Raw genomic sequence first — 57,153 nt, 5'->3', positions numbered from 1 at the left:
GCGGGCGCGTCGCCGAACAGCCGCTTGGGGTAGGCCGCGGTGAGCATCATCAGGTAGGCGTACAGACGCACGTCGTAACGGGCGGTGGCGGCGGTCGCCTCGAACAGCGGGCGCGGCATCCGGCCGCGGATCAGCACCACGAGCCAGAAGATGGGGCAGAGCACGTACCAGCCGAAGAAGAGTATTTCCACCACGACGGTGGCGGGGATGAGCAGAACGATGCGGAACAGGACGGCGAGGCGGTTGAGCTTCCCGGGATGGACCTCGACCTGGACGGGGTGGTCGGGCGCCAGGAAGGCGAACGGCGGGTAGGTGTCGACCAACAGCATCGCGTAGGCGGTGACGCGGGTCGAGTAGACGAGGTAGCCGGTCAGGAACTCGGCGATCGGTTCGGGCAGCCGTCCGGTGATCAGGGCGGCGAACCAGCCGATGACCATGACGACGAACGCGGCGATCCACAGGAAGAACAGGGCGATGTATTGGGGGATCAGCAGGAGCCAGCGCAGCAGCACGGTCCAGCGGCGCTGCCGGCCGGGCTCTGGGAGGTCCAGCTCCGGGAGTATCTCCAGGGGAGCGGGGCGCGGCGCCCACGTATGGTCTGCCATAGCCAGCTCCTGTCAGGTCCGCGACTGTCGCTCGGCTCAGAGCTTCAGGATCACGCCGGTCGGCCCGGTGCACGCGCGGTGAGGGCCAACCGGGTGACCGGCTTGGCACCCGAATGTCGTACTCGACATATGGTTGATGCGGTGCTTGACTCGTGACATGGCATCAATTCGTCTTACCCGCCCAACACTTGAGGTGATCAAAGTGTTGCTGGCGTCCACGGTCGACGATCCCGCGTGGGGATTGAAGATCTGCGAAGAAGCCGATCTGGGGTCCGGGACCGTGTATCCCATCCTGGAGCGTCTGGTTGATGCGGGCTGGGTCACCCGGTACGAGGAGAAGGGTGAGCACCCAGGACGGCCCAAGCGGTACTACTACGAACTCACCGCTGTCGGTCAGCAGGCAGCCCATCAGGCCAGGCAGCGGAAGCCTCGATTCTTCGGGCTGCACGCACCGGCCGAAGGGGGCACGGCGTGAGCACGGATGAGCAGCGCCCTGAACCCCAAGACGCCGGCGTAGTGGCTGTTGTGGCAGTGCTGGCACCGATCCTGCTCGGCGTAGCGGCCTTGATCTTCCTGGCTGTGGGCTACAGCGTAGGGACGCTCGGCCGCTCTGAGTCGGCGCTGGCGCATTCCATGCTCACTACCGGATGGCTGTTCGGTGCTGCGAGCGCCGCCAGTGTCCTCCTCGCTGCCACAGGGCTGCTGCTCACCGCCATCCGCGATCGTCAGGGCGTGCGGGAAGAGCCTGAGGCGCCAAGGGGAACCGCTCGCCCGATCGGCAGCGCTGTTGGTGGGACCCTCGACCTGGCTTCCTCAGTTGCCGGCCACCGCAGGGCATACCTGCGGGACGAGTGGACGGCGGTCCTTACTGGCGATCCCGAGAACGGCATCGTTCTTTCGTCAAGCCGCAGGATGCACTATGCCATCGGCTTCCTCTGGGCGGCGCTCCGCATGCGGCTGCGTGATCTTGCCGCTCCCCTGTGGATGCCCGTCGACTGGCTCCTGTCGGCCGAGTCGCGTACGCGCGGGGTCATCGCGCTTACCGTCGGTGCTCAGGTGGTGTACGTCGAGTACCAGGACGGATTCCATGCCCTTGTCACCGAAGGCTGGGGCTGGTGTGCCGGTTGCGGTGTGGCCCTGCGACTGTTCGTCGGCTGGTTGCGGAAGATTCGGGGCATCGAGCTTGCCGCGACCCGCGGCGATTCCAGCAGCCGCAGTCCAAGCTGAGGCTCGTTGGCGTGACCGGCACGACAACGCCCCCTCCGAGAGATCCCGGAGGGGGCGTTGACCCTGGTAGGGCGGTTGTGGCTGGGGCCGGGGTCGAACCGGCGACCTTCCGCTTTTCAGGCGGACGCTCGTACCAACTGAGCTACCCAGCCACGGTGTTTCACGTGAAACACCAGCGGTCCTGACGGGATTTGAACCCGCGGCCTCCACCTTGACAGGGTGGCGAGCACTCCAAACTGCTCCACAGGACCAAGCTTGCGTGCAACAGTGTCGCACACGGTATTGCGTGCCCCCAACGGGATTCGAACCCGTGCTACCGCCTTGAAAGGGCGGCGTCCTAGGCCGCTAGACGATGAGGGCTATCGGCCCGCCTGGGCGCTTCTCAGCGCGTCGGGGACGTGAGAAGCATATGGGATGGCGGGGAGTATCGCCAAAACGGTTTACGGCGAGGGGGCCGACGAGGTGGGAGAGGAGGGGGACGGGGTGCCCGGGGAAGGTGTGGTCCCCGGTCGGTTCTCGTCCGCCAGATGGCGGCTGACCTCGGCCGTCGTCTCGCCCAGCCCGCCCAGTTTGATCGCGTCCCAGGCCTGGAGACGGTGGCTGTCGCGGTCGAAATAGAGGATTGAGGCCTCGATCGGCGCGGGGTACTTGCGCTCCACCGCCCGCAGTCCGCTTCCGCCCGTGGAACCCTCCAGGCGCAGCCGGGTGCCGTAGGGCAGCATCTCGTCCCCCTCGTGGTGCAGATGGCCGCACAGCACCAGCGGCACCTGGCCGTCCGTCTCGCGGGCCGCCGACGGCTCATGGGCGATCGCGACATCGACCGGGGTGCCGGCCGCCCGCTGGTCGCGCAGGGCGCTGGCCAGCCGGTCGCCGGCCAGTTGCTCGGCCGCGTTGCCGCCGGGCACCACCGAGCGGTCGGGGGTGAACTGTGGGTCGCCCATGCCCGCGAAACGCAGGCCCGCGACCGTCTGCGCCCGGCCGCCGTCCAGCACGTGCACGTTCTTCATCCGCTCCAGATAGCGCTGGGTGATCCGGGAGTCGTGGTTGCCCCGCACCCAGACGTACGGCGCGCCCAGGTCCCGGATCGGGTCCAGGAAGCCGTTCTCCGCCGCCGTACCGTGGTCCATCGTGTCGCCGGAGTCGACGATCACGTTCACCTTGTACTGCTCCACCAGCGAGGCGATGATCTTCCAGCTCGCCGGGTTGAGGTGGATGTCCGACACATGCAGGACCCGGATGGTGGAGGGATCCGGCTGGTAGGCCGGGAGCGTGGAGGTGACGTCGTAGAGCTTCGTCACATTCGTCACCAGGCGGGCCAGCTCCTTCTGGTAGACGTCGAACTCGGTGACGATGCTGCGCGCGTTGCCGACCACCGCCGGCGCCGAGGTGAGCAGCCCGGAGAACTTCGGTTCCAGGACCGACTTCGGGTTCCAGGTGGCGTACGCGCTCGCACCGGACGCGGCCAGCAGGGCCAGGGCGAGGCCGCCCGCGGCCAGGGCGCGGCGGGGGCTGCGGTAGACGGCGAGCCCGAGGGCCGAGGCGCCGGCGACCACGGCGACACAGGAGCGCAGGGCCAGGTCCAGCGTGTCGTGCTCGACGTCCCTGGCGACCTCGTCCTGGAGGCCGGAGATCCGTTCGGGATGGTCGACCAGGGCCTGCGAGCGGAGCGGGTCCAGCTGGTCCACGTTGACGTCCAGGCGGAGGGGGGCCACATGGCTGTCCAGGGTCAGCGCGCCCAGCGGCGAGACGTTGATCTTCGTACCGCCGGTGAGCGACGGGCGCAGCGCCATCGTCGTGTTCATCGGGCCGACCGGGGCCCGTACGTTTCCGACGATCAGCAGGCCCAGCCAGGCGCCGACCAGGACGACGGCCGTCAGGCCGAGGGCCCGGAGCCAGGGGCGGGGGCGGGCGGCGAGTTCCAGCGCGGGGAGCTGGCGGGTGCCGTGGCGGCGGGGGCGCAGATGGTTCGTCGTACTGCGCATGCGGTTCGTCATCGTGCGGAGGGCTGCGACGGATACGCGGACCATTGGTGCCGTATGCCCATGTACCCGGGCGGATATGCGGTGGCGCACCGCTCTCGTACGGGCCCTCGTGCCGGACAATGACCCTGTGCTGGAGATGACACGCGAGGAGTTCGAGGAGCTGGTCGCCGAGGCGCTCGACCGGATCCCGCCAGAGCTGATGCGGCTCATGGACAACGTGGCGGTGTTCGTGGAGGACGAACCGCCCGCCGACGACCCCGGGCTGCTCGGACTGTACGAGGGCACGCCGCTGACCGACCGGGGTGAGTGGTACGCAGGGGTGCTGCCCGACCGGATCACCATCTACCGCGGGCCGACACTGCGGATGTGCGAGTCGCGCGAGGACGTCGTCGTGGAGACCGAGGTGACGGTGGTGCACGAAATTGCCCACCACTTCGGCATCGACGACGCCCGGCTGCACACCCTTGGATATGGGTGAGCGCCCTCGGCCATAGGGAGCGCCGTTGCGAACGCGGCGCGTGTCCTCTTGTGGGCGGCGGGAGTTGGGGAGGTTGACTTCTTTCCTTGCCTCCGGAGGTGGCCGCCGTGCGCCCCTTGTCCGTACCCGTCCGGCTCACCGTCACGATACTGACCCTCGCCGCTGCCGCCGGCTGTGTGAACGTGGGCGACGACGCGGGCCGGGCCAGGCCCTCGCACTCGGCGGGGCAGCACGGCGGCGCGCCGCCCGACGGCGGCCCGGTGGACGGCGCCGGCGGCCCCGGCGGGCACGACGGCGCGAGGGGTGACGGCAAGCACGAGCCCGGCGGCAAGAAGAAACCGGGAGAGGAGTCGGCCTCTCCGTCGGCCACCGGCTCGCCCGGCGAGGGCAGCACGCCCGCGGTCCCGGCGAAGCCCGGCAAGCCCGCCGGCCCCGGGGGCCCGGCGCCGACCCAGGCCCCGCCGACGCCGCCGGTCACCTCCGCCCCGCCCGAACCGCCCGCCTCCACCCCGCCGCCGGCGACCTCCGAGCCCCCGTCGGCCGAGCCGTCCTCCTCGGCCCACGAGGGGCCGGGGACACAGCTCGTCGAGCGCGAACCCGCTCCGGAGCCCGGGGCGGACAGCGCGGCGTGATCTCCGGGGTGCCGGAGGCGCGGCTCACCTGCGGATATGGAGCCGGTTTGCGTTCAGGGGTGGTGGGTGCGTATGGTGGTAGATCGTTTGATCCCATTTGCCCGGCGCCACCACAGAGCGCGCCGTGTGGCGCGTACTCTCCTTTGCCGTGGCGGACCGCATCGAGGCGGTCGTGAGCGAATCACGGAGTTGACGGGCGCGTGCCGACGAGACTCCGGAAGGTTTCGCATTCGCATGTCCGTGTCCAGTACTGATCAGTTCGTCGTGTCCGAGAACGAGCTCAACGAGCTCGATGAGCTCGACAAGGAGCTCACCGACGCGACGGCCGAGATCACCGAGGCCCCCGAGGCCGCTGAGACCACCCCCCAGATCACCTTCGCCGACCTCGGCCTGCCCGAGGGCGTCGTGCGCAAGCTCGCGCAGAACGGCGTGACGACCCCCTTCCCGATCCAGGCCGCGACCATCCCGGACGCCCTGGCCGGCAAGGACATCCTCGGCCGTGGCCGCACCGGCTCCGGCAAGACCCTCTCCTTCGGTCTGCCGACCCTGGCCCAGCTGGCCGGCGGCCGCACCGAGAAGAAGCGGCCCCGCGCCGTCATCCTCACCCCGACCCGCGAGCTGGCCATGCAGGTCGCCGACGCCCTCCAGCCGTACGGCGACGTCGTCGGCCTGAAGATGAAGGTCGTCTGCGGCGGCACCTCGATGGGCAACCAGATCTACGCCCTGGAGCGCGGCGTCGACATCCTGGTCGCCACCCCGGGCCGCCTGCGCGACATCATCAACCGCGGCGCCTGCTCGCTCCAGGACGTGCAGATCGCCGTCCTGGACGAGGCCGACCAGATGTCCGACCTGGGCTTCCTGCCCGAGGTCACCGAGCTGCTCGACCAGGTCCCGGCCGGCGGCCAGCGCATGCTCTTCTCCGCCACCATGGAGAACGAGATCCAGACCCTGGTCGACCGCTACCTGAACAGCCCCGTCTCCCACGAGGTGGACGCGGCCCAGGGCGCGGTGACGACCATGTCGCACCACATCCTCATCGTGAAGCCCAAGGACAAGGCGCCGGTCACGGCCGCGATCGCCTCCCGCAAGGGCCGCACGATCATCTTCGTCCGCACCCAGCTGGGCGCCGACCGCGTCGCCGAGCAGCTGCGCGAGGCGGGCGTGAAGGCCGACGCGCTGCACGGCGGCATGACCCAGGGCGCCCGCACCCGCACCCTGGCCGACTTCAAGGACGGGTACGTCAACGTCCTGGTCGCCACCGACGTCGCCGCCCGCGGCATCCACGTGGACGGCATCGACCTGGTCCTGAACGTCGACCCGGCCGGTGACCACAAGGACTACCTGCACCGCGCCGGCCGTACGGCCCGCGCGGGCCGCACCGGCACGGTCGTCTCCCTCTCCCTGCCGCACCAGCGGCGCCAGATCTTCCGTCTGATGGAGGACGCCGGGGTCGACGCGGCCCGCCACATCATCCAGGGCGGTGCCGCCTTCGACCCGGAGGTCGCCGAGATCACCGGCGCCCGTTCCATGACCGAGGTCCAGGCCGAGTCCGCCGCCAACGCCGCCCAGCAGGCCGAGCGCGAGGTCGCCCAGCTCACCAAGCAGCTGGAGCGCGCCCAGCGCCGTGCGACCGAGCTGCGCGAGGAGGCCGACCGGCTGGTCGCCCGGGTCGCCCGCGAGCGCGGCGAGGACCCGGAGGCCGCGGTGGCCGAGGCCCAGGCGACGGCGGCGGAGGAGCTCGCGGCCGTGGCCGAGGAGCCGGCGCAGCGGGAGACGGAACGCGAGGAGCGTCCGGCGGCTTCGGCGCCGTACGAGCGTCGGGAGCGGCGCGGCTTCGACCGGGACCGCGGTGAGCGGGGCTTCGAGCGCCGTGAGGAGCGGGGCGAGCGCGGTGGCCGTGGCTTCGAGCGCCGTGACGAGCGCCGTCCGTTCGACCGCGACCGTGGTGACCGCGGTTTCGAGCGCCGTGAGGAGCGGGGCGACCGTGGTGGCCGTGGCTTCGAGCGCCGTGACGAGCGCCGTCCGTTCGACCGTGACCGTCGTGACGACCGCGGTGGCCGTTCCTTCGACCGGGACCGTGGCGAGCGTGGCTTCGAGCGGCGTGACGACCGGGGCGGCCGTGGCTTCGACCGCGACCGCGCCGAGCGCCGCGACGACCGCCGTCCGTTCGACCGTGACCGTCGCGACGACCGCGCCGACCGTGGTTTCGAGCGTCGTGACGACCGCGGTGGCCGTTCCTTCGACCGCCGTGACGACCGTGGCGGCTTCCGCCGCGACGAGCGCGGTGGGCACCGGGGCAGCGACCGCCCGTTCAACCGCGACCGCCGCGACGACCGCCCGGGCTTCCGCACCGGCGGCCACGAGCGTCCCTACGGCCGCCGTGACGACCACCGCGGCAACGGCTCCTCCTTCGGCCGCCGCGAGGACAAGCCGCGCTGGAAGCGCAACGGCTGAGACAGCCGGACCGGCTCACGCCGGGGTCGGTGAAACGTGAACGCCGCGCCCCCGCCCGCATTTCGGGCGGGGGCGCGGCGTTTTCCGAACGGGAGCACGAAAACGACCCCCTCCGCGCTGTGAACCCCCGTTAGGATCAGGCGACTTCTGAGGGGGATGCGACGGCCCGGGGGGCCGGGGACATCGGATGTGGTCCGCGTCCCCTGCCGTGTTCCTGGGGAGGATCACCTTGGCTCGTCGCCCTGCCTTCGTACGTCACTCTCGCGCGAGACGGGCGGCCGTGGCCGTCGTCGCCTCCGCCGCACTGGCAACCGGGCTGGGGCCGCTGATCCCCGCGGCCTCCGCAACGCCCAACGCCCCGCAGGAGACGGTGGTCCCGGCTACGTACCGCAGCACGTACACAACGGCGTTGCTCTACAACGCCGACGTCCAGAACAGCGCGATCGGCGCGGGCGCTCGGGGCGTCTTCCACTACCTGGAGGGTCACCCGGGCCTGGTGTGGACGCGCTACTCGGACGGCCGCTCCTTCGACGCGACGACCGAACCGGCCGGCGTCTACACCAGGGGGACGAGCAGTGACGTGCTCTCCTACCGTTACGACGACGGCCGGGTCGACCTGTGGAACGCGGTCGACGGCACGACACCCTCCACGTTCCCGCGGGCCAGATCCTTTACGGCGTCTACGGGGGGTCGTTCGCCGCGCGCGTGAAGATCGCGACCGGCTGGCAGGGCTACAAGGGCCTCTTCTGAGAGGTGGCCCTTCAGGGGCTTTATTTGGCCATGTTGTGACGCATGTCACGCCCCCGGTGAGGGAATTGCTGGGGGCATGACAGATGACGCGAGAGTGAGCGGGCAGCAGGAAACGTCCGGCCCGTCCGGCCTGTCGGACGAGGAACGGCTGGCCCAGCTCGGTTACACCCAGGTCCTCGCCCGCCGGATGTCGGCGTTCTCGAACTACGCCGTCTCCTTCACGATCATCTCGGTCCTGTCCGGCTGCCTGACCCTCTACCTCTTCGGCATGACCACCGGCGGCCCCGCGGTGATCACCTGGGGCTGGGTGGCGGTGGGCCTGATGACCCTGTTCGTCGGCCTGTCGATGGCCGAGATCTGCTCGGCGTACCCCACCTCGGCGGGCCTGTACTTCTGGGCGCACCGCCTCGCACCACCCCGCTCGGCGGCGGCATGGGCCTGGTTCACCGGCTGGTTCAACGTGCTGGGCCAGGTCGCGGTGACCGCCGGCATCGACTTCGGCGCGGCCTCGTTCCTCGGCGCGTACCTGAACCTCCAGTTCGGTTTCGGGGTGACCCCGGGCCGTACGGTCCTCCTCTTCGCCGCGATCCTCGTCCTGCACGGCCTGCTGAACACCTTCGGTGTCCGGATCGTCGCGTTCCTGAACGACGTGAGCGTGTGGTGGCACGTGCTCGGCGTCGCGGTGATCGTCGGCGCGCTCGCCTTCGTCCCCGACCACCACCAGTCGGCGACGTTCGTGTTCACGAAGTTCGTCAACGAGACGGGCTGGGGCAGCGGTACCTACGTCGTCCTGCTCGGCCTCCTGATGGCCCAGTACACCTTCACCGGCTACGACGCCTCCGCCCACATGACCGAGGAGACCCACGACGCGTCCACGGCGGGCCCGAAGGGCATCGTCCGCTCGATCTGGACGTCCTGGATCGCCGGCTTCGTGCTCCTGCTCGGCTTCACGTTCGCGATCCAGTCGTACGACAAGGAACTGGCGTCCCCGACGGGCGTACCCCCGGCCCAGATCCTCCTGGACGCGCTCGGAGCGACGACGGGGAAGCTGCTGCTGCTCGTGGTGATCGGCGCCCAGCTCTTCTGCGGCATGGCCTCGGTGACCGCCAACAGCCGCATGATCTACGCCTTTTCACGCGACGGCGCGCTGCCCCTCTCCCGCGTCTGGCACACGGTCAGCCCCCGCACCCGCACCCCCGTGGCCGCGGTCTGGCTGGCCGCGCTGGCCGCCCTCGCCCTCGGCCTGCCCTACCTGATCAACTCGACGGCGTACGCGGCGGTGACCTCGATCGCCGTCATCGGCCTCTACATCGCGTACGTCATCCCGACGCTCCTGCGGGTCCGCAGGGGCGCCGCCTTCGAACGCGGGCCCTGGCACCTGGGCCGCTGGTCCGGTGTGATCGGTGTGGTCTCGGTGCTGTGGGTGGCCGTGATCACCATCCTCTTCATGCTCCCGCAGGTCTCCCCGGTCACCTGGAAGACCTTCAACTACGCGCCCGTCGCCGTCCTGGTCGTCCTCGGCTTCGCCGCGACCTGGTGGCTGGCCTCGGCCCGCCACTGGTTCCTCGGCGAGGAGCGGACCCGGGCCGCGAAGCTGGTCGAAAAGTGACCATCCGGAGCCTTGCTCCGCTCCCGACGCGGCCGTGTCACCGATACCCGATCGGAGACACGGCCGCGTCCGGCTATGCTCGGACAGGCAACATCGCCTGGGCCCTTAGCTCAATTGGCAGAGCAGTGGACTTTTAATCCATTGGTTGTGGGTTCGAGTCCCACAGGGCCTACAGATGCGGGGGAGGGGTTACCCCTTCTGACCTGCTGTGCAGCGCTCGGGTCGGCTTCGGCCGGCTCGGGCGCTGACTCGTTTTCGCCGCCAACGAATGGACCGGCGAACCCGAAAACCGCGAACCACGCAAGCACGCTCAGGTCTGCCAACGGCGCCGTCACGCACATTTAGTTTCAGGCGATACCGTATCGAATGAAGTAGTCTGGCCTCATGGCCGCTGACGTTCCTCACCGCCCCACCGCCTCGCATGCGACCGACCGCCCCGGGGATACGTCGCCTTTCGCTCTCGGTCTGCTGCTGCGCCGGGCGCATTGGCGCGCGGCCGCGGTGATGGGGGAGGCGCTTCGGCCGCTCGGCATCGAGTTGCGGCATTTCGCGGTACTGATTGAGCTGGTCAATCACGGGCCCACGGTGCAGCGGGATTTGGTGGCGGCGACGGGGTCGGACAAGGCCGGAATCATGCGGGTCGTGGACGACCTGGAGCGGAAGGGTCTGGCCGTACGCAAGGCCGTTCCGGGGGACCGGCGGGTGCGCGCAGTGGAGATCACTCCTCAGGGGCTGGAGCTCTTCGATGCAGTCCACGTCGCTGCGGAGCCTCTGGCTGAGCGTCTGGTTGCGGAATTGGGGCCCGGTGAGCCCGAGAAGCTGACGGATCTGCTGACCCGGCTTGCCCATCCGGCAGACGACGAGGCGTAAGCGCGCGGGCGCACCGGTTGTCGGCCGCGTCGGCGCGCTTGGTTCAATGCGGCTTCCGCAGCGAAACCGGCCTTGAGGGCTGGCGCGCGTCGGCCTGGCGACGGGCGGCTGGCCGGGGTTGTCGCCGATGGGGCCGAGTCGTCCGCGCGGGTGACGCGCCGCATACGTGGCCGGCGGTTGGGCGCCACGGGCACCGTCGGAGAGGGTGCACGCGCCGAGGACGCCGTGTGACCTCCTGGGATGGGGCGTCACGCGGCGTCCACGGCAAGGCGGTTACGCGGCGAGGCGCTCCGCGAGGTCTTTGGCCCTGGCGGTCGCGTCCTCGAAGGCGCGGTTGCGGGACGCCTCGTAGAGAGGGACCAGTTCTGACATGGCCGGGTTGCGGGGGGCCATGGTGAGCTCCGGGACGATGAAGTCGAGGTCCAGGCCGAGAGTTCCCTTGAGGACGGCCTCCAGATAGTTCTGTACGAACTCGTAGCCCTCGCGCGGGGTGCCCGGCGCGTAGGAGCCGCCACGGCTGGCGACGACGATCACCGGGGTGCCCTGGGCTGAGGGCGTCTCGCCCGCGGTGCGGCCGAGCAGGAGCACGCTGTCCAGCCACGCCTTGAGGGTGGAAGGGATCGAGAAGTTGTACATGGGGGCGCCGATCAGGACGGCGTCCGCCTCCTCCAGTTCCTCGATGAGCTTCACGCGCGCGGCGAACGCGGCGGACTGCTCCGGGGTGCGCTCGGCGGGGGCGGCGTAACCGGCGGACCATGCGGCGGCGGTGATGTGCGGGACAGGGTCGGCGGCCAGGTCGCGGTAGATCACCGTGCCCTCCGGGTGCTGTTCCTCCCAGGTCTTGCGGAAGGCGGCCGTGACCGAACGGGACGAGGACGCCTCGCCCGGGAACACGGACGAGTCGATGTGTAGCAGCGTGGCCATGGGTTCTCTCCAAAGAACGGCGCCCGAAGCGGGAACCAAGGGGCTGGGGATTCATGCTCAACGATAGTTGCACACGAGATGGTATCGAGTGATACCGTATTGAGTGTGATGAAGGTGAAGCCTGCGAGCAGCTGGGGGCGGCTGATCATGGACGTCTACGAGGCGGTCATGAGCCGACGAGCGGTGCGTCGGTTCACCGGCCAACCTGTCCCGAGGCAGGTGCTGGAGCGGGTGCTGTCCGCCGCGGCCCGGGCGCCGTCCGGATCGAACCTCCAGCCGTGGCACATCTACGTGCTGACCGGCGCACCGCTGGCCGAACTCAAGAAGCGCGCCGGCGAGCGTCTGGCCTCGGGCGACCCCTGGGACACGCCGGAGTACGAGATGTATCCGCCCGAACCGAAGTCTCCGTACCGCGAGCGCCGATCCGCCTTCAGTGAGCAGCGCTACGGCGCACTCGGCATCGCGCGTGAGGACCTGGAGGCCCGCCAGCGGGCCGCTGCCGCGAACTGGGACTGCTTCGGCGCGCCCGCCGCCCTGTTCTGCTACATCGACAAGGGCATGGGTTCGCCCCAATGGGCAGACGTCGGCACGTATCTGCAGACCGTCATGCTGCTGCTCCGTGCCGAGGGGCTGCACAGCTGCACGCAGATGGCCTGGGTGAAGTACCACAAGTCCGTCGCGGAGGTCCTGTCGCCCCCAGGCGGACTCGTCCTCTTCTGCGGCATGTCGATCGGGTTCGAAGACGTCACGGCGGGTGACGCCCGTACAGGGCGGGCGCCGCTCGACGAGACGGTCACGTTCGTCGACGGTCTCTGACGCCATCCCTCCTTGGTCGATCAACGAGCCGTTTCGTGCCGCATCCACATAGCGGCCTATATGTCATATTTCGCACGTAATCAAGATGAAAGGCATGCCATGAAGATCGCAGTCATCGGCGGTACCGGACTGATCGGGTCGCAGGTCGTCAAGAACCTGAACGCCGCCGGACACGAGGCGGTACCGCACTCGAAGTCCACCGGGGTCGACATCATCAGCGGCCAGGGACTGGACGAGGCGGTGGCGGGAGCCGACGTCGTCGTCAACCTGACGAACTCCCCGACCTTCGACGAAGCCTCCCTGGCCTTCTTCCAGACCTCGATGGACAACCTCCTGGCGGCGGCGCACAAGGGCGGCGTCGGCCACTTCGTCATCCTCTCGATCGTCGGCGTGGAACAAGTGCCGGAGCTGGACTACTACCGGGCCAAGGCGCTCCAGGAGGAGCTCCTCGCGGCCGGGCCGATCCCCTACTCGATCGTCCGAGCCACGCAGTTCATGGAGTTCATGGACGCGGTCATGTCCTGGACCGCCGACGCCGACACCGTCCGGCTGCCCGCCACGCCCATCCAGCCCATTGCCTCCAAAGACGTGGCCGCCGCGGTCGCGGAGGTCGCCGCCGGCGCCCCGCTGAACGGCATCCGCAACATCGCCGGCCCCGAGATCTTCACCCTGGACGAGCTGGGCCGGATCACCCTGTCCCACAAGGGCGACAACCGCACCGTGGTCACCGACCCCACCGCCGGCATGTTCGCCGTCGTCAAGGGCGACGTCCTCACCGACAAGGACGCCCACCTCGCCCCCACCCGCTACACCGACTGGCTCTCCTGACATCCCCCCCGCCTCCTGCGCGTCCTGTCCCAGCCCGGCAGTCCTTTCGTTGCGCCCGCCGGGATAGACGGGCCACGGCTGTCGGGGTGGGACGGGCCCGCGGGCGTCGCGACAGTCGACCGCCGGCATGGCGCTGGATGCGCCGGTGCCGGTGCCGGTGCCCCAGCGGTCCCGGATTGTCGCTGAGCGGACAGATGGAGCAGATGAGGGAGGCAGATGATCTTGGATGTCTATGAGGCGGTCACGAGCCGGCGGGCGGTGCGCGGGTTCACCGACCGGCCCGTCCCGAGGCAGGTGCTGGAGCGGGTGCTGTCCGCCGCGGCCTGGGCGCCGTCCGGATCGAACCTCCAGCCGTGGCGCGCCTACGTGGTGACAGGTAGGCCGCTGGCCGAGCTCAAGAGGCGCGCCGGCGAGCGCGTGGCGGCAGCCGACCCCTGGGACGAGCGGGAGTACGAGATGTACCCGCCCGCACTGAAGTCTCCGTACCATGAGCGCCGATCCGCCTTCGGCCATGAGCGCTACAGCGCACTCGGCATTGCGCGCGAGGACTGGGAGGCGCGCCAGCGGGCCGCCGCCGCGAACTGGGACTGCTTCGGTGCGCCCGCCGCACTGTTCTGCTACATCGATCGCGACATGGGCCGGCCTCAATGGTCCGACGTCGGCATGTATCTGCAGACCGTCATGCTGCTGCTCCGCGCCGAAGGGCTGCACAGTTGCCCGCAGATGGCGTGGTCTGTGTATCGCAAGACGGTCGCGGAGATCCTGTCACCACCGGACGAGCTCATCCTCTTCTGCGGCATGTCGATCGGGTTCGAGGACGCAACGGTGGGTTACGCCCGTACGGGCCGGGCGCCGCTCGACGAGACCGTCACATTCGTCGAGGGGTAGATTCACGACTGCGTGGCGATCACGGCTGGCCGGGACGCCATCCTGATCGGCGACGACGTCGGGCTCCTGACTTGAGCGTGAGCTCACACCCCTGAGCGTCCAACTGGTCAGCAGGCCCTTCTGCGTGAGCGATGCGTGAGCGGATGGCGGAGCACGAGTCGTTTCGGGCTCGTGCGCCACAAGCACGGTCGGCAGGCGAGGTAGGTGTTTGCCTACCCCAGAAGTAGGTTTCGGCCCATGGCGCCTGCCGGACCCCTCGCAGCAGCATGATCTCCAGGCCACAGCGCGTGGCCGGGAGGAAAAGGCGAGGGGGCGGATATGTGGCCGTTTCCGGTGAACGGGGCGCCGTGGCCGGAGGGTGTGCTCGTGGCGCTGACCGTGGTCTGCGCTGTTCTGGCCTTCAGGGCGGAGCAGGCGCGGGACCGGTCGGGGCGTACCGCGCGACTGGCTGGGCGGATCGGCTGGCCGGTCGTGGCGGGGTTGGTGGGTACGGCCGCGTACGGCAGCGTGCCCGCTCTGGTGCTCGCCCTGCACAACACCGAAGGAACGGGCGGCTACATCGTCACCGTGCCGGATCTGCAACCCGACGGGCTGCTCGCGTCGGCTCTGCTGTTGGCCGGCCTGCTGGCCACCGCGCTGCTCCCCTCGGCGCCCGGGCCCAGGCGGTGGGTACTGCCCGTGGTCGCGGCGGTGACCGGCGAACTGCTGGAATGGACGTACTGGCTCACTCATGCGGTCACGCGTTCCTCTGCTTCCTACGGCCTGACACCCCTGAACGTCCTGGTGGGCTGTGTGAGCATCCCGGTGCTCGCCGCCTTCGCCGGTGCGGCTCTGCGCCGGCCGGCGCATGGCAGGCCCGAGCGCCTGGCCGGAGCCGATGCGCTCAGGTCCGCGCGCTGGGCCCTGCTGCTGCCCCCCGTCGTGGTGATGACCGGCGACCTGCTCGGCCTCGATCTATGGCAGTCCGCGCCGCCGGGCACCGGGATCGGGCCGGCAGTGCTGGGTTACCTGGTCGGGCTGGTGCTGCTGGCGGCCGTCGTGGCCGGGCTGGTGCGGTGGCCGAGGGCGGCGGCGGACCTGGCTGTCCTGGGGCTGGTGGGGATCGGGGCGTACGACGTCGCTCAGAGCGGGTTCGGGCAACACCTGGTGGAGGTGCGGAAGTTCGGCTCGCCAGGCGTGTCGGCGCCGTCCTTCGACTTTGAGATGGTGGCTCACCATGCCTCGGTCCTCGGCGGCATCCAGGGGGCGGTGCTGCTGGCCCTCGGGCTCTGGCTGCTGCCGAGGACCGTGCTGGCGGATGCCGGACGGCTGCTCGGGAGGGGGCCTGACCCGGCGCTGGCCCGGCGGGTGCGGGAGCTGACCGAGACACGGGCCGATGCGGTCAGCTCCGCGGCCGCGGAACTGCGCAGGATCGAACGCGACCTGCACGACGGCGCACAGGGACGGCTGGTCACCATCGGGATGAACCTCAGGGTCGCCGAGGAGATGATCCACAGCGATCCGCACGAGGCCGCGGCACTCGTCGTGGAGGCCCGCGTCGCCTCGGCGGCGGCACTGGAGGAACTGCGTGGCCTGATCAGGGGGATGCACCCGCCGATGCTGGCCGACCGGGGCCTGGGGGAGGCGGTCCGGGCGCTCGCACTGGACCTGCCCCTGCCGTGTGAGACCGAGATCGATCTGCCCGAGCGGCTCGCCGCCCCGCTGGAGTCGGCCTGCTACTTCGCCGTCGCCGAGGTGGTCACCAACGCCGTCCGGCACGCCTCGGCGCACGGCCTGCAGATCCGCATGGCCCCGACGGACGGGCTGCTGCGCATCGAGGTGGTCGACGACGGGGTGGGCGGCGCGGATCCCGCCCGGGGCACCGGGCTGGCCGGGGTGGAGCGACGGCTCGCGGCCTTCGACGGCATCCTGGCGGTCAGCAGCCCGCCCGGGGGGCCGACGATCGTGGTCATGGAGGTGCCGTGCGCGTAGTCGTCGCGGAGGATCTCTTCCTGCTCCGGGAGGGGCTGGTCCGGCTCCTCAAGGCACGCGGGTTCGAGATCGTGGCGGCCACCGACAGCGCGCCGGGCCTGCTCGGCGCGCTGCTGGAGTTCCGGCCGGACCTCGCGATCGTGGACATCAGGCTGCCGCCCACCCACACCGACGACGGGCTCCGTGCGGCGCTGACCGCCCGGGAACGGATACCCGGGCTGCCGATCCTGCTGCTCTCGCAGTACGTCGAGCAGATCTACGCCCAGGAGCTGCTCGCCGACCAGGCCGGAGGGGTCGGATATCTGCTCAAGGACCGGGTGTTCAGCGACGACCAGTTCGTCGACGTGATCCGTACGGTCGCCGCGGGCGGCACGGTCATGGACCCCGAAGTGGTCACCAAGCTGCTCGGCCGCCGCAGCCGCGCCGAACGCGGGCCCCTCTCCAGACTGACCGAGCGGGAACGCCAGGTGCTTGAGCTCATGGCCGAGGGACGCTCCAACAGCGCCATCGCGAACCGGCTCTTCATCAGCGAGAAGGCCGTGTCCAAGCACAGCACCAGCATCTTCACCAAGCTGGACCTCGCTCCCTCCGACGACGACAACCGCCGGGTGCTGGCGGTGCTCGCCTACCTCATGTCCGCGCCGCGTGAAGGCCGTACTCCACCGAGCCACTGAGCTGATCGAGACCGAGACACTGCCGGACTGGGCCGGCGGCCCGAGCGACGGGCGTGGCCCAGTGCTGCCCAGAAACCCAGAAGCCCAGGAGGGTCCGTGACAACCACGCCGTTCATGAACCGAGAAGGAATGACACGCCGTCGCATGCTCGGGGCCGCACTGGCCGTCGGGGTCGCAGTGCCTATCGGCGCCGCCCACCCCGCGAGGGCGGCCTCGCCCGCCCCGGAGCCGGTGCAGCTCACCCTGCCCGCGCCCACCGGACCGTACCCGGTGGGCACGGTAACCCTGCAGCTCGTCGACACCTCACGTCCGGATCCCGTGGCCGGCCCCGGGCGTCACCGCGAGTTGATGGCCGCCGTCTGGTACCCCGCCCGGGGCGTCGAACGGTATCCACTGGCCCGCTGGACGTCCCCCGCCGTGGCGCGGGCGCTCCTCACGTCGGCGGGCTTTCCGGCCGACGTCGCGGTGGCGCCGCTCACGGCCGGCCACGAGGGCGCACCGGTGCTGCGAACGGGCCGACGACTGCCCGTCGTCGTGTTCTCGCACGGCGCGCACGATCACCGTGCGGACACCACCATCGTGGTGCAGGAACTTGCCAGCCACGGGTATGTGGTGGTCACGGTGGACCACACGTACGACGCGTTCAGCGAGTTCCCCGACGGCCGGCTCACGGTCCCGCTGGACCGACCCGCCCTCACCCCGCGGGACTTCGCCACCGACATCCGGTTCGTGCTCGACCGCGTCGAGGACCTCGCGGCCGGGCGGAACCCCGACGCCGAGCACCGGCCGCTGCCGGCCGGCCTGCTCGGCGCCCTCGACCCGCGGCGCATCGGCATGTTCGGCTGGTCGAAGGGCGCTTCGGCGACGGCCTTCGTGATGAGCGAGGACCGGCGCGTCCGGGCCGGGCTGAGCTTCGACGGGCCGATGCAGCCGACGGTCACCACCGACCTGGACCGGCCGTTCATGCTGATGACCGCCGAGTTCCCCCGGGCCACGCAGCCGAGCGTCGCCGAGTTCTGGTCGCACCTGCGGGGATGGCGGCTCAACATCCAGGCCGAAGGTGCGGTTCATTCGTCGTACTGCGACGTCCAGTTCCTGACCCCACAGCTGGCACAAGCCGTCGGGATGAGCGCCGGGGACCTTCAGAGTTGGATCGGCACCCTCGATCCCGCCCGGGCGGTGCGGATCCAGCAGGCGTACCCGCTCGCGTTCTTCGACCTTCATCTTCGGCACCACCGGGCGCACCTGCTCGACGGCCCGTGCCCGGCCTTTCCGGAGGTGACGTTCATCCCGTGAAGCGACGGCCCGCGTCACTCCCGGTCGGCCCGCCCTGCCTATTCGCTCCTCAGGGCCTGCGCCGTCCTCGCCCTCGCCGCCCACCCCGCGGGCAACAGCGCTCCCGCCGTGGCGATCACCAGGCCGCCCAGTACCAGCGCGACCAGCACAGGCGGTGAGTACACCGCCATGTCCGCCTTCGGGAGGGCCGTGCCTGCTGCGCGGCCCATCACCGGCAGTACCCACTGGTGCAGGGCCACGCCGACCGGCACTCCGACCGCCCCGGCCGCCAGCCCGATCCCGGCCACCGAGGTGAGCACCATGGCGACGGTCTGCCTCGGCGACATGCCGAGTGCTTTGAACACCCCGAGGTCATGAACGCGTTCGCGGGTGTCCAGCAGCACCGTGTTGAGGACACCGAGCCCGGCCACCGCGACCAGCATCAGGGTGAACATCGCCACCAGTCCGTCCATGGCGATGATCGTCGGGCTGACCCTGTCACCGGACGGGAGCACCAGGATGCCCGGCGGTTGCAGGGCTCTCCCGAGCGCGGCCGCGTAGGCCGTGGCGTCGGTGCCGGGCTTCAGGTCGATGTCGAACTGCACCGACTCGGAAGGGATCCTGAGGCGGAGGCCGGCCAGGGAGGAGCTGTCGGTCAGCATGACCATGCCGCCCTCGCGGACGTCCATGTCCTCGCCGACGATCCGCACCGCCGCGCGGCGGCCGTTCGCGGTGAGGGTGACGGTGTCGCCGACGTGCGTCCCGGTGGCCCGCAGGAAGCCGTGGGGGACGACCGCCTGGCCGGGACCGTGGAACCAGGTTCCGGACACCAACTGGTAGGCGCCCCAGGAGGAGTCGCCCCCGTAGCCCCGATAAGCGGTCACGTCGACGGAACCGGTCAGACCGGCCACGCGGACCTGGGTCTGTTCCGTGCTGAAGTATCGCCGGGTGCTCGGCTGCCGCGCGATCTTGGCGGCGATCAGCGCCGGGTCGACGGTGTCCGCAGCCCCCTTGCCGGCCACGGGTGCGATGTCCTGGACCGTGACCGCGCCCGCGTCCCTGCGGTCGAGTCCGTTCTGGACTCCGTTCACCGAGATCGCCAGGCCGGTCCCGAAGGTCACCCCGACCGTGCCGAAGACGACGGCCGCCGCCACCGTCGCCGAACGGGCGGGCCGGGCGAAGGGACCCGCAAGACCCAGGCTCAGGGCGCGCGGCAGCGGCAGCCCGGCAATCCGCCGCTGGACGGCCCGGCCACGGGCCGCCCGCGGGGTCCGGCCCACGGCGAGTGCCTCGACCGTACGCAGTCTCCCCGCGCGCAACGCGGGGACCAGCGCCGTCGCCACCACCACGGCCAGCGCGACGGCGGGTACGGCCAGGTCGATCCACGGTGCGACGGCCAGGGAACCCGTGCTGTAGGCGCGTTGGGCCTCGTGCAGGGCCGGGATCGCCATCAGGTTGCCGAGCACGACGCCGAGAACGCCGCCGACCGAGGCGGGGATCAGCGCTTGGGCGACGTAGGCGCGGACCACGTGCGCCGGGGCGAAGCCCAGGGATTTGAGGATGCCGATGCGCCTGGTCGCCGAGCCGACCGCGCCGCTGACGACAGTGCCGATGACCAGCACCGACATGGCCAGGCTGAGCACCCCGAAGGCGACCACGAAGGGGACGAAGGTCGCTTCGGTGCGGCTCGCGGACCGTTCGGTCTGGAGGTAGGAGGAGGCTCCGGTCAGCGATCCCGGTGGTACGGCGGTCTCGACGGCCTTGCGGTCGGCGGTGACGTCGGCATCGGTGGCGGCGCTGTGGAAGCGGTAGAGCATCTGCAGGCCGGGCCTGCTGCCCCGGGCGGTCAGGGACCTGACCTGCGCCGGCAAGACCCAGGCGTCCGCGGTCGCGGTCACCGACCGGGCCAGTCCTACGACGGTCAGCACCGGCCTGCCCGGCAGGTCCGGGAGGGACAGCCGGTCGCCCACGCCCAGCGGCGGGTTCCGGTCGCTGAGCACGATCTGTCCGCTGCCCGTGGCCCAGCGGCCCGCGGTGAGCACCAGGTCGTCGACCGCTCCTTCGGTGTCCGCCCGGCCGACCACGCTCATCTCGGGCATGACACCGCCCACCGGCAACCGCGACCTGTTGGCCCCGACCCGCGGGGACAGCGACAGCACCGGGTAGGGACCGGCCGCGGCGGTCACGCCCGAGATGTGTGCGGTCGCCGCCACCTGCGCGGCAGGGGCCCCGGCCGGGTCGAACCAGGCGGTCAGCTGCGCCCCGCGCTGCTTGGCGAAGGCATGCTCGAACGGCGCCCGCGAGGCCACCAGCAACCCGGTCGCCAGCACCGCCGCGGCCACCGCCATCGTCGTGGTCAGCACCATCACCAGGGTCTGCATCCGGCGTCGGCCGACGCCGGCGCGGACCACCTTGCCCAGCGCGCTCATCCGGCCACCGCCCGCACCACATCGCGCGCGATCCGGCCGTCGACGAGTTCGACGGTGCGGGTCGCGCAGCAGGCCGCCAGCGCGGTGTCGTGAGTGACCAGCACGATCGTCTGCCCCTCGCGGTTCAGCTCGGCCAGCAGGTCCCTGACCTCGCCCGCGGAGGCGCTGTCCAGCGCACCGGTGGGCTCGTCGGCCAGCAGTAGTCGCGGACTGTTCATCAGCGCCCTTGCCACCGCGACCCGTTGCCGCTCACCGCCGGAGAGACGGCCGGGAAAGGCGTGCGCGTGCCGAGCGATACCCAGGCGCTCCAGCAGGTCGGCCGCCCGGTGGCGGGCCAGGGCGCGCGGTCGGCCCGCCAACTGCGCGGGCAGCAGCACGTTGTCCGCCACGGTCAGGTCGTCCAGCAGGTTGAAGAACTGGAAGACCATCCCGATCCGTTCCCTGCGGTACTTCGCCAGCTCGGTCTCGCCCAGCCCGTCCAGACGGAGTCCGTCCACGGTGACGGTGCCCTCGGAGGGCCGGTCCAGCCCGGCGATCAGGTTGAGCAGGGTGGACTTGCCGCTGCCGGACGGTCCGAGCACCGCCAGTGCCTCGCCGGCGTTCACCTCCAGGTCCACGCCGGCCAGCGCCGGGCGTGCTTCGTCGTACTTCTTGCTCGCGTCGCGGATCTGGATGATCGGCGCGGTCACGGGTCCTCCCACGTGTCGGGGCGACGACCGGGGCGCCGCTCCTGCGGTGTCCCTCGTAGCCGCCGAAGAAGCTAGGGAGAGACGGGAGTTCGCCGACACGGGGCTGAGCGGGGTCTTGGAGGTGTAGCTGGCTACATCCCGGTTTCGGGGCCCAGGACGGATGCCGGGCGGTACGGCCGGCTCGCACACTGGTCCGGACCGACAGCGGAGGAGAGCGGACGTGAGCGGTGGTGCGATCACACCAGGCAGCGGGTCCCCTGGGCGGGCCGGGACCCGGCAGGGCCTACGGCAGGCTGCGGGGGAAGCGGAACCTGAGCCGTCCCGGGTCGGCCAGGGCTTGCTGGCGGCGGTCCGGCTGACCGCGGTCTGGGCCGTCAGCTTGGTCGGGGCCGCGGCTCTACCGGCCGTCCCCTGGCTGCTCCTGGTCAACCTGGTCCGGGCGCAGCAGCCGTGGCAACCGCCGCCGGCGGCGATGCCGAGCACGTCCGCCCAGGACAGGTCCGGGTTCTGGCTGCTGGTCGTTCTCCTGCTGGTGCCCTGCGCGGTGCTGGCGGTGCGTCGGCTGCTGCGCGGTGGCAAGGCCGCCCGGGCCGGAGGGGCCCTCTCCGGGAAGGCCGGGGCGGCGCTCCTGGTGCCCCCGGTGCTGACGCTGGCCGGCCTGGTGGACCATCGCGGGCCGCTGGCCGCCGGTGATCACGGGGTCTTCTGGCTCGGCGTGCTCAGTCTGCCGCTGCTCGCCTGCGGCCTGCTGGGCATGCGGTGGGTGGCCGGGCTGCACCGGAGGATGGCGGGCGCGTGGAGCGGGGTGCCCGTCCCGGTGCCGTACCGTGCCGCGCCCCCCACCGGCGGGCGACCGCTGTGGGTGCGAGCCGGGCTGTGGACGCGCTGGGTGCTGACCGACCCGGCGACCTGGCGGGACCTGCTGTGGACCTCCTTCACCGGAGCCGTGGGCGGTGTCCTCGCCGCGCTGGTCGCCGCTCCCGTCTACGTCGCGGTGCAGATTCTCGGCACGTTCCTCGGTTCCGCCACGGTGAATCCCGGCAACGTGCACGTGTTCCTGGCGGGGTTGACGGCGGCGACGGCGTTCCTGGTGGTGCTGCCGGCCGTCCTGTGGGCGGCGCCCCGGCTGATGCTCGCGTACGGCCGCTCGGCCCGCCATCTGCTGGGCCCGAGCCGCCAGGAGGAACTGGCGCAACGCGTCGACCATCTGGCGCAGACCCGGTCCGACACCCTCGACGCCGGGGCGGCCGAGATGCGCCGGATCGAGCGCGATCTGCACGACGGTGCGCAGGCCCGGCTGGTGGCCATGGGCATGGCCCTGGACACGGCGCAGCACCTGCTGGCCACCGACCCCGAGGCGGCGCGGAGCATGCTGGCCGAGGTCAAGGCGTCCTCGGCGCGGGCGCTGGCGGAACTGCGTGACCTGATCCGCGGAATCCATCCGCCGGTCCTGGCCGACCGGGGCGTGGCCGATGCGGTGCACGCACTCGCCCTTGACCTGCCGTACCGGGTGCACTTCAGCTGCGACCTGCCGGGCCGGGCGCCCGCTCCGGTGGAGTCGGCGGCCTACTTCGCGGTGAGCGAGTTGCTGGCCAATGTGACCAAGCACGCGGAGGCCCGGCAGATATGGATCGAGATCGGCCATGACGGCGGTGCGGCCACGGGTACGCTGCGGATCACCGTCACCGACGACGGCCGGGGTGGGGCCGATCCCGCGGCCGGCACCGGCCTGCGCGGTGTCGAGCGTCGCCTCGCCGCCTTCGACGGAGTACTCGCCGTCAGCAGCCCGCCCGGCGGTCCGACCATCGTGAACATGGAGATCCCGTGCGCGTTGTCATCGCCGAAGACCTCTTCCTCCTGAGGGACGGCCTGACGCGCCTGCTGGAGGCACACGGATTCGAGGTGGCGGCCGCCGTGGACAACGGCCCCGACCTGCTGGCCGCGGTGGCGGCGGAGGAACCCCACGCGGCGATCGTGGACGTACGACTGCCACCGACCTTCACCGACGAGGGCCTGCGCGCCGCACTGGAGGCCCGCCGGCTCACCCCCGGGCTTCCGGTCCTGGTCCTCTCCCAGTACGTCGAGCAGCTCTACGCCCGTGAGTTGCTGGCTGCCGGGCAGGGCGGCACGGGGTACCTCCTCAAGGACCGGGTGATGGACGGCGCCCAGTTCATCGACGCGGTGCGACGGGTGACGGCAGGCGGTACCGCGATGGACCCCGAGGTGATCGCCCGTCTGCTGGCCCACAACTCCGCCGACGGCGCCGTGGCCGCGCTGAGCCCGCGCGAGCGGGAGGTGCTCGCCCTGATGGCGGAGGGGCGCTCCAACGCCGCCATCGCCCAGCACCTGGTGATCACCGAGCGGTCGGTGTCCAAGCACACGGCCTCGATCTTCACGCGGCTCGGCCTGCAGCCCTCCGACGACGACAACCGGCGCGTCCTCGCAGTGCTGGCGTACCTCAACCGCTGAGGGCACCCCCGGAGGTGGTGGGCTTGGCCGCGCGGACGATGGCGAAGTGCATGCCGTCCGCGACGGAGTGCGTCGGGGTGATCTCGACGTCCGTGAACCCGGCGGCTTCCAGGCCTGCGCGGTACTCGGCGAAGGACAGTGCGCCGGCGATGCAGCCGACGTAGTCGCCGCGTTCCGCGCGCTGCTCGTGCGTGAGCGCGTCGTCGGCGACGACGTCGGAGACTCCGATCCGGCCGCCGGGCCTGAGCACACGGAAGGTCTCGGCGAAGACGGCGGCCTTGTCGACGGACAGGTTGATCACGCAGTTGGAGATGACCACGTCGATGGTGTTCGCGGGCAGCGGGATCGCCTCGATGGTGCCCTTGAGGAACTCCACGCCGGTCGCGCCCGCCTTCGCCGCGTTGGCGAGGGCCAGGGCGAGCATCTCCTCGGTCATGTCCAGGCCGTACGCCTTCCCCGTCGGCCCCACCCGGCGGGCGGAGAGCAGGACGTCGATGCCGCCTCCGCAGCCGAGGTCCAGGACCCGTTCCCCCTCGCGGAGTTCGGCGACGGCAGTGGGGTTGCCGCAGCCGAGGGAGGCGGCGACCGCTTCGGCGGGCAGGGCGTCGCGCTCGTCGGTGGTGTAGCGGGCGGAGCCGAAGCTCTCGTCGGCCTCGACCGGCTCGGGCCCGCAGCAGGTGGTGCCGGCCTCGGTGACGTTCATGGCTGCTGCGGCGTACCGTCGGCGGACGGTTTCGCGCAGGTCGGTGGACTGCTCGCTCATCACTTCACTCCCGGGTGACGGGGCATGGCGATGCCCTGGACTGCCTGTATTGACGTTTGTTGATGCAACCTTGCGCCTTGGATCGAGAAACGTCAACATAGAGGCATGTCGAAACAAGAGCTTGAGGTGATCGGCCAGGAGAGCGCCGCCGCCTGCTGCCCGGACCTCGCCGCCGCGCCGCTGGACGACGAACGCGCCGCCGAGCTGGCGAAGGTCTTCAAGGCGCTCGGCGACCCGGTGCGCCTGCGCCTGCTGTCCTTGATCGCCTCACGGGAGGGCGGCGAGGTCTGCGTGTGCGAGATGACACCGGCCTTCGACCTGTCCCAGCCGACGATCTCCCATCACCTCAAGCTGCTCCGCCAGGCCGGTCTGGTCGACTGCGAGCGCAGGGGGACGTGGGTGTACTACCGGGTGCTGCCCGGCGTCCTGGACGAGCTCGCCGGATTCCTGACGGCGCCGCGGACCTCCGGGGTGACGGCGTGACCGCGTCCCTCGGTCGTCGTGTCGCGGCCGAGGCGGTGGGGACCGGGTTGCTGGTGGCCGTGGTCGTGGGCTCCGGTATCCAGGCGACCGAGCTCTCCCACGACGTCGGCGTGCAGTTGCTGGCCAACTCGCTGGCCACCGTCTTCGGCCTGGGCGTGCTGATCACGCTGTTCGGACCCGTCTCCGGCGCGCACTTCAACCCCGCCGTCACCCTGGCCGCCTGGTTCACCGGCCGCCGCACCGGCGCCGGGCCGAGCCTGCGGGAGGTCGCCGCGTACGTTTCCGCGCAGGGTGCCGGGGCGATCGGCGGTGCCGTGCTGGCCGACGCCATGTTCGGCGAGCCGCTGGTGAAGTTCTCCACCCACGACCGGTCCGCCGGCCATCTGTGGCTGGGGGAGGTCGTCGCCACGGGCGGGCTGATCCTGCTCGTCCTCGGCCTGGAGCGCGTCGGCCGCGCCTCCCTGGCCCCGCCGGCCGTGGCCTGCTACATCGGTGCCGCCTACTGGTTCACCTCCTCCACCTCCTTCGCGAATCCCGCCGTCACCGTCGGCCGCGCCTTCACCGACACCTTCGCCGGGGTCGCCCCCGCCTCCGTCGCTCCGTTCATCGCGGCGCAACTGCTCGGTGCCGTACTCGGACTGGCCGCCGTGGCGGTCGTGCACGGACGTCCCGCCCGCGTGGCGGACGACGTCGCCGTCCCGCACGGCGAGCCCGAACTCGCCTCCTCCTGACCGCCCTCCGCTCGCAAGGACATCCGCGATGACCACTGCCACCCCACGTCCCTCCGTGCTGTTCGTGTGCGTCCACAACGCCGGCCGTTCCCAGATGGGCGCCGCCTTCCTCACCCATCTCGCCGGTGCTGCCGTCGAGGTCCGCTCGGCAGGTTCCGCACCTGCCGACGCGGTCAATCCGGCGGTGGTGGAGGCCATGAAAGAGGTCGGCATCGACATCTCCGCGGAGACGCCGAAGATCCTCACCGTCGAGGCCGTACGGTCCTGCGACGTGGTGATCACGATGGGTTGCGGGGACGCCTGCCCCGTCTTCCCGGGCAAGCGGTACCTGGACTGGCAGCTCGAAGACCCGGCAGGCCAGGGTGTGGACGGCGTGCGGCCGATCCGGGACGAGATCGAGCAGCGGGTACGCGGCCTGCTGGCCGAGCTGGGTGTTCCGGCGGCATGAGCGGGCCGTCCACCACGATCTCCGTGGTGGGGGTGAGCCCGTGCTGACCCCGGCCGTCAGCCACGTCGCGCTGCTGGAATGATGCTCCGGCGACGGCCGGCGAGACACACGCGTAGGAGAGAGATTTGTCCCTCACTGACCCTGAGACGTCAACGTTGTCGGCTGAGGGAAGGCCCGAGGTGTCGGTTCGCCAGCCGTCTCCCTCGAAGCTTTCGATCGCCGATCTGCTGACGCTGGGCAACGCGGTTTGCGGATTCTCCTCCATCTACTTCATCACGACGACCGTCCTGGTCCCGTACCTCACACAGGGCCGCGGTCAGGGTTCGGTACGGCAGGGCGCGGCTGCGGCGGTCATGCTCATCCTGCTGGCCTCGCTCTTCGATCTGTGCGACGGACTGGTCGCGCGGCGGTTCCGGAGTTCCGGGATGGGGGCGGAGCTCGACAATCTCTCGGACCTCGTCAGCTTCGGCCTCTCACCTGCCTACTTCGTGGTGGTGTGGGGTCTTGTCAACGAGAGGTCGAACCTGACGCTCGTTGTCGCGGCCGCCATCGCCGTACTACTGGGCGGCGTGCTGCGTCTCGCGCGCTTCTCCGTCACCACCATGCAGGACGGCATGTTCCAGGGCATGCCCATTCCGTTCGCGGCGCTCACCGTCGTTTCGGTCGTCCTGCTCGAACTGCCTTTCGCGGTCACTCTGATCGCGGTGCTCGGCGTCGCCTGGCTCATGGTGAGCCGGGTTCAATACCCCAAGCCCACGGGCAAGATGGCGGTCACCACCATGGGATGGGCGGCGGTCAACATCGGCTGCATGGTCGCCTGGGCCGCTGGCGCTCCTGGGGCCGAGGTCCTCCTGGTGACCGGCTGCGCGCTCCAGCTCACCCTTGCGGCAGTGCTCCCCCTGTTCGCCGCAGCGCGCCGCATCAACACCGCGCGGAACGCTCGATCGGCCGGCGCCGGGGCAGCCTGACCGGCGCCTCGCTCGGGCGTCGTGTGCTGTTCGGCGCCCGTGCCGGCTTCGGCCGGCTCAGGTCCGGCATCCGGCGGCCCGTACATGGCGGCGTCCTGGTCGGGGCGGCAATGCGTACGACCGGTCGTATGTACGGCATGTGACACGATGGCCGGGATGGAAAGCGAACGACAGGGTGCGGAGCCCGGCGGGGGCCGGGGAGTCCTTAGCGCGGAGGGGCCGGCGGTGACTGATCTGCGGCTGGTGCGTGGTGCGCGTGCCCGGCAGCGGGTCGCCCGGCACGCGGTCGACATCGCCTCGCTGGACGGGCTCGACGGACTCAGCATCGGCCGCCTGGCCGCTGACCTGGGGCTGAGCAAGAGCGGTGTGCAGACGCTGTTCCGGACCAAGGAGAACCTGCAGCTGGCCGCCGCCGAGTGCGCGCGCCGGGAGTTCGAGCGGACGGTCGTGCGGCCCGCGCAATCACTCCCGGCGGGCTCCGCCCGGCTGCGGGAGCTGACCGAGCACTGGATCGCCTATGCGCAGACGCCCCTGTTCGCCGGCGGCTGCTTCTGGTCCGCCAACCTTCCCGCCTACGACAGCCGCCCCGGCCTGGTGCGCGACGCCCTGCTCGCCCATCACGAGGCATGGCTGAAACTGCTCGCCGACCAGCTCCGGCGGGCCGCCGGCGCCGGTGCCGTCCCCTGGCCGGACGCGGAACTGGCCGCGTTCCAGATCGACGCCGTGTGCAGCGCGGCCAACATCGCCATGCGCCTCGGCGACGACAGCGCAGCCGACAAGGTACGCCGGGTGGTGGAGGGCTTCCTCCGCGGAGCCCGATGACCCACGCCGAACGCGGAGCCACCGGCTTCCGCCGAGCCGACGAGGTGCCGCTGCAGGACACCGACCTCAGGTCCTTCCGCCGTGCCTGTCACGCGGCGGCGCGGCTGGCCGGGACGGCGGTTCGAGGGCTGGATGTCGGGCTCTGCGCCTCCTTCGACGCGGTGGACATCGCGGGCACGGTCGTGCTGGTCCACCTTCATCTGCCCGTCGTCGCCTTCAGCGGTGCCGCACTCGAACACGGCTCTCCAGTACGGGAGTTCATCCCTCCCCCACCCTGGGCGGGGCCCCTCGCCGACGCCGGGTGCCGGCTGCTGGAGCCCGCGGAGCCGGACGCGCCCATCGAGCGGGTCGATCTGAGCGCGCTGCCGGAGGCCGAGTTGAAGGCGGTTCGCCACCGGCGCCCGCAGACGCTGGGCGAGCTGATGTTCAACTGGTGGGACTGAGGCCTACGACGCCCGCGGCTCACCGCCTCACCCCACCATCCGTCCCCGTGCCCCCGGCCCCATAGGCCCGCAGGAACGCCGCCACCCCGCCCTTGATCAGGCGGTCCGTCTCCGCCGGCGGGAGGGGGAGGACGCCGTAGTGGGTGGACTGGACGAGGGTGTGTGTCGTCAGGGCCATGAAGTGGGCGGCGGTCATGGCCGCGTCGCCGTGCGGGTCGAGCAGGCCGGCGTCCGCGAGGTGGGACATCGCCTCGGCGACCGCCCGGCCGACCGGCTCCGGGCCCGCCTCGTGCCAGGCCTGCAGGACCTCCGGCGGCACATGGTCGGCCTCGGCGTGGATGTGGCGGACGAGAGCGAAGTGGTTCGGGTAGTCGGTCATGAGACCGGCGAACCCACGGGCCAGGGCGACCAGATCCCGCTCCAGATCCTCGGCGCGCGGCGGCCGCTCGGGGTCCAGCACCGCGCGCAGGCGGGCGAGTTGGGCGTCACGGACCTCGTTGGACGTCCAGGTCACCACGGTCTGGAAGAGCTGTGCCTTGCCGCCGGGGAAGTGGTTGTAGAGCGTGCGCGTGGAGACGCCGGCCTCGGCGGCCAGTGCGTCGACCGAGGCGCGCGCATATCCCTCGCGGCCGAAGACCGTGCAGGACGCGCTCGCGATCGCCATCTGCTTCTCCAGCTTGCGCGGTGAGACCTCGCGTCGCGCCCGCGCCACCCGGGCCTCGTTCGTTTCGCCCACACCTGCCTCCTCTGTCCTCCTCCGACCGGCCACTCTAGCCGACTTACAACGCCCGTTGTACTTTTACAACGAGCGTTGTACTTTTACAACGAGCGTTGTACTTTTGCTGAGCAGCCCAAGCCGGAAGCAGGACCGAAGGGGGACACCCGTGTCTGTCACCAGCAAGGAAGCCGTACCCGTCACCACGGACGAGGCGCCGCTGCGCGTCGCCGTAGTCGTCGGCAGTGTCCGGGAGGGCCGGCAGGGCCGGGCGGTCGCCGACTGGTTCCTCAGCGTCGCCGGCGACGACACGGGCCTCGACTTCGACGTCATCGACCTCGGCGAGATCGACCTCCCGCTGGTGCTGCCCGACTGGGGCGGCACCCCGAGCCCCGAGGCCGTCGCCGCGCTGCGGGGCGTCTCACCGCGGCTCGCCGCCGCCGACGCCTTCGTCGTGGTCACACCCGAGTACAACCACAGCTTCCCGGCGTCCCTGAAGAACTTCATCGACTGGCACCACCGGCAGTGGCAGGCCAAGCCGGTCGGCTTCGTGTCGTACGGCGGCCTCGGCGGCGGCCTGCGCGCGGTCGAGCAGCTCCGGCTGGTCTTCGCCGAGTTGCACGCGACGACGGTGCGCGACTCGGTCAGCCTGCACGGCCCCTGGTCCGGCCTCGGCGAGGACGGCACACCGCGGGATGCCGCCGTGTGCGCCGGCGCCGCCAAGGGCATGCTCGGTCAACTCGTCTGGTGGGGCCGGGCCTTGCGGACCGCGCGGGCCGAGCGCCCGTACGCCGGCTGACGGCGGGGTGGGGGAGATGCGTACGACCGCACCCGCCGCGGCGGCCCCGGCCCGCCCGGTACCGGACCGGGCCACCGCCTTGAACCGCACCCTGGCCGTCACCGTCGTGGGCATGGTGATGGCGGTGCTCGACATGACGATCGTCAACGTCGCGCTGCGCCGGCTCGCGCAGTCCTTCGGCGCCTCCCTGGAGACCATCCAGTGGACGACCACGGCGTACACGCTCGCGCTGGCCGCCGTCGTCCCGACCGCTGCCTGGGCCATGGCCCGGTTCGGCGCCAAGCGCACCTATCTGACCGCGCTCGCCCTCTTCACCCTCGGCTCGCTGCTCGCCGCCTGCGCCTGGGACGCGGGCAGCCTCATAGCCTTCCGCGCGGTGCAGGGGCTCGGCGGCGGGCTGTTGCAGCCGGTCGGCATGGCCATGGTGATGGGCGCAGCCGACCGGTCCCGGCTCGGCCGCGCGATGGCCGTGGCGGGGCTGCCCATCCTGATCGGGCCGGTCGCCGGGCCGGTACTCGGTGGCTGGCTCGTCGACGCCGCCTCCTGGCACTGGATCTTCCTGGTCAACCTGCCGGCAGGCACCCTGGCCCTGGCCCTCGCCCTACGCCTGCTGCCGCGGGACGCACCAACGCCTGGAACCCCGACGGCTGGGACCGGGATGCCGACGGCTGGGACCGGGATGCCGCCGAGCGGGACCGGGATGCCGACGGCTGGGACCGGGATGCCGACGAGCGGGACCGGAACGCCGACGTCCGGGATCGGAAGGGTCGCCGGGATCGGGAGGATCGCCGGGAGCAGTAGGACTGCCTGGACCAGAGGGACTGCCCGGATCGGTAGGCCCGCCGGGACCGGAGGGACCGCCGGGATCGGGACGCCGACGCTCGGCACGGAAAGGCCCGCCGGGACCGGGAGGACCGCCGGGACCAGAACGCCGACGCCGGGCACGGAAAGGCCGGCCGGGACCGGGAGGACTGCCGGGATCGGGACGCCGATGCCCGGCACGGAAAGGCCGGCCGGGACCGGGAGGACTGCCGGGACCGGAACGCCGACGCCCGGCACGGAAAGGCCCGCCGAGACCGGCAGGCTCGCCGACGCCGAAAGGTCCGACGACACCGAAAGGCCCGTCGACACCCGAGGGTCCACCGGCACCCGAAGGCCCACCGGCACCCAAAGGCCCGCCGTCCGGCTGGACCTCCCCGGCCTGCTCATGCTCTCTCCCGGCCTCGCCCTCCTGCTGTACGGCCTCGCCAGGGGCGGCGAGCGCGGCGACTTCACCGCGTCCGGCGCGCTCGTGCTGATGCTGGCCGGTGCGGCCCTCGCGGCGGCCTTCGTACGCCGGGCGCTCACCACGTCCGCTCCGCTGCTGGACCTGCGGCTGCTGCGCGAGCGCACCTTCGCCGCCGGTGCCGGCACGCTCGCCCTGTTCACCTGCGGCTACTTCGGCTCGATGCTGCTCGGCCCGCTGTACTGGCAGCAGGAGCGGGGCCTGAGCGCCACGGCGGCCGGACTGCTGGGCGCGCCGGTCGGTCTGGCCGTCGGTACGACGATGCAGATCGCGGCGCGACGGATCGACCGGGCGTCACCACGCCGGTTGATCCCGGCCGGTATCGCGGTGGCCGCCCTCGGGATGGCGCTGACGGCCTGGCAGGTGGGGGTGCCCGGGGTCGCGCCCTGGCGGATAGTCGCGCCGGCCATGGTGATGGGCGTCGGCACCGGCGTGGTCCTGATGCCGACGATGACCACCGCGAGCCGGGACCTGCCCGCAGAGCGGCTCGCCGCGGCGAGCACCGCGCTGAGCATCAACTCCCAGCTCGGCGCGTCCATCGGCACGGCCGTGCTGTCGGTGGTGCTGGGCACGGCGGGCATGCACCCGGCCGGCTTCCGCACCGCGTACGCCGTCGCGGCGACCCTCCTGTGCCTGGCGGCCCTGCCGGCGCTGGCCCTCCCGGGCGGTCGGCGAGGGCGGTGATGGGCAGATCTGTTCCGGGCGTCGTCATGCGTCAGAACGGAACCCGCAGGTCAGGTGATGGAGGGGAGCCCGGAGGGTGGAATGAATCTGCCAATCCCCACCACCGCCGAGTTCAGCCCACGTTCAGGTCCGCCAGGGGGAGGGTGTGGCTGGTGTGGACCACCTTCGCGCGCAGGTAGCGGACGTTGTGGGCCGTGGTGAAGACGCCGGTCGGCACCCGGTCCCGGACCACGACGCCCAGCGCGCGCAACTGCTCGGCCTTGTCGGGGTTGTTGGACAGCAGGTCCAGCTCCCCGATGCCGAGGGCGGCGAGCATCTGTGCGGCGGCCGTGTAGTCGCGGGCGTCCTCCGGCAGGCCGAGCGCGGCGTTCGCCTCGTAGGTGTCGAGGCCCTGGTCCTGGAGGGCGTACGCGTCGAGCTTGTTGTAGAGACCGATGCCGCGGCCCTCCTGGCGGAGGTAGAGCAGGACGCCGCCGCGGTCGGCGATGCGCTCGACCGCCTCGCGCAGCTGGGGTCCGCAGTCGCAGCGGGCCGAGCCGAAGACGTCGCCGGTCAGGCACTCGGAGTGCAGGCGCACCAGCGGAACCGTGCCGGGGGCGGGGTCGCCGAGGACGACGGCGACGTGCTCCTGGCCGTCCGCCAAGCCGTGGAAGGTGACGAGTTCGGCGTCGACGCTGTAGCCGTCGTGGAAGCGCAGCGGTACCCGAACGCGGGCGCGCGGCGTGGCGGCGGGGGTGTCGGGCATGCGGGTCCCTCCGGAGGCGGTTGCTTCAGATTTGAAGCAGCGTACTCGGGGGACCCTACCTCATGCTTCAAACTTAAAGCAATCAATCGTCGGACGAGGAACATGACGAACGCCGCCGCCAGGGCACGTCCTCCGCCCCGGTCTCGGCGCCGTCGCCCTGCAGCCCCCGTGCGATCCCCGTGCAGATCTCCTCCAGCTGCCCCACCTGCTCCGGCGTGAGCCGGTCGAACAGGGTGGCGCGCACGGTCTCGACGTGGCCCGGTGCCGTACGCTCCAGGACGGCCATCCCCTCGTCCGTCAGCACCGCGATGCTGCTGCGCTTGTCCCAGCGGCAGTCCTCCCGGCGCACCAGCCCGTCCCGTTCGAGGCGGGTCACCGCATAGGTCAGCCGACTGCGCGTGATCTTCAGCGTCTCGGCGAGGTCGGTCATCCGCAGCCGCCGGTCGGGCGCGTCGGACAGGTTGGCCAGCACGGAGTAGAACAGGTGCGGCATGCCGGCGTCCTGCTGGAGCTGTCGGTCGATCGCGTCCTCCAGGAGGTGCGTCGCGGCGAGATAAGCGCGCCAGGCGCGCTGCTCCTCGGGGGTGAGCCAGCGGGTCGTCATGCCGCCAGTGTAAGTTTGTTTCAAACTTGAACCAAGCTCGGCTTGAACCAAGCCTCGCCTCGCAGGAGACCGCGCCGATGTCGTACCCGTACGTGCTGCTGTCCGCCGCCGTCTCCCTCGACGGCTACCTCGACGACACCGGTCCCGACCGGCTCCTGCTGTCCAGTCCTGCCGACTTCGACCGGGTCGACGCGGTACGGGCCTCCGTCGACGCCATCCTGATCGGCGCCGGCACGATCCGCGCCGACAACCCGCGGCTGCTGGTCAACTCCGCCGAGCGCCGCGCCGCCCGCGTCCGGGCGGGCAAGCCGGAGTACCCGCTGAAGGTGGCGGTCACCGCCACCGGCGACCTCGACCCCGACGCCAACTTCTGGCACACCGGCGGCGACAAGCTCGTCTACACGACCGACCACGGCGCCGAGCGGGCGGTCCGGCGCGTCGGTGACACCGCCGATGTCGTCCCGCTCGGCCCCCGCCTCGACTGGCGGGCCCTGTTGTCCCACCTGCACGACGTGCGCGGAGTCGGACGGCTCATGGTCGAGGGCGGCGGCACGGTGCACACCCAGCTGCTGCAGCTGGGTCTCGCCGACGAGCTCCAGCTCGTCCTCGCGCCGCTGTTCGTCGGCGACCCGGCCGCGCCCCGCCTGTTCGGCCCCGGTGGCTACCAGGCCGGCCGGCTGCGCCTGACCGAGACCCGCCGGATCGAGGACGTGGTCCTCATGCGCTACGAGCCCACCGCCCCCGGCACCGGCCCGGTCGCCACCGCCGCCGACCGTCACTGGCTGCGCACCGCCTGTGAACTCGCCGCGCTGTGCCCGCCCTCGGAGACGGCGTTCAGCGTCGGCGCGGTGGTGGTCGCGGCGGACGGTACGGAGCTGGCTCGTGGTCACTCCCGGGAGGGCGAGGATCCCGTGGTCCATGCGGAGGAGGCGGCGCTTGCGAAGGTCGACCCGGCGGATCCCCGGTTGGCCGGTGCCACGGTGTACAGCAGCCTGGAGCCCTGTGCCCGGCGTGCCTCGCGGCCCGCGCCCTGTGCCGAGCTGATCCTTCGGGCGGGGGTACGGCGGGTGGTCACGGCGTGGCAGGAGCCGGACACGTTCGTCGCGGGAGCCGACGGTACGGGGCTGCTGGTCAAGGGGGGTGCGGAGGTCGTCGCACTGCCCGAGCTGGAGGAACTCGCCAAGGCGCCGAACGGGCATCTGCTGGGCTGAGCCCGTCACACACTCAGGGCCCGGAATCCTTGGGATTCCGGGCCCTGAGTCTTCAGTAGCGGGGACAGGATTTGAACCTGCGACCTCTGGGTTATGAGCCCAGCGAGCTACCGAGCTGCTCCACCCCGCGTCGTTGTGTCTCTACTGTACACCACACGCTCATCCGGTCGGCGCCACACCGCTTGCGCCCCTCGCCGGCCCGTGATCGCCGGTCGATCACTTTCACCGACAGTGACCGGACGACCGCCCTCCGCATAACATCTGAGACACCATCAAAAACACCGACACTCATGTACGGCGGTCAACTCGCCCGGTTTGCAGCGCTCCTGACCGGTAAGTCCACGGCCGGAAACGTTAATGATCAAGCCGAACGGCTTGGAAAGTGGCTGTCACGTCTATTAACGTTCGATAACGCAGCGCGGTCGTCCCAGCCGTCACAAGAGTCGGCTCCGTGCGCACGCGCCGAATCCCGCAAGGGAGCCGGGGAACCACCACCTTGGGGTGAATCGCGCGAATGCCGCAGTTGGTATACGCGCGTAGGAGACCTTCCTGCTCCGAACCCGTCAGCTAACCCGGTAGGCGGAGGAAGGAAAGGAGTACGCCCGAGTGGCGTCCAACCGGCCCGCCCCAGAAGCCCCGTTCATGCCCCCGCAAGCCGAGCCGGAGACCTTCGGCTACGGCGCCTACCGCGCCGAGGAGGGGCCCTGGGAGGAGTGGAACCCCACCGAGGACTCCGTCACCTCGCTCCGCGGCCGGCACCGCGTCTCCAAACAGCGCGGCGGTTTCGCGCGCAGCTCCACCGTCCTCGGCGTCGGCGTGCTGGCCGCGGTCGGCGCGGGCGGCATGGCCAGCGCGAACACCGGCAAGCCGCCGGTCTCCATATCCCTGCCGGACCTGGACTCCGTCGAGCACATCTTCGGTGCCAACCCCACCGACGCTCCCCAGGCCACCTCCGGCCTCAGCAAGGTGGGCGTGAGCACCGACAGCGCCGACAGCAGCAACGCCGGCGAGGCCCTGCGCAACCGGATCATGGCCCAGGCCGAGCAGCAGAAGGGCCAGGCCGACAGCAAGGCCACCGCCGCCGCGATCGCCGCCGCCGATCAGCAGACCGCGGCCGCGGCCGCCAAGGCGGAGCAGGCGGCCGCCGCCAAGGCCGCTGCCGCCAAGGCGCAGGCGGAGGCCGACGCCAAGAAGGCGGCCGAGGCCAAGCGGCTCGCCGAGCTGGCCAAGCAGTACACGCTGCCGGTCGTCTCGTACACGATCACCGGCACCTTCGGGCAGCCCGGCGCGATGTGGTCCTCCGGCTACCACACCGGCCTCGACTTCGCCGCCCCCACCGGCACCCTCATCAAGGCCATCCACAGCGGCACGGTCACCGAGGCGGGCTGGGCCGGCGCCTACGGCTACCGCACCGTCCTGACCCTCGACGACGGCACCGAGCTCTGGTTCTGCCACCAGTCCTCGATCAACGTCTCCGTCGGCCAGAAGGTCTCCACCGGCCAGGTCATCGGCCGGGTCGGCGCCACCGGCAACGTGACCGGCCCGCACCTGCACCTGGAGGTCCACCCGAACGGCCAGGCCACCGCCATCGACCCGGCGCCCTGGCTGCGCGAGAAGGGCCTCACCCCCTGACAGCCGTCTGTCCGGAGGACTTTGCACCGGCGGCGGAATGCGATGATCCGTCGCCGGTGTTGATGCAGAGCATGACTTCTCTGCGCACACTCGGCTCCTCCGGCCTCGAGGTCTTCCCGCTCTGCCTCGGCGGCAACGTCTTCGGCTGGACCGCCGACGAGGAGACCTCCTTCGCCGTCCTCGACGCCTACACGGCGGCCGGCGGCAACTTCATCGACACCGCCGACTCCTACTCGGCCTGGATCGAGAGCCACAAGGGTGGCGAGTCCGAGACGGTGATCGGCAAGTGGGTCAAGTCCCGCGGCAACCGTGACCGCGTCGTCATCGCGACCAAGGTCAGCCAGCACCCCGAGTTCCAGGGCCTGTCCGCCGCCAACATCAAGGCCGCCGCGGACGCGTCCCTGCGCCGCCTGGACACCGACTACATCGACCTCTACTACACCCACTTCGACAAGCCCGAGATCCCGGTCGAGGAGATCATCGGCGCGCTGGACGAGCTGGTGAAGGCGGGCAAGGTCCGCCACATCGCCGCCTCCAACATCAGCCCCGAGCGCCTGAAGGCCTCGCTCGACTTCTCCGACCGCGAGGGCCTGGCCCGCTATGTCGCCCTCCAGCCCCACTACAACCTCGTCTCCCGCGACACCTACGAGGGCCCGCTGCAGGACCTGGCCGCCAAGGAGGGCCTGTCCTCCGTGCCCTACTTCTCCCTTGCCGCGGGCTTCCTGACCGGCAAGTACCGCCCCGGCACCAAGGTCGACAGCGCCCGCGCGGGCCGCGCCCAGGAGTACGCGGAGTCGGAGCGCGGCCAGAAGGTCCTCTCGGCGCTCGACGAGATGGCCGCCGCCCACGACGCCCCCGTCGCCACGGTCGCCCTCGCCTGGCTCGCGGTCCAGCCGACGATCACCGCCCCGATCGCCTCGGCCCGCACGGTGGACCAGCTCCCGGACCTGCTGGGCGTGGTGGACCTGAAGCTGACGGACGAGGAAGTGGCACAGCTGACGCAGGCGTCGGCCTAGTGCTCCATCAGTGACAGGCTCCGCCTGTTTCCCCCCGCCGCAACGGCGCTCTGCCAGGGCGGCGCGGTCCGGCGGTGCCGAACCCTCCGCAACCCGACCGGCTACGACCGATACGGGTTGTACACGGAATACGGCACCGCCGGATACCCGTAACCCGGCCCGGCTGCCGGAGGCATCTGTACGGGCGGATACCCGTAACCCGGCCCGGCCGCCGGAGGCATCTGCACCGGCGGATACCCGTAACCCGGCCCGGCCGCCGCAGGCATCGGCGCCCAGTACACAGGCAACGGAACCGTTGCCCGGGCGGCGTACTCCAGCGCCGGCCGAGCCACTTCCCTCCGCTGCCACAGCTCGTCCAGCAGCTCCCGCTCCCGTACGACGAAGTCGGCCCCCGCCTTCCCCTTGCGTCCCCGGTGCCGCAGAAAGGCGAGCGAGGTGGCGTACGCCTCGTACTGCGTCACCGTCCGCGCCGCCGGCCGGCCACCGTGGTGCCGGGCGTAGTCACGGGCCGTCCGCCGCGCCCGCATCGACCCGAGCGCGAGCGGTTCGGCCGGCCCCAGCCACCCGGCCAGCACATACGCCGGCAGCTCCTCGCGCACGGTCCGCAGCTCCCGCTGCCGGGTCCAGATCGCGAGCCAGGTCAGCAGCCCGAACACGGGCACCATGAATCCGCCGTAGACGGCGAAGAACCCGAACTCGCCGAAGGTGGAGGAGCCGTTCCAGAAGGCGTGCATGCTCATCGCGAGCAGCAGGCCGCAGACCGGCAGCAGCACCCGCCGGGCGCGCTGCCGCTCGGCGGAGAACGCGGCGAAGCCGAAGCCGAGGCCGGTGAGGGTGGTGAACAGGGGGTGCGCGAACGGCGACATCACGATGCGCACGAAGAAGGTGGCGGCGGTGACGGAGGCGATACCAGCGCCGCCGCTGACCTGGTCGGCGCCGAATGCCGTACCCAGGTAGAGGATGTTCTCGGTGAACGCGAACCCGGTGGCGGTGATGCCCGCTATCACCACCCCGTCGACGATCCCGGTGAAGTCACGTCTGCGGAAGAGAAAGACGAGCAGGACGGCGGCGGCTTTGGCGGACTCCTCCACGATGGGCGCGATCACGGTGGCGCCCAGGGTGTCGGCACTGGTCGGATCGGCGGTGGCGGTGGCTATCCACTTGGTCGCGAAGCTGTTGGCGACGATGGCTATCAGCGCCGCCGCGCACGCTCCCCAGGCGAAGGCGAAGACCAGGTTCCGCCAGGGGCCCGGCTCCACCCGGTCCAGCCACCGGAAGGCGGCTAGCAGCCAGGGCACGGGCAGCACGGCAAGACCGAGCCCGACGAGAAACCCCTCGGTGCCGGTCTGCCTGCGCACCAGCGCGAGGATGACGAGACCGGACAGCGCGAGCAGTGTGATCAGCGCCCCGTACCGCACCCACCTGCGCTGCCACCAGTGCGGATGGCGGAGCAGCACGGGGCCGTGGGGGCCCGGCGGATACGTCGGAAACGGAGGACTGGTGGCCACGGCATCGACCCTAACGGTGTCGGGGCGAGGGGCTGGAGCGGTTTACCGGCCCTGATGCGGTACGCGACGGAAGAGCAGATCGTTCACCACATGTCCCTTGTCCAGTCCCTGCCCCTCGAAACGGGTCAGCGGCCGGAACTCGGGGCGCGTGGCGAAACCGCCGTCCGCCTGCGTGTTCTCGAAGTCGGGATGGGCGCTGAGCACCTCGAGCATCTGCTCGGCGTACGGCTCCCAGTCGGTCGCGCAGTGCACGATCGCTCCGGGCTTCAGCCGGGTCGCGGCGAGCGTCAGGAACTCGGGCTGGATGAGCCGCCGCTTGTGGTGCCGCTTCTTGGGCCAGGGATCCGGGAAGTAGACCCGCAGCCCGTCGAGCGAGTCGGGGGTGAGCATCTCCCGGAGCAGGATGATCGCGTCCCCGTTGCCCACGCGCACGTTGGACAGCCCGCTCCGGTCGGCGAGAGCCAGCAGATTGCCCTGGCCCGGGGTGTGCACGTCGACGGCGAGGATGTTGGTGTCCGGGTCGGCGGCGGCCATCTGCGCGGTGGCCTCGCCCATCCCGAACCCGATCTCCAGGACGACGGGCCCGTCGTTCCCGAACAGCTCACCGAGGTCGATGACCTGCTGCCCGTCGATGTCCAGCCCCCACTTGGGCCACAGCCGCTGCAGGGCGTCCGCCTGCCCGGCGGTCACCCGGCTGCGCCGTGGCTGAAAACTCCGGATCCGCCGCTCGAAGTGCGACCCGGCGGGATCGGCCTTGGGACCGTCCGGAAACCGGGGCTCCCCCTTGGCCCGGGTATGCCGGATGGACGCGCCGGGGGTGTGGGGGGCCGGCAAGGGGGCTTCGGGGGCGTTGAGGAAGTCAGACACAGTAGGACAGATTTTACGGCGCGGCCCTGACGAACGGACCGGCACCCGGGACGCCCACTACAGCGCACCGAGCATGTCCAGCACCCGGCGTCCTACCTCTCGCCCGATCGGCAAGGAAGCGGTGGCCGCGGGCGAGGGCGCGTTCAGTACATGCACGGCGCGAGCCCCCTCCTTGATCAGGAAGTCGTCCACCAGCGTCCCGTCCCGCAGCACCGCCTGCGCCCGCACCCCGGCCGGGGCCCGTACCAGGTCGTCCGGCTCCACCCCGGGCAGCAACCTCCGCACAGCCTCCAGAAACGCCCCCTTGGACAAGGACCGCCGCAGCTCCCCGGCCCCGTATCTCCAGTGCCGACGGGCGATCGCCCACGACCCCGGCCAGGCCACGGTCCCGGCCAGCTCCCGGGGGCGTACGACCCCCCAGCCGTACCCCTCCCGGGCCAGGGCCGGCACCGCGTTGGGGCCGATGTGCACGCCTCCGTCGATGCCCCGGGTCAGATGGACCCCGAGGAACGGGAAGGCCGGATCCGGCACCGGATACACCAGCCCGCGCACCAGCTCCGGCCGCGCCAGCTCGTAGTACTCCCCGCGGAACGGCACGATCCGCACCTCTGGCTCGTCCCCGGTCAGCCGCGCGATCTCGTCGCAGTACAGCCCGGCGCAGTTCACCAGCACACGCGCGCGTACGACGTCTCCGCCCGAGGTGAGTACGGCCACGCCCCGCTCCGGCCGCCGGTCGACCCGTACGACCCGCGTCCCGTACCGGATCTCCGCGCCCGAGCCCCGCGCCAGCTGCCGGGCGACCCCCACGAAGTCGCACACCCCGGTCGTGCCGACGTGTATCGCCGCCAGTCCGCGCACCTCGGGCTCGTACTCACCGATCTGCGCGGAGCCCAGCTCCCGCACCGGAATGCCGTTCTCCCGGCCGCGCTGCACGAGCGCGTGCAGCCGGGGCAGCTCCTCCCGGTCCGTGGCGACGATCAGCTTGCCGGTGACGGCGTGCGCGATGCCGTACTCGGCGCAGAACTTCACCATCTCGGCGGCGCCCCGCACCGCGTACCGCGCCTTGAGGGAGCCCGGCCGGTAGTAGATCCCGCTGTGGATGACCCCGCTGTTGTGCCCCGTCTGGTGCCGGGCCGGCCCCGGCTCCTTCTCCAGCACGGTGACCGCCGTGCCCGGCGCGGCCCGCGTGATCGCATACGCCGTGGACAGCCCGACGATCCCCCCGCCGACCACGAGCACATCACAGTCGTACGCCCCGACCGGCACCTGCACCACCTCCCACCTCGATAGTGCACTGCGCCACTGACAACGCCTTCAAACGCGGCCGGTGCGGGTTCTCAGGCCGGGGCCATCAGCAGCGGCCGAGCCCGCTCCCGCAGCTCCACCACCCTCGGCTCGTCCCCGTACGGCTCCAGCCGGTGCAGAAGATCCTTCACATACTCGGTCGTGCGCGCCGACGAGATCCGACCGGCGACCTCCACGGCCCGCACCCCTTGCTCGCAGGCGGCGTCGAGGTTCCCGGACTCCAGCTCGGCGACGGCCGAGACGACCAGGCGCAGCCCGTGCGACCGCACGAACTCCTCGGTCGGCTTGGACAGCGCCTGTTCCGTGAACCTCCGCACCTGTCGCGGGGCCTTCAGATCCCGGTAGCACTCGGCCGCATCGGCAGCAAAGCGGTCATATCCATAGAAACCGAGCCAAGAGGGGTCGTTGTCACCTTCCCTGGACCGTTCGAGCCAACCCTCGGCCGCCTTCAGTGCCGCACCCGCCGCCTGCGCATCGCCCGCACGCGCGTGTGCCCGCGCCTCCACCAGCCGGAAGAAACTCATCGTGCGCGCGGTCGCCAGCCCGCGGTTGCGCTCCAGCGCGGCCTGCGCAAGGTCGACGCCCTCGTCGCCGAACCCGCGGTAGGTCGCCTGCAGCGACATGGAGGCCAGGACATAGCCCCCCAGCGGGACGTCCGCCGCCGCGCGCGCGAGCCGCAGCGCCTGGATGTAGTACCGCTGTGCGGCCTCCTGCTGACCGGTGTCGAAGGCCATCCACCCGGCGAGCCGGGTGAGTTCGGCGGACGCGCCGAAGAGTGCGCGGCCCACTTCGTCGGAGTAGCAGCCGAGCAGCAGCGGCGCCGCCTCGACCCGCAGGCACTCCGGGACCATCGACGAACGCCAGTCCCCGCCCCCGTACTTGGAGTCCCACCGCCGGGCGTCCTCGGCGGCCTCCCGCAGCTTCTGCACATCGCTGTGGCCGACTTTGATCGGTGCGCCGGAGCCCTCGCCGGAGCCGGCCTCCCGCGCGACCGAGCTGTCGGCGGGGGTTATCAGCCAGCGTGAGGCGGGCGTTGCGTATGCGCTCACTGCGAACGATCCGGCGAGCGACTGCCAGATGCCACCGGAGCCGGCCCGGCGCCCGGCGAGGTCGAGACGGTACAACTCCGTCGCCGACTTCACCGCCTGTCCGACGTCTCTGGGGAAGGCGAGGCCCACTTCGGGCGCGGGATCCGCGTCCGCCAGGCCGATCTCGTGGAGCGGCACCGGACGGCCGAGCTTCTGGCCGATGGCGGCCGCGATGAGGTGCGGCGCCGCACCTTGCGGCACCATCCCCTTCGACACCCAGCGCGCCACGGAGGTCTTGTCGTAGCGAAGAGTCAACCCGCGTTGCGCCCCAAGGTCGTTGACGCGCCTGGCGAGTCCTGCGTTGCTGATTCCCGCGAGGGCGAGAACGGCGCCGAGCTTTTCGTTCGGCCCGCGTTGCTCCCTGGACATGCGCCACCCCTCGACACAGACGGCTGCCGTGCTGGCATAACCACGCGGCATTCGTAAACCCAGCGTAGTTCGCCGCATCCCAAGCGTTAAGGGGCATTGTTCCGGATGGCGGGATTGTGGTCCGTACGGAAGTGCGGTCCTGTACGCACCGTGCACGGCCTGTCGTCTCGTGCCCCCGCGTGTGTGGCCGTGCGCCCGTCCGTGCGCTCTTCTCCGGCCACCGGGGGAGCGGTTCCATGGCTCTTGCGTGGGTCGGCCCGCTGTACTGGATCCAGTGGGCTGGGGGACACCGCCACCTTCATCCCCGCGGGTGGCGGACCGGTCCGGGAGGCGATGCCCGCCTCCCGGACTGTGCGCATGTCCGCGCCGCCGCGCTTTCCGCAGGCCTGTACGGAGCGTACTCAAACCCGGCCTCGCTCAGCGTATTTGGCTGAAAATCGACCCGGCCGGTCGCGGTGGACATGGGCTCCGACCATGCAACTTGAGGGCGTGAAGGGCGTTTTGGGGGAGCGTACGGGGGGCGCATTCGAGTCGCACCGCCCGCATGCCTGCCGAGCATTTCCCTCGATCGAAGCCGGTGCCGCTGACCTTCCACCACGCGCCTCTCATGGCAGCATGGGGATCCGGTTCGTACGGTGCACTGTTGTCCACAGCCTGTGGAGGCGTCGATGCGGTGGTTGGTGGGTTGGAGCAGCACCGCCGCGGGTATCGCCGGGATCGGCTCCGCGGGCGCCACCGGTTACGACGGCGAGACCCTGCACCCGGTCGGCTCCCAACTCCTGTGGGGCGACCCGGATCCGCTGTGGGCCGTCGGCGACTGGCGCCCGGACGAGGTACGCGTGGTGAAGGCCGACGCGGACAACCGCATCGCGGTCCTCGGCATCTGCGGCGCCTCCGACGAGGAACTGCGGCGCGCTCTGTTCACCGCGCGCGGGGGCGCACTGCGCCATCTGACCGCCTGGCCGGGCAGCTACACGGCCGTCGTCAAGGTCGGCCGCCGCATCACCGTCTGCGGCGATCTCGCGGGCGCCCGCCCGGTGTTCCACACCCCCTGGGCCGGCGGCACCGCCTACGCCACCGCCGCGCTGCCCCTCGCCGACCTCATCGAGGCCAACCTCGACTTCGGCCACCTGGCCGCCCTGCTCGCCGCCCCGGACGTACCCGCGGCGCTGCGCGACACCACCCCGTACGAGGGCGTACGGCGCGTTCCGCCGGGGCACGCGCTCGTGCTGCGCGCAGGGGCGCGCGAGATCGCCGGGTACGAGCCGGTCGCCTCCCTGGCCGTGGCCGCGGCCCCGGCCGACCCCGAACGCGCCGTGGACGCCGTACGGGACGCCCTGGTGGAGGCCGTCCGTGCACGGTTGGCGGCGCCCCGGCACGTGCCCGACCTCGACCCCGGCCCGGTACCCGGCATGGGCCCCGCCGAGCGGCGGGCCCGGCGCGGGATGCCCGTGCCCGGCATCGGCGCCGACCTCTCCGGCGGCCCCGCCTCCGGCACCCTCGCCCTGCTGGCCGCCGGGCTGCCCGGCAGACCCGGCACGCTGCTCGGCCACCGCACGGGCGCGGGCGAGCGGCTCCTCGCCGTCACCTTCAACGACCTGGCCGTCGGCGGCCGCGAGGCAGAACTGGAACGCGCCGGCGCCCTGGCCGCCAACCCGCGCCTGCGCCACGTCGTCGTGACCGGCGCCGAGGAGACCCTGCCGTACGCCGAGCTCGACGGTCCCCTCACCGACGAACCCGGACCCTCGCTGGTCACCGCCGCCCGGCACCGCGCCCGGCTCGCCGCCGGCAGTGCCGACCACTTCACCGGCCACGGCGCCCGTCAGGTCCTGGACGCCCACCCCGCCCGCCTCGCCGACCTCCTGATGGACCGCAAACGGCGCCACGTCGTCCGGCCCGTCGCCGCGCTCGCCAAGGCCGACGGCTCGGTGATGGTCCCCGCGCGCGTGTACGGCGCCGCCCGCCGGCTGGCCCGCACGCCCTACCGGGCGGGCCTGGAGGTGCTGGCCGAGCGGCTGATGCGGCGCCGCTTCGACGAGCCCGGGGGAGCGGTCGGCGCGTCCCTCGCCGCGCTTACCTGGGGCAGACCCGGGCCTGCGGCCCGCTGGCTGACCGGGGAGGCCCTGGCCGAAGTATCGGTTCTGCTGCAGGCGGAGGCGGACCGCTCGGCAACCGGCGCCCAGCGCCCCGGCGAGTACCGCGCGCGTGCCGCCCTCGCCCGCCACGCCGCCGACCTGCGCGTCCTGGAACAGGCCGCCGAGATCCGCTCCCAGCGCCTGCACGCGCCGTTCCTCGACAACCAGGTCGTCCGCGCCTGCCGCGCCCTCCCCGAGGCCCTGCGCGTCCAACCGGGCGCTCGCTCTTCCATCCTGCGTACGGTCCTGGAGGGCGCCGGCGTCACCGACCTCCCGCCCGGCTGGGGCGCCCCCTCCCACGCCTCCTCGGCGGCGGCCGCACGCGCGGGCCTGAGCGTGGCGGCCGACCCCCTCCAGGACCTCTTCGCCACCCCTCTTCTGGCCGACGCCGGCCTGGTGGAGGCCCGCGTCGTCCGCAAGGCCCTGCGGGACGCCGCCGTCGGCGACCCCCTCCCCCTCGACGGCCTCGCCGACCTCATCTCCCTCGAACTCTGGCTCCACCGCCTCCTGACCCGCCGGGGCACGTGCTGGACGGGAACACCGGCACGCGCGCGTGCGGTGCCCTCCGGGATTCAGCCGAGGAGGGACGCGTTGGCCTCCGGCGCGTGAAGGCCGGGGTGCTGCTGCGTGAAGGCCGGGGTGCTGCTGCGGGGGGCTGCCGCCCAGAAACCCCCGTGCCCCACCCCGAGCCCCCCCCGCGACAATGACCAGGTGCGGTACAGAATCCTGGGCGTGGCCCGAGCAGCGGACGACCAGGGCACCCCCGTACCCATCGGCGGCCCACGCCTGCGCACACTCCTCACCGCCCTGGCCCTCCGCCCAGGCCGCACCACCACCCCCGAGACCCTCATCGACGAGATCTGGTCCGACGACCACCCGAGCGACGCCCCCGCCGCCCTCCAGGCCCTCGTCGGCCGCCTCCGCCGCACCCTCGGTCGCCACACCATCGCCTCCATCCCGGGCGGCTACCGTCTGGAGGCGACCGAGGACGACGTGGACCTGTACGTCTTCGAACGCCTCGTCGACACCGGCACCAAGGCCCTCGCCACCGGTGACCCGGCCACCGCCCACCGCACCCTCACCGAGGCCCTCGCCCTCTGGCACGGCCCCGCCCTCGCCGACCTCCCCGACCGCACCGCCGCCACCCGCCCGCAGGCCCTGCGCCTGGAGGCCACCCGCGCCCGGGCCACCGCCGCCCTCGACCTCGGCCGTGCCCCGGACGTCGTACCGGAGCTGACGGAACTCACCACGGCCCACCCGTTGGACGAGCCCCTGCACGCCCTGCTCATCCGCGCCCTGCGCGACACCGGCCGCCCCGCCGACGCCCTCGCCGCGTACGAGTCCGCCCGCCGCACCCTCGCCGACACCCTCGGCACCGACCCGGGCCGGGAACTCAAGGCCCTGCACGCGTCGTTGCTCAGTCAGCACGAACCACCGCCACAGCCGCGGCCATCGAAGTCACCCGACCCACCGACGTCGCCGACCCCCGCTCAACCGCCCGAGCGGACCGGCAATCTCCGCCCCCGCCTGACGTCCTTCGTCGGGCGGGAACCAGAACTCGAAGCCATTCGTTCCGACTTGCACAGGGCCCGCCTGGTCACGCTCACCGGACCGGGCGGCTCCGGAAAGACCCGCCTCGCCGAGGAGGCCGCCGCAGGGCTCCCCCAGGCATGGCTGGTCGAGCTGGCCCCGCTCGACCATCCGGAGGCCGTGCCCGGCGCGGTGGTCAGCGCGCTCGGTCTGCGCGAGACCGTACTGCTGACGAACGAGCTGGCGACCCCACAGGCCGACCCCGTCGCCCTGCTGATCGAGTACTGCGCCGCGCGCAGCCAACTCCTGATCCTTGACAACTGCGAACACGTCATCGGCGCGGCCGCCGCCCTCGCCGAGACCCTCCTCACCCACTGCCCGGGGCTCACGGTCCTCGCGACCAGCCGTGAACCCCTCGGCGTCCCCGGTGAGTCGGTGCGCCCGGTCGAGCCCCTCGTCCCGGAGCAGGCGCACCGCCTGTTCGCCGAGCGCGCGAAGGCCGTCCGTCCCGACGCCGACGCGGTGCTCGCCGACACCGGGGCCGTGGCGGAGATCTGCCGCCGCCTGGACGGGCTGCCGCTCGCCATCGAGCTGGCCGCGGCCCGGCTCAGGCTGCTGACCCCGCGGCAGATCGCCGACCGGCTCGACGACCGCTTCCGCCTGCTCACCTCCGGAAGCCGCACGGTCCTGCCCCGCCAGCAGACCCTGCGCGCGGTCGTCGACTGGTCCTGGGACCTGCTGGACGAGCGCGAGCGCACGGTGCTGCGCGAGGTGTCGGTGTTCGCCGGCGGCTGGGACCTCGCGGCGGCCGAGGCCGTGTGCACCGGCCCGGCGGCCGACCTGATCGGCGCCCTCGTCGACAAGTCCCTCGTCGTGGCCGCGCCCAGCGGTCCCGACGGCTCCGGCGGCATGCGCTACCGCATGCTGGAGACCATCCACGAGTACGCCACCGAGCGCGCGGCCGAGGTCCCCGGACTGCGCGCCGCCGCCGAGCGCCGGCATCGCGCGTGGGTGCGGGCGCTGGTGGAGGAGGCCGAGCCGCGCCTGCGCTCGGGGGACCAACTGCCTTGGATCTCCCGTGTGGAGACCGAGCTGGACAACATCCGGGCCGCCCTGGACCGCTCCGTGCGCGCCGGCGACGAACCGGAGGCGGCCGCGATCGTCCTGGCCATCTGCTGGTTCTGGTGGCTCCGCAACCACCGTCAGGAGGCGATCGCCTGGGTCCGTCTGGTCCTCCGCCTGGGCGTGGCCCTGGACACCCTGGCGAGCCCGGCGACCGCGGACCACCTCGGTGCCGCCCCCGACCTGATGTCCCTGATGGAGTCGGCCGACCCGGTGGGCGCCTTCCTCGCCGTGCCCGACGGCGAGGCCGGGCATCCGCTGCGGGAGCTGCGGATGGACCTGCGGATGCTCGATCTGTTCCTGACCTCCGACTCGAACACCGAGCACCTCGCGGCCGACCCGCGCGCCGCGGAGTACATCGCGCGCGTCCGCGCCGCCTACGAGCACGGCGGTCCCCAGGCCGCCCGGCTCCCGGGCATCGTGTGGCCGATGACGGCCTACTACCTGGGCGGCCCCGCGGACGTCGGCCCGGACCTGGCCGCGGCCGTGGCCAACTGCCGGGCCTACGGCGGCGACTGGGAGATCGGCGTCTCCCTGATGTTCCGCACCCATGTGCTCGTCGACTCGCCGGGCAACCTGCGGGGAGTGGACGAGGACCTGGCCGAGCTGCGGACGCTCAGCCGGCGCGTCGGGGACCGCTGGATGCGGGCCCAGGTGTGCAGCGCGGCCGGCGAGGCGGCCATGGCCCGCGGCAGGTTCGCCGAGGCACGCGGTGAGTACGAGGAGGCACTGCGCCTGGCCTACGAGGTGGGGGCCTACGCCGAGTCGCCGTTCCTGCTGGCCCGGCTCGCCGAGATCTCCTACCGCTCCGGCGACCCGAAGACCGCGCTGGCCGCCCTGGAGGAGGCGGGAGCGGCCGCCGACCGGTACGCGGTGTCGGAGGCGCGTGCCTTCGTGCTGCTGCTGCGCGCCCACATCGCCCTGTACGCCGGGCAGCCCGGCCGTGCCCGCGAGCTGTACGAGGAGACCCGCGCCACGGCCCGAGGCGGCACCCCGCCTCCGCAGTTCGAGGCGGCCCTGCGCAGCGTCGAGGCGCTCCTCGCCGCCGACGAGTCGGGCCCCGCGCACGGGCTGCCGGTCATCACCGAGGCGCTCCGCGTGGCCGTGGCCCAGCGGTGCGCCGAGTCGATCACGGCGGGGCTGGTGGACCTCGCGGCCGGTCTGCGGGCCCGATGCGGCGATCTGGCGGGCGCGGTCCGGCTGTTCGCCGCCGCGGACCACTGGCGCGACGGCAATCCGCGTCCCGAGCCGGAGAACAGCGAGGCCGCCCGGGTGCAGGCCGAAGCCCGCGCGGCCCTGCCGCCCGAGCGGTACGCGGCCGAGCGCGCCCGGGGCGCGTCCCTCGGCGTGGCCGATGTACTGCGGGAGCTCGGTGCGGCGGAGGCGGCCGTCGAGCACGGCCGGTGACGACCACCAGCGTTCTCCCGGCCCTCCGGCCTATCGGCAGGTGATCCGGGACTCGGCCCAGTCCGCGAGCGCCGCCTGGTCGAAGACGTTGCTGTGCGGCCGTACGACGAGCCGTACCATCCTGCGCCCGGTGAGGTCCACATGGACGGGCACGGCGCGGTCGCGGCCCTTGACCATCCCGGACTGCCACAGCCGGACCCCGTCGGCCCAGACGGAGAAGGACACCTTGCCCAGACCGAGCGTCATGTCGTCCACGCCGGCCAGTGCGTCGTAGGCGGTGCACGGCCGGTTGAGGGCGATGGTCACGGAGGACTCGCCGTGCACGGTCACCCCGCGCGCGTACTGCTCGCCGTCGATCGACATGCCGTAGCGCTGCCACACCCAGCTGCTCCCGGCGAGCCGGATCTCGGGCTTGGTGCCGTCGCCGCCGACGTCGTAGCTGAGGTCGCTCAGTTCGTAGACGGTGGGCGCCGGCGGTGGAGGCGGCGTCGGCTTGGGCGTCGGTTTCGGTGTGGGCGTCGGTGGTGGGGTGGGCTTGGGCGTGGTTTTGGGCATGGGTTTCGGAGTGGGCACCGGCGGCGGAGGGGGCGTCGGCTCGGGGGCGAGCACCACCGGCTCCGGCGAGGGCTTCTTCTTCGACGGGCCCGGCTTCGGCGCCGGCGGCTGTACGACCGGCGCGGACGGCGACGGCTTGGCGACCTCCTTCGCCGGCGGGTGGCTGTCGTTCACCAGGGCCAGCGCCGCCGCGGCGGCGGCCACCGCGACCACACCGGCCGCGATGCCCGCCTTCACCGGCGCCCCGACCCCCTCCGCCGCCGCAGCACCGCCCGCGCCACCGGCCCCGCCGGACGTCGAACCGGTGGCCGCGGCGGCGGCACCCGCCGCCGCCCCGGCGCTCCCGGCGATGAGGCCGAGCGCCTTGGCGTACCCGGCGGCCCCGAACCAGCCGATGACCGCGACCGGGACGACAGCGGGGATACCGCCGGCGACCTCTTCGATCTGCGCGGCCGCCAGCCGGCACCTGGCGCACTCCTCCAGGTGCCTGCGCAGGCCCCGTTCGGCGCGGATGCGCAGTTTGCGGCGGGCGTAGGTGCCGAGCTGGTCGGCGTAGCGGGCGCACTGCTCGTCATCGACGAGGGAGGCGCTGACGTGGGCCTGGAGATAGGCCTGCTTCAGTCCCTCGCGGGCGCGGCTCGCCAGCACGCGGGTGCCGTTGGCGTCCAGCCCGAACAGCACGGCCACTTCGCTCGGGGACTCGTCCTCCACCTCGGTGTGCCACAACACGGCCTGCCAGCGCTCGGGCAGCGAGCGGAAGGCCTGCATGGCCAGGGACTGCTCGGCCGCGTGCATCGCGCGCACATCGGCGCCGAGGTCCAGCGTGTCGTCGGCGGACACTTCCGAGGCGTGCGAGGCCTGCTGGGCGAAGACGGCGAAGTCGTCCACGAGCTGCTCGCGCCGGGCGGACCTGGTCCAGTGCGCGGCGACGCGCCGCACGGAGGTCAGCAGATAGGCCCGCACGGCGTGCTTGGGCCCGGATCCCCCGCGCACCGCCTGCAGCATCCGCGCGAAGACCTCCGCCGTCAGATCGTCGGCGGTGTGCCCGTCCCGGCAGCAGGTGCGCGCATACCGCCGTACGGAGTCCGCATGCCGCCGATAGAGCTCCTCGTACGCGGAGTCGTCACCGCCGCGCATCCGTTCGATCAGCCCGCCGTCGTCGGGCGGCATCTCCCGGGGCGGCAGCACGCTGCCCTCACGCTGGGCCGGCACGCCCTTCTCGCGCCGCCCGCCGGTGGAAGCCGGACGCCCGCCCTGATTCGGCACCTGGGGCGGGGTCGGGCCGACGGCCGCCTCCGCGTCGTCACCGCGTGACTCGTCGTCCCACCCGTCAACGCCCATCGCGGAAAGCCCCCGACACCGGCCCAGCCCAATCCGTCACCGGCTCAGAGTCCCACATTGCCTTTTGTGCAAGGCCCCCATGTCCGCGGCATCCACTCATCCGAGGGCGGCTGTCAGTACGGACGTACGGCTATCACTCGAACGAGGGAATCGAAGGAGAGCTTGCTTCCGGCGAGGGGCGCCGATGGAGCAGGCGGTCCGGCAGCCCCCTAGGGGCGCCGGGAACTGCGCGACCAACCCCACGCACCCGCAGCCCGACGACTACGCGCACCACCCACCCCGAACCGACTACCGAACCCTACGCCGGCCGAGACCGAAGCCCCTCGAGCAAGATGTCCAGCAACCGCGCCGACGCCGCCGCCTGCTGCGCAGCATCCGGCAGGGACGGCGCCGCCGTGGCGATCACCAGCAGCACATCCCCCACGGACACATCCGCCCGCAGCTCACCGGCCGCCCGAGCCCGCTCCACCAGCTGCCCGACCACATCGAGCAAGGCCCCGACCCCGCTGTCATCGGCGGCGCCGGCGGACTCCCCAGGCACCAGCCGAAGCTCGCCGGCCGCCGGCTGCACCCGCTGCTGAGGCACCCGAGCCTCCTCAGCGGACGCCACACCAGAACCACCCGACTCGGCCGAACCGGCGGAGCCCTGCGCGGAGCCGACTCGCAGGACCTGCGGCGGCAGCAACCGCCCCGCACCCGACGCCACGGACGTCCGCAGGAACCGGGACAGCGCCGACCACGGCTCGTCCTCCTGCCCGAGCGCGGCCCGCGCCTGCTCGGTCAGCCGCGCGGTCTCCTCCTCGGCTATCCGCCGGACCAGCACGTCCTTGCTGGGAAAGCGCCGGTACACCGTGCCGACACCCACCCGGGCCCGCCGGGCCACGTCCTCCATCGGCGCGCCGTACCCCAGCTCGCCGAAGACCTCACGCGCCGCACGCAGCACGTGCTCCAGATTGCGCTGTGCGTCCACCCGCAGCGGGGCCGTACGCGACCCGTCCGCGCGTCCGTTGCCCATCGCCGCGCTCATCGCCCCGCCACCGGATGCGATGGCTGCCGCAGATGACCAATGCGTGTCCTGAACATGCATGTGTTCCCCCGGTAATGACGTCTCCCCCCGGAGACTCCCCGCCTGTGACCCGAAGTGCGTGGAATTGACGTCGTTCTCGACCGGGTCCGCCCGTCGCGACACCGGTTCGACCACATTCCCTACACCCCGTCGACACACGAACATAGTTGAGAGGGAGTCAATTCAGAAGGGGCAGGTTCCGCACAGTGCGCCCCTCGATCGGAGTACGGGTCTCGTACGTCCCGTTTCCTCACCTTCGCTCCCCGTCGCCCGACCCCGCTGACCTGCCCCGTTTCATCCCGCCCCGACACCGGGCCCGGCCCCGCGCACACCCGGCTGCCAGTCACACAAATTGCCGGGGCTGTGGACAAACAACAGCGCCGGGTGCGTCATGGGATGGTGAAGGAACGTGCGCGCATTCTGGTTGTCGGCGGCGGCTACGTCGGGATGTACACGGCACTGCGTCTGCAGCGAAGGCTGAAGGGCGAGCTGAGGCGGGGTGACGTCGACATCACTGTCGTCACTCCCGACCCCTACATGACGTACCAGCCGTTCCTTCCCGAAGCGGCCGCGGGCTCGATCTCCCCTCGCCATGTCGTCGTACCGCTGCGCCGCGTCCTGGACCAGTGCCATGTCGTCGTCGGCGAGGTCACGTCCATCGACCACGCGGTGCGCACCGCCGTCGTCCACACGCTCGCCACCGCCGAGGAGGGAAAACCGGCCGAACTCCTCGGTTACGACGAGCTCGTGCTGGCCCCCGGCTCGATCTCCCGCACCTTGCCCATCCCCGGCCTCGCCGAGTACGGCATCGGCTTCAAGACCGTCGAAGAGGCCATCGGCCTGCGCAACCACGTCATCGAGCAGATGGACATCGCCTCCTCCACCCGCGATCCCGCGATCCGCGACGCCGCCCTCACGTTCGTCTTCGTCGGCGGCGGCTACGCGGGCGTGGAGGCGCTCGCCGAGCTGGAGGACATGGCCCGCTACGCCGCGCGCTACTACCACAACGTCCGCCCCGAGGACATGAAGTGGATCCTCGTGGAGGCCTCCGACCGCATCCTCCCCGAGGTCGGCGAGGAAATGGGCCGCTACACCGTCGCCCAGCTGCGCCGCCGCAACATCCAGGTGCTCCTCGAAACCCGCCTGGACTCCTGCGCCGACCGCGTCGCCGTCCTCAGCGACGGCCAGCGCTTCCCGACCCGTACGGTCGTGTGGACGGCCGGCGTCAAGCCCAGCCCCCTGCTCGCCGCCACCGACCTGCCGCTCACAGGGCGGGGCCGGCTGAAGTGCACCGCCCAGCTGACCGTCGACGGCACGGAGCACGCCTGGGCTGCCGGAGACGCGGCGGCCGTACCCGACGTCACCGCCGCCGAACCCGGCACCGAGACCGCCCCCAACGCCCAGCACGCCGTCCGCCAGGCCCGGACCCTCGGCGACAACATCGCCCACGCACTGCGCGGCGAGCCGCTGGAGACGTACGCCCACAAGTACGTCGGCTCGGTCGCCTCCCTCGGCTTCCACAAGGGCGTCGCCCAGGTCTACGGGCGCAAGCTGAAGGGCTACCCTGCCTGGTTCATGCACCGCGTCTACCACCTCAGCAGGGTGCCCACCCTCAACCGAAAGGCCCGTGTTCTGGCGGAATGGACCCTCGCCGGGCTCTTCAAGAGGGAGATCGTCTCACTCGGTTCGCTCGAACATCCGCGAGCGGAGTTCGAACTCGCTGCCGGTGGAAAGCCTCCTCACAGCCCCTCGGACGACCCGAAGGGGTCGTCCTGACCGGACCCAGGAACTCCCCGGCCCGCCCAGGCGTCTGACGGATGTCGCCGCGGCTCGCCCCCTGCCAGACTGCCCCACGTCCGCGGACGGGCCACCCACCCGCCCTCAGCACCCACGAGGCTTCTTCCCAAGTGAACTTCACGCGCTGGAGCGCCCGGCTCCCCGGAACGCAGCGCCGCGCCGCCGCGCGGACCGAGACCCCGGTCTCCCCGGACCGGCGGGGGGAAGGCTCCGTGCCCGCGGCCCGCGCCGGACAGCCGGCCGACGGCACAACCCCGGTGCCCGCCGTCGACGAACTGCCCGCGCGCGACGTCCTCGACCGCGTCCCGGCCCTGGTCGCCCTGGTGCACGGCCCCGACCACCGCATCGCGTACCTCAACGACGCCTACGTGGCGGCCTTCGGCGTACGGCCCATGGGCACCCCCGCCCGCGAGGCACTGCCCGAACTCTCCGAACTGGGCCTGCTCCCGCTCCTCGACCAGGTGCTGCGCAGCGGCAAGCCCCGCACCCTGAAGTCCCGCAAGGCCGTGGACGGCCGCTCGTACACCTTCACCTGCACCCCGGTCGACGAGCACGGCGACCGCGACGGCGGCGTGCTCGTCTTCGCCACCGACGTCACCGACCACGCAGAGGCGGCGGAACGGCTGCGCGCCAGCGAGCGCCGCCAGCGCGAGACGGCGGTGACCCTCCAGCGCTCCCTGCTCCCGCAGGAACTGGAACAACCCGACGACCTGCGCATCGCCGCCACCTACCAGCCCGGCGGCACCGAGGCCGCGGTCGGCGGCGACTGGTACGACGTGATCACCCTCGGCGGCGGCCGCACGGCCCTGGTGATCGGCGACGTGATGGGCCGGGGTGTGCGGGCGGCGGCGGTCATGGGCCAGCTGCGTACGGCCGTCCGGGCCTACGCCCGCCTGGACCTCCCCCCGCACGAGGTGCTCCAACTCCTGGACGGCCTCGCCTCCGAGATCGACCCCAACCAGATCGCCACCTGCGTCTACGCCGTCCACGACCCGAACGAGGGCAGGCTGGTCTACGCCTCGGCAGGCCACCTCCCGATCCTGGTCCGCGACGAGAACGGCACCGTCTCCCGCGCCGACGAGCCCACCGGCCCGCCGCTCGGCACCGGCGGCTGGATGCACGCCTCCGGCTCCATCGCCCTCGGCCCGGGCTCCACGGCCGTTCTCTACACCGACGGCCTGGTCGAACGCCGCGACGCGGATCTGGACGAGGGCATCGCGGCCCTCGAAGGCGCCCTTGCCGGCGCGACCGGCACCCCCCAGGTCGTCTGCGACCGCCTGGTCCGCTCGGCCGGCGTCACCGCCGACCACGACGACGACGTGGCCGTCCTCGTCCTCCAGCACCCCGCCCGTACGGGCGCCGACGGCGACCTCTTCCGCAACGCGGCCCTGGAACTCCTCGGCGGCGTGGAGGCGGCCCCCCGGGCCCGTGCGTTCGCCTCCGGCGTGCTGACGAGCTGGCGCTTCCCGGCCGAACTGCACGATCTCGGTGTCCTCGCCGCGAGTGAGCTCGTCGCCAACTCCCTCCAGCACGGCACTCCGCCCATGCGCCTGCGGCTCCGCCGCACCGACCGCCGCCTGATCGTCGAGGTGACGGACGGCGACGATCACCTCCCCCGGCGCCGCCGCGCCGAACCCGGCGACGAGTCCGGCCGGGGCATCGCCATCGTGGCGACCATCGCGTCGAACTGGGGCTGCCGGAGGACCCCGGGAGGCGGGAAGGCGGTGTGGTGCGAGTTCGTACTGCCGAAGGGATAGCGCCGTAGCTGAGGCACCTCCCAGCGAGCAGTGCCCGACATGTGCCCGGCTACAGCACCGGTGCCTTACGCCTCCGCGGCCACCGGCTCCGCAGACGCCCCACCCCGGGCAACCACCCGGGTGCCACGCGCCGGCCAAGGCCGGTCCTGTACGGGGGTGAGGCTTCGCCCGAGGCGCACCGCCAGCACCGAGATCCCCAATGAGAACAGCAGGAACGTCACGATGTACGGCCCGTGCAGCTCGGCACCCAGCGGCCCGCCCACCGCCGGACCCAGGGCCAGCGCCAACTGCTTGACCAGCGCAAACGCCGAGTTGTACTGCCCGGCCATCCCCTCCGGGGCAAGGTCGGCGACCAGCGGCGCGACCGTCGGCGACAGCATCGCCTCACCCAGCCCGAACAGCGCGTACGTCGACACGAACGCGGCCGTCGCCATCTCCTGGCTGCCGTGCCCCAGCCCCGCATACCCGGCGGCCAGCCAGGCCACGGCCCAGATCAGACCGACACCGGCGATGACTCGGGACCGCCGCCGGCGCTCCACGAACTTCAGCACCGCGAACTGGGCGACCACGATCATCAGCGTGTTCGCGGCCAGGGCCGTCCCCAGCGCGGAGGTGGATATCCCGGCGGCCTCGACGCCGTACGCGCTCAGCCCGGACTCGAACTGGCCGTAGCAGGCGAAGAACAGCACGAAGCCCAGCACACACAGCTGCACCATGGCCCGGTTCCCGAGCAGCCGTTTCCAGCTGCCCTTCGCCGACTGTGCCGGGGCGTCCTCGATCCGCGGCGAGTGCGGCACCCGCACGGTCGCCATCACGCCGACCAGCAGGAGGAACATCGCCGCCTCGATCGCGAACAGCAGCGTGAACGACGACACGCGCGTGGTGTCGACGAGATGACCGCCGATGAGGCCGCCCACACCGAGCCCCAGGTTCTGCAGGAAGAACTGCATCGCGAACGCCCGCGACCGTGTGTCGGCCGTGGAGCAGTCCACGATCATCGTCGCCAGCGCCGGCTGCATCACGGCCTGCCCGGCACCGAGCGCCGCGGCCGACAGCAGTACGGCGGTGGCGTTGCCCGCGAGGCCCAGGCTCAGCGCGCCGAGCGCAGCGGTGACCAGGGCGGCGAGCAGGACCGGCAGCGGGCCGCGCCGCACGATCGCCCTGCCGGCGAACGGCAGCACGATCAGCGCGGCCACGGCGAAGACGGCGAGCACGAGTCCCGCCGTCATGGCTCCCAGCCCCCGCACCTGCGCCACATAGACGTACAGGTAGGGGACGGTGAAGCCGAGCCCGAACGCGCTGAGTGCATTGCCCACGTGGATCCGGCGCATCGCTGCGCCCATCGCCCTGGTCACGTTCACCTCTCTCAGTAGTTAGCCCTGAAGACTTCAAAGCTAAAGTTCGAAGCTAAAGACTACACATGGAAGGACTTCGATGCAAAGGGCCCGCGTGCGATACTGCGGACATGGCCGACACCGCCCCCGACGTCACAGAGCCGACGCTCGAAGAGCAGATCGCCGCCTACCAGCGCGAGTTCCAGGACCTGGACCCCCAGGTCGAGAAGATCGTGTCGGCGCTGTCCCGGCTCAACCGGCGTATGAACGTCGCCTACGGCCGCCAGACCTCCGGCCTCGGCATCAGCAACGCGGAGTGGGAGGTGCTCAAGGCGCTCGTCCTGTCCGGTGCTCCCTACCGCATGGGCCCCAGCGACCTCGCCAAGCGTCTCGGCCTCACCCCGGCCGCGATGACCCACCGGATCGACCGCATGGTCGCCGAGGGACTCGTCACCCGGGAGCGCGACGAGTCCAACCGCGTCCGGGTGATCGTCGAGCTGACCCCCGAGGGCCGCGAGAAGTGGCTGGAGGCGATGCGCCTGGCCACCGTCTTCGAGGAAGACCTGCTCCAGGACCTCACTCCGGCGGAGCGTGCGGTGCTCGGTGAGGTCCTGACCAGGCTGCTGCGCAGGGTGGAGCACGCCCAGCCGGACGCCGGCGGCCGGCTCAGCGACCTCGACTGAGACCGACGTAAAAGATCTTGACAGGGGGGTGTTGACACGCCCCTGGCCGTTCCGTAAAGTTCTTCGGGTTGCCACGGAGCCGTAACGGTTCTTCGGCAGCAACTCAGCCGCCCCGAGCGGCACCCCTCACATCATCAGCACGATCTCCCGGACGGGTTGTTTTCGGCGTGCCCGAATTCAATTCGAATGGAAGCCCGGCGGCCCGATTGGGAATCGCCGAGCGGATCCGCTAAGGTTTGAGACGTCGGAACGGCCCAACGGCCGGGAAGGCAAGCCCCGCTGACTGGGAGTCAGACGCCGAAAGGATCTGATAGAGTCGGAACCGCCGGAAAGGGAAACGCGAGAGCGGGAACCTGGAAAGCACCGAGGA

Annotated in this window: 48 protein-coding genes, 5 tRNA genes, 1 pseudogene and 1 riboswitch (1 of these 55 only partly in view); of the genes and pseudogenes, 34 read left to right on the top strand and 20 right to left on the bottom strand. The window is 71.7% G+C overall.

From position 1 onward, the window contains the following. Positions 1-605 carry the 5' portion of a DUF4389 domain-containing protein gene (locus tag ACZ418_RS15230; protein WP_468362443.1) on the bottom strand. It extends 250 nt beyond the left edge of the window, so the window shows 605 of its 855 coding nt (coding positions 1-605); its start codon is at positions 603-605; its stop codon lies off the left edge, out of view. Positions 606-762: 157 nt separating this feature from the next. On the opposite strand from ACZ418_RS15230, the gene ACZ418_RS15225 reads away from it, so the two are divergent. Both ACZ418_RS15225 and ACZ418_RS15220 read left to right on the top strand, forming a co-directional pair. After that, positions 763-1,080 carry a PadR family transcriptional regulator gene (locus tag ACZ418_RS15225; protein WP_468362441.1) on the top strand — a complete coding sequence of 106 codons (318 nt, stop codon included), beginning with the start codon at positions 763-765 and terminating at the stop codon, positions 1,078-1,080. Beyond that, a complete protein-coding gene (locus ACZ418_RS15220; protein ID WP_468362438.1) occupies positions 1,077-1,832 on the top strand; it encodes a hypothetical protein in 756 nt (251 codons plus the stop codon). Before ACZ418_RS15225 ends, ACZ418_RS15220 begins: the two co-directional genes overlap by 4 nt. Positions 1,833-1,910: 78 nt before the next feature. Here ACZ418_RS15220 and ACZ418_RS15215 read toward each other — a convergent pair. The 4 genes from ACZ418_RS15215 to ACZ418_RS15200 form a co-directional block, all read right to left on the bottom strand. After that, positions 1,911-1,984, bottom strand: a tRNA-Phe gene (locus ACZ418_RS15215). 24 nt (positions 1,985-2,008) lie between these two features. Next, positions 2,009-2,083 (bottom strand) — tRNA-Asp (locus tag ACZ418_RS15210). Between the two features lie 36 nt (positions 2,084-2,119). Beyond that, positions 2,120-2,192: transfer RNA gene (locus tag ACZ418_RS15205), tRNA-Glu, on the bottom strand. A gap of 80 nt (positions 2,193-2,272) precedes the next feature. Then, entirely contained in the window at positions 2,273-3,859 is a 1,587-nt protein-coding gene (locus ACZ418_RS15200; protein ID WP_468362436.1) for a metallophosphoesterase family protein, read from the bottom strand. Positions 3,860-3,941: 82 nt separating this feature from the next. On the opposite strand from ACZ418_RS15200, the gene ACZ418_RS15195 reads away from it, so the two are divergent. The 8 genes and pseudogenes from ACZ418_RS15195 to ACZ418_RS15160 all read left to right on the top strand — a co-directional run bounded on the left by ACZ418_RS15195 (position 3,942) and on the right by ACZ418_RS15160 (position 10,607). Next, positions 3,942-4,292: a metallopeptidase family protein gene (locus ACZ418_RS15195; protein WP_388622413.1), complete on the top strand. Its 351-nt coding sequence runs from the start codon at positions 3,942-3,944 to the stop codon at positions 4,290-4,292. A gap of 107 nt (positions 4,293-4,399) precedes the next feature. Further along, positions 4,400-4,924 (top strand): hypothetical protein, encoded by a 525-nt coding sequence (locus ACZ418_RS15190; protein ID WP_468362434.1) that lies wholly within the window; start codon positions 4,400-4,402, stop codon positions 4,922-4,924. 234 nt (positions 4,925-5,158) lie between these two features. Further along, a complete protein-coding gene (locus ACZ418_RS15185; RefSeq protein ID WP_468362432.1) occupies positions 5,159-7,378 on the top strand; it encodes a DEAD/DEAH box helicase in 2,220 nt (739 codons plus the stop codon). Positions 7,379-7,658: 280 nt separating this feature from the next. After that, the gene (locus ACZ418_RS15180; protein ID WP_468362430.1) at positions 7,659-8,087 is read left to right on the top strand and encodes a hypothetical protein; all 429 of its coding nucleotides are present in this window, start codon (positions 7,659-7,661) and stop codon (positions 8,085-8,087) included. 117 nt (positions 8,088-8,204) lie between these two features. Then, the gene (locus tag ACZ418_RS15175) at positions 8,205-9,737 is read left to right on the top strand and encodes an amino acid permease (RefSeq protein WP_468362428.1); all 1,533 of its coding nucleotides are present in this window, start codon (positions 8,205-8,207) and stop codon (positions 9,735-9,737) included. A 99-nt stretch (positions 9,738-9,836) separates the two neighbouring features. Then, positions 9,837-9,909: transfer RNA gene (locus tag ACZ418_RS15170), tRNA-Lys, on the top strand. A 76-nt stretch (positions 9,910-9,985) separates the two neighbouring features. After that, a pseudogene (locus ACZ418_RS15165) lies at positions 9,986-10,057 on the top strand (NUDIX domain-containing protein); the annotation flags it as partial. A gap of 64 nt (positions 10,058-10,121) precedes the next feature. Further along, the gene (locus ACZ418_RS15160) at positions 10,122-10,607 is read left to right on the top strand and encodes a MarR family winged helix-turn-helix transcriptional regulator (protein WP_468362426.1); all 486 of its coding nucleotides are present in this window, start codon (positions 10,122-10,124) and stop codon (positions 10,605-10,607) included. Between the two features lie 273 nt (positions 10,608-10,880). Here the strand turns inward: ACZ418_RS15160 and ACZ418_RS15155 are convergent, their stop codons facing one another. Next, positions 10,881-11,531: an FMN-dependent NADH-azoreductase gene (locus ACZ418_RS15155; RefSeq protein WP_468362424.1), complete on the bottom strand. Its 651-nt coding sequence runs from the start codon at positions 11,529-11,531 to the stop codon at positions 10,881-10,883. Between the two features lie 147 nt (positions 11,532-11,678). Between ACZ418_RS15155 and ACZ418_RS15150 the strand changes: the two genes are divergently transcribed. From ACZ418_RS15150 to ACZ418_RS15125, 6 genes are all read left to right on the top strand, one after another. Beyond that, entirely contained in the window at positions 11,679-12,347 is a 669-nt protein-coding gene (locus ACZ418_RS15150; protein WP_468363183.1) for a nitroreductase, read from the top strand. A 99-nt stretch (positions 12,348-12,446) separates the two neighbouring features. After that, positions 12,447-13,175: an SDR family oxidoreductase gene (locus ACZ418_RS15145; RefSeq protein WP_468362422.1), complete on the top strand. Its 729-nt coding sequence runs from the start codon at positions 12,447-12,449 to the stop codon at positions 13,173-13,175. Between the two features lie 222 nt (positions 13,176-13,397). After that, positions 13,398-14,063 carry a nitroreductase gene (locus tag ACZ418_RS15140; RefSeq protein WP_468363181.1) on the top strand — a complete coding sequence of 222 codons (666 nt, stop codon included), beginning with the start codon at positions 13,398-13,400 and terminating at the stop codon, positions 14,061-14,063. A gap of 366 nt (positions 14,064-14,429) precedes the next feature. Further along, entirely contained in the window at positions 14,430-16,034 is a 1,605-nt protein-coding gene (locus ACZ418_RS15135; RefSeq protein ID WP_468362420.1) for a sensor histidine kinase, read from the top strand. After that, a complete protein-coding gene (locus ACZ418_RS15130) occupies positions 16,025-16,708 on the top strand; it encodes a LuxR C-terminal-related transcriptional regulator (protein ID WP_468362418.1) in 684 nt (227 codons plus the stop codon). Before ACZ418_RS15135 ends, ACZ418_RS15130 begins: the two co-directional genes overlap by 10 nt. Before the next feature lie 144 nt (positions 16,709-16,852). Next, positions 16,853-18,004 carry an alpha/beta hydrolase family protein gene (locus ACZ418_RS15125; protein ID WP_468362416.1) on the top strand — a complete coding sequence of 384 codons (1,152 nt, stop codon included), beginning with the start codon at positions 16,853-16,855 and terminating at the stop codon, positions 18,002-18,004. A gap of 38 nt (positions 18,005-18,042) precedes the next feature. Here the strand turns inward: ACZ418_RS15125 and ACZ418_RS15120 are convergent, their stop codons facing one another. Both ACZ418_RS15120 and ACZ418_RS15115 read right to left on the bottom strand, forming a co-directional pair. Next, entirely contained in the window at positions 18,043-20,412 is a 2,370-nt protein-coding gene (locus ACZ418_RS15120; protein WP_468362414.1) for an ABC transporter permease, read from the bottom strand. Continuing rightward, positions 20,409-21,101: an ABC transporter ATP-binding protein gene (locus ACZ418_RS15115; protein ID WP_468362412.1), complete on the bottom strand. Its 693-nt coding sequence runs from the start codon at positions 21,099-21,101 to the stop codon at positions 20,409-20,411. Before ACZ418_RS15115 ends, ACZ418_RS15120 begins: the two co-directional genes overlap by 4 nt. A gap of 220 nt (positions 21,102-21,321) precedes the next feature. Between ACZ418_RS15115 and ACZ418_RS15110 the strand changes: the two genes are divergently transcribed. Both ACZ418_RS15110 and ACZ418_RS15105 read left to right on the top strand, forming a co-directional pair. Then, on the top strand, positions 21,322-22,962 hold the full coding sequence (locus ACZ418_RS15110; protein WP_468362410.1) for a sensor histidine kinase: 1,641 nt from the start codon (positions 21,322-21,324) through the stop codon (positions 22,960-22,962). After that, positions 22,926-23,570: a response regulator transcription factor gene (locus ACZ418_RS15105; protein ID WP_468362408.1), complete on the top strand. Its 645-nt coding sequence runs from the start codon at positions 22,926-22,928 to the stop codon at positions 23,568-23,570. The genes ACZ418_RS15110 and ACZ418_RS15105 overlap by 37 nt, the downstream gene beginning before the upstream one ends. Here the strand turns inward: ACZ418_RS15105 and arsM are convergent. After that, positions 23,560-24,333 carry an arsenite methyltransferase gene (arsM, locus tag ACZ418_RS15100; protein WP_468362406.1) on the bottom strand — a complete coding sequence of 258 codons (774 nt, stop codon included), beginning with the start codon at positions 24,331-24,333 and terminating at the stop codon, positions 23,560-23,562. The two genes, ACZ418_RS15105 and arsM, sit on opposite strands and share 11 nt — an antisense overlap. A gap of 105 nt (positions 24,334-24,438) precedes the next feature. Between arsM and ACZ418_RS15095 the strand changes: the two genes are divergently transcribed. The 6 genes from ACZ418_RS15095 (at position 24,439) to ACZ418_RS15070 (ending at position 28,228) form a co-directional block, all read left to right on the top strand. Further along, positions 24,439-24,816: an ArsR/SmtB family transcription factor gene (locus ACZ418_RS15095; protein WP_468362403.1), complete on the top strand. Its 378-nt coding sequence runs from the start codon at positions 24,439-24,441 to the stop codon at positions 24,814-24,816. Further along, entirely contained in the window at positions 24,813-25,547 is a 735-nt protein-coding gene (locus ACZ418_RS15090) for an aquaporin (protein WP_468362401.1), read from the top strand. The genes ACZ418_RS15095 and ACZ418_RS15090 overlap by 4 nt, the downstream gene beginning before the upstream one ends. A 28-nt stretch (positions 25,548-25,575) precedes the next feature. Next, entirely contained in the window at positions 25,576-25,995 is a 420-nt protein-coding gene (locus ACZ418_RS15085) for an arsenate reductase ArsC (RefSeq protein ID WP_468362399.1), read from the top strand. A gap of 125 nt (positions 25,996-26,120) precedes the next feature. Beyond that, entirely contained in the window at positions 26,121-26,963 is an 843-nt protein-coding gene (pssA, locus tag ACZ418_RS15080; protein ID WP_468362397.1) for a CDP-diacylglycerol--serine O-phosphatidyltransferase, read from the top strand. A gap of 225 nt (positions 26,964-27,188) precedes the next feature. Beyond that, a complete protein-coding gene (locus ACZ418_RS15075) occupies positions 27,189-27,785 on the top strand; it encodes a TetR/AcrR family transcriptional regulator (RefSeq protein WP_468362395.1) in 597 nt (198 codons plus the stop codon). Next, a complete protein-coding gene (locus ACZ418_RS15070) occupies positions 27,782-28,228 on the top strand; it encodes a hypothetical protein (RefSeq protein WP_468362394.1) in 447 nt (148 codons plus the stop codon). Before ACZ418_RS15075 ends, ACZ418_RS15070 begins: the two co-directional genes overlap by 4 nt. 19 nt (positions 28,229-28,247) lie before the next feature. On the opposite strand, the gene ACZ418_RS15065 is transcribed toward ACZ418_RS15070, so the two are convergent. Next, a complete protein-coding gene (locus tag ACZ418_RS15065) occupies positions 28,248-28,964 on the bottom strand; it encodes a TetR/AcrR family transcriptional regulator (RefSeq protein WP_468362393.1) in 717 nt (238 codons plus the stop codon). Between the two features lie 148 nt (positions 28,965-29,112). On the opposite strand from ACZ418_RS15065, the gene ACZ418_RS15060 reads away from it, so the two are divergent. Together ACZ418_RS15060 and ACZ418_RS15055 are read left to right on the top strand one after the other, a co-directional pair. Beyond that, the gene (locus ACZ418_RS15060; protein ID WP_468362392.1) at positions 29,113-29,742 is read left to right on the top strand and encodes an NADPH-dependent FMN reductase; all 630 of its coding nucleotides are present in this window, start codon (positions 29,113-29,115) and stop codon (positions 29,740-29,742) included. Positions 29,743-29,758: 16 nt separating this feature from the next. Beyond that, the gene (locus tag ACZ418_RS15055) at positions 29,759-31,711 is read left to right on the top strand and encodes an MFS transporter (RefSeq protein ID WP_468362390.1); all 1,953 of its coding nucleotides are present in this window, start codon (positions 29,759-29,761) and stop codon (positions 31,709-31,711) included. Between the two features lie 112 nt (positions 31,712-31,823). Here ACZ418_RS15055 and ACZ418_RS15050 read toward each other — a convergent pair whose 3' ends face one another. Next, entirely contained in the window at positions 31,824-32,456 is a 633-nt protein-coding gene (locus ACZ418_RS15050; RefSeq protein WP_468362388.1) for a GTP cyclohydrolase II, read from the bottom strand. Positions 32,457-32,538: 82 nt separating this feature from the next. Beyond that, complete coding sequence (locus ACZ418_RS15045) at positions 32,539-33,060, bottom strand: MarR family winged helix-turn-helix transcriptional regulator (protein ID WP_468362386.1); 522 nt, start codon at positions 33,058-33,060, stop codon at positions 32,539-32,541. A 77-nt stretch (positions 33,061-33,137) separates the two neighbouring features. Here ACZ418_RS15045 and ACZ418_RS15040 point away from each other — a divergent pair, with 77 nt between their 5' ends. Then, positions 33,138-34,271 (top strand): dihydrofolate reductase family protein, encoded by a 1,134-nt coding sequence (locus tag ACZ418_RS15040; RefSeq protein WP_468362384.1) that lies wholly within the window; start codon positions 33,138-33,140, stop codon positions 34,269-34,271. Positions 34,272-34,327: 56 nt separating this feature from the next. On the opposite strand, the gene ACZ418_RS15035 is transcribed toward ACZ418_RS15040, so the two are convergent. After that, a tRNA-Met gene (locus tag ACZ418_RS15035) sits at positions 34,328-34,401 on the bottom strand. 320 nt (positions 34,402-34,721) lie between these two features. Continuing rightward, positions 34,722-34,868, top strand: a riboswitch (cyclic di-AMP (ydaO/yuaA leader). 9 nt (positions 34,869-34,877) lie between these two features. Between ACZ418_RS15035 and ACZ418_RS15030 the strand changes: the two genes are divergently transcribed. Beyond that, complete coding sequence (locus tag ACZ418_RS15030) at positions 34,878-35,903, top strand: M23 family metallopeptidase (protein ID WP_468362382.1); 1,026 nt, start codon at positions 34,878-34,880, stop codon at positions 35,901-35,903. A gap of 71 nt (positions 35,904-35,974) precedes the next feature. Then, positions 35,975-36,919, top strand: coding sequence for an aldo/keto reductase (locus tag ACZ418_RS15025; protein ID WP_468362380.1), 945 nt, complete (start codon positions 35,975-35,977; stop codon positions 36,917-36,919). A 101-nt stretch (positions 36,920-37,020) separates the two neighbouring features. On the opposite strand, the gene ACZ418_RS15020 is transcribed toward ACZ418_RS15025, so the two are convergent. The 4 genes from ACZ418_RS15020 to ACZ418_RS15005 all read right to left on the bottom strand — a co-directional run bounded on the left by ACZ418_RS15020 (position 37,021) and on the right by ACZ418_RS15005 (position 42,056). Next, positions 37,021-38,427: a PrsW family glutamic-type intramembrane protease gene (locus ACZ418_RS15020; RefSeq protein ID WP_468362378.1), complete on the bottom strand. Its 1,407-nt coding sequence runs from the start codon at positions 38,425-38,427 to the stop codon at positions 37,021-37,023. Between the two features lie 42 nt (positions 38,428-38,469). Continuing rightward, positions 38,470-39,294 (bottom strand): tRNA (guanosine(46)-N7)-methyltransferase TrmB, encoded by an 825-nt coding sequence (trmB, locus tag ACZ418_RS15015; protein WP_468362376.1) that lies wholly within the window; start codon positions 39,292-39,294, stop codon positions 38,470-38,472. 57 nt (positions 39,295-39,351) lie between these two features. Next, positions 39,352-40,569 carry an L-2-hydroxyglutarate oxidase gene (gene lhgO, locus ACZ418_RS15010; protein WP_468362374.1) on the bottom strand — a complete coding sequence of 406 codons (1,218 nt, stop codon included), beginning with the start codon at positions 40,567-40,569 and terminating at the stop codon, positions 39,352-39,354. 62 nt (positions 40,570-40,631) lie between these two features. Next, the gene (locus ACZ418_RS15005) at positions 40,632-42,056 is read right to left on the bottom strand and encodes an MFS transporter (RefSeq protein ID WP_468362372.1); all 1,425 of its coding nucleotides are present in this window, start codon (positions 42,054-42,056) and stop codon (positions 40,632-40,634) included. A gap of 668 nt (positions 42,057-42,724) precedes the next feature. On the opposite strand from ACZ418_RS15005, the gene ACZ418_RS15000 reads away from it, so the two are divergent. Both ACZ418_RS15000 and ACZ418_RS14995 read left to right on the top strand, forming a co-directional pair. Further along, a complete protein-coding gene (locus ACZ418_RS15000; RefSeq protein ID WP_468362370.1) occupies positions 42,725-44,800 on the top strand; it encodes an asparagine synthase-related protein in 2,076 nt (691 codons plus the stop codon). Between the two features lie 102 nt (positions 44,801-44,902). Further along, positions 44,903-48,250 (top strand): AfsR/SARP family transcriptional regulator, encoded by a 3,348-nt coding sequence (locus tag ACZ418_RS14995; protein ID WP_468362368.1) that lies wholly within the window; start codon positions 44,903-44,905, stop codon positions 48,248-48,250. 30 nt (positions 48,251-48,280) lie between these two features. On the opposite strand, the gene ACZ418_RS14990 is transcribed toward ACZ418_RS14995, so the two are convergent. Together ACZ418_RS14990 and ACZ418_RS14985 are read right to left on the bottom strand one after the other, a co-directional pair. Further along, positions 48,281-50,146: a sigma-70 family RNA polymerase sigma factor gene (locus tag ACZ418_RS14990; RefSeq protein WP_468362366.1), complete on the bottom strand. Its 1,866-nt coding sequence runs from the start codon at positions 50,144-50,146 to the stop codon at positions 48,281-48,283. A gap of 298 nt (positions 50,147-50,444) precedes the next feature. Continuing rightward, positions 50,445-51,233: a TetR/AcrR family transcriptional regulator gene (locus tag ACZ418_RS14985; protein WP_468362364.1), complete on the bottom strand. Its 789-nt coding sequence runs from the start codon at positions 51,231-51,233 to the stop codon at positions 50,445-50,447. Between the two features lie 375 nt (positions 51,234-51,608). Here ACZ418_RS14985 and ACZ418_RS14980 point away from each other — a divergent pair, with 375 nt between their 5' ends. Both ACZ418_RS14980 and ACZ418_RS14975 read left to right on the top strand, forming a co-directional pair. Next, positions 51,609-52,988 (top strand): NAD(P)/FAD-dependent oxidoreductase, encoded by a 1,380-nt coding sequence (locus ACZ418_RS14980; protein WP_468362362.1) that lies wholly within the window; start codon positions 51,609-51,611, stop codon positions 52,986-52,988. Positions 52,989-53,119: 131 nt separating this feature from the next. Then, entirely contained in the window at positions 53,120-54,766 is a 1,647-nt protein-coding gene (locus tag ACZ418_RS14975; RefSeq protein ID WP_468362360.1) for an ATP-binding SpoIIE family protein phosphatase, read from the top strand. Between the two features lie 65 nt (positions 54,767-54,831). On the opposite strand, the gene ACZ418_RS14970 is transcribed toward ACZ418_RS14975, so the two are convergent. Continuing rightward, the gene (locus ACZ418_RS14970; RefSeq protein ID WP_468362358.1) at positions 54,832-56,121 is read right to left on the bottom strand and encodes an MFS transporter; all 1,290 of its coding nucleotides are present in this window, start codon (positions 56,119-56,121) and stop codon (positions 54,832-54,834) included. A 110-nt stretch (positions 56,122-56,231) separates the two neighbouring features. Here ACZ418_RS14970 and ACZ418_RS14965 point away from each other — a divergent pair, with 110 nt between their 5' ends. Further along, positions 56,232-56,783 (top strand): MarR family winged helix-turn-helix transcriptional regulator, encoded by a 552-nt coding sequence (locus ACZ418_RS14965; protein WP_468362356.1) that lies wholly within the window; start codon positions 56,232-56,234, stop codon positions 56,781-56,783. Positions 56,784-57,153 lie beyond the last annotated feature (370 nt).

The organism is Streptomyces sp. NPDC030820 (assembly GCF_055572075.1).
Note: the sequence above shows the minus strand (reverse complement) of the source record. Positions and strands in the feature narration are given on the sequence as shown.

What these genes read in the sequence shown, in the direction of transcription:
- ACZ418_RS15225 (WP_468362441.1), top strand. Translation starts at nt 763, where the DNA reads ATGGCATCAATTCGTCTTACCCGCCCAACACTTGAGGTGATCAAAGTG.
- ACZ418_RS15200 (WP_468362436.1), bottom strand. Translation starts at nt 3,859, where the DNA reads ATGGTCCGCGTATCCGTCGCAGCCCTCCGCACGATGACGAACCGCATG.
- ACZ418_RS15185 (WP_468362432.1), top strand. Translation starts at nt 5,159, where the DNA reads ATGTCCGTGTCCAGTACTGATCAGTTCGTCGTGTCCGAGAACGAGCTC.
- ACZ418_RS15175 (WP_468362428.1), top strand. Translation starts at nt 8,205, where the DNA reads ATGACAGATGACGCGAGAGTGAGCGGGCAGCAGGAAACGTCCGGCCCG.
- ACZ418_RS15160 (WP_468362426.1), top strand. Translation starts at nt 10,122, where the DNA reads ATGGCCGCTGACGTTCCTCACCGCCCCACCGCCTCGCATGCGACCGAC.
- ACZ418_RS15155 (WP_468362424.1), bottom strand. Translation starts at nt 11,531, where the DNA reads ATGGCCACGCTGCTACACATCGACTCGTCCGTGTTCCCGGGCGAGGCG.
- ACZ418_RS15150 (WP_468363183.1), top strand. Translation starts at nt 11,679, where the DNA reads ATGGACGTCTACGAGGCGGTCATGAGCCGACGAGCGGTGCGTCGGTTC.
- ACZ418_RS15145 (WP_468362422.1), top strand. Translation starts at nt 12,447, where the DNA reads ATGAAGATCGCAGTCATCGGCGGTACCGGACTGATCGGGTCGCAGGTC.
- ACZ418_RS15125 (WP_468362416.1), top strand. Translation starts at nt 16,853, where the DNA reads ATGCTCGGGGCCGCACTGGCCGTCGGGGTCGCAGTGCCTATCGGCGCC.
- ACZ418_RS15120 (WP_468362414.1), bottom strand. Translation starts at nt 20,412, where the DNA reads ATGAGCGCGCTGGGCAAGGTGGTCCGCGCCGGCGTCGGCCGACGCCGG.
- arsM (WP_468362406.1), bottom strand. Translation starts at nt 24,333, where the DNA reads ATGAGCGAGCAGTCCACCGACCTGCGCGAAACCGTCCGCCGACGGTAC.
- ACZ418_RS15095 (WP_468362403.1), top strand. Translation starts at nt 24,439, where the DNA reads ATGTCGAAACAAGAGCTTGAGGTGATCGGCCAGGAGAGCGCCGCCGCC.
- ACZ418_RS15085 (WP_468362399.1), top strand. Translation starts at nt 25,576, where the DNA reads ATGACCACTGCCACCCCACGTCCCTCCGTGCTGTTCGTGTGCGTCCAC.
- ACZ418_RS15070 (WP_468362394.1), top strand. Translation starts at nt 27,782, where the DNA reads ATGACCCACGCCGAACGCGGAGCCACCGGCTTCCGCCGAGCCGACGAG.
- ACZ418_RS15055 (WP_468362390.1), top strand. Translation starts at nt 29,759, where the DNA reads ATGCGTACGACCGCACCCGCCGCGGCGGCCCCGGCCCGCCCGGTACCG.
- ACZ418_RS15050 (WP_468362388.1), bottom strand. Translation starts at nt 32,456, where the DNA reads ATGCCCGACACCCCCGCCGCCACGCCGCGCGCCCGCGTTCGGGTACCG.
- ACZ418_RS15045 (WP_468362386.1), bottom strand. Translation starts at nt 33,060, where the DNA reads ATGACGACCCGCTGGCTCACCCCCGAGGAGCAGCGCGCCTGGCGCGCT.
- ACZ418_RS15040 (WP_468362384.1), top strand. Translation starts at nt 33,138, where the DNA reads ATGTCGTACCCGTACGTGCTGCTGTCCGCCGCCGTCTCCCTCGACGGC.
- ACZ418_RS15025 (WP_468362380.1), top strand. Translation starts at nt 35,975, where the DNA reads ATGACTTCTCTGCGCACACTCGGCTCCTCCGGCCTCGAGGTCTTCCCG.
- ACZ418_RS15005 (WP_468362372.1), bottom strand. Translation starts at nt 42,056, where the DNA reads ATGTCCAGGGAGCAACGCGGGCCGAACGAAAAGCTCGGCGCCGTTCTC.
- ACZ418_RS15000 (WP_468362370.1), top strand. Translation starts at nt 42,725, where the DNA reads ATGCGGTGGTTGGTGGGTTGGAGCAGCACCGCCGCGGGTATCGCCGGG.
- ACZ418_RS14990 (WP_468362366.1), bottom strand. Translation starts at nt 50,146, where the DNA reads ATGGGCGTTGACGGGTGGGACGACGAGTCACGCGGTGACGACGCGGAG.
- ACZ418_RS14985 (WP_468362364.1), bottom strand. Translation starts at nt 51,233, where the DNA reads ATGCATGTTCAGGACACGCATTGGTCATCTGCGGCAGCCATCGCATCC.
- ACZ418_RS14980 (WP_468362362.1), top strand. Translation starts at nt 51,609, where the DNA reads ATGGTGAAGGAACGTGCGCGCATTCTGGTTGTCGGCGGCGGCTACGTC.
- ACZ418_RS14965 (WP_468362356.1), top strand. Translation starts at nt 56,232, where the DNA reads ATGGCCGACACCGCCCCCGACGTCACAGAGCCGACGCTCGAAGAGCAG.